Consider the following 48,342-nt stretch of genomic DNA (forward strand, 5'->3'; position numbering starts at 1 on the left):
GCCACCGGCGGCTACGGCGCCCTGGGCTTCGAATACGACCACAACGCCAACCGCACGGCGCGGCTCAGCGACGGCCAGCGGCACAGCTACCAGGTCAACCGCAGCAACAACTGGTTGCTCGAGGCCGAAACCCAGAGCTACCAGCACGACGCCGCCGGCAACCTCGTGCAGCGCGGCCAGGACACCTTCGTCTACGACAGCCACCACCGGCTGATCGAGGCCACGGTGGATGGCACCAAGGCGACCTACGCCTACAACGTCCACCACCAGCGCACCAGCAAGACCGTCAACGGCACCACGACCCGGTTCTTCTACGGCCCCGGGGGCGAGCTGCTCAGCGAAATGGTGGTTGGCGCCGGCCTGGGCCCCAACGAGATCGTATGGCTGGACGGCACCCCGCTGGCCTATCTCACCGACGATGCGATCTACCAGGTCCACGTCGATCACCTGGGCACACCCCAGGTGCTGACCGATGACACCGGCGCCATCGCCTGGGAGGGCCGCTACTGGCCCTTTGGCAGGGCATTCGCCATCACCACCGGTAGCCTGACGTTCAACCTGCGCTTCCCGGGCCAGTACCTCGACGCCGAGACCGGGCTCCACTACAACTGGCGCCGCTATTACGACCCGCAGACCGGGCGCTACCTGACCAGTGATCCGATTGGGCTGGCGGGCGGGCTGAATCCCTATCTGTATGCCGAGGCAAATCCCCTCTACTTGATCGACACTGTGTTGTTGTTCGCTGTCATGTGGCCACTGCTAACATATATATATGGCTGGGAGTATTGGACTAGCACCGAATGGATTGTCAGAAGAGCGGAGCTATTCATAAATTGGGTGTTGCCAGCCATATTAGCTATTGGGTTTTGGAGAATCAAACAGGCGACGCCAGGTAAGATGGCTGTTTCAGCTCGAATCGTCGATGCACGGACAGGGTGTCCAGTAAGTACGCAAAGACTGATTGTTAGATATGTCGCCTATTACGTGTCCTTTATACCTTTGGGTCTTGGCATTATTTGGGTTGCCTTTGATTCGAGGAAACAAGGGTGGCACGATAAAATTGCCGGGACGGTCGTTGTTAGAAGAAAGAGCCATGGACCAGCCCCGGTGGCTTTTGAGGAACACTAACCCCAGTCTATAAATGGCCAGTGCGCCATCTCATTGCTAGGAGAGTGTAGACCACTTCAGCGAAGTGGTCTCTTGCAGAACCTTTATCTAACGCCTGGGTTTGCCTGGGGAGATCTATATTCCGTATTTATAATGGAGATGTTCTATGCGGTACTTAAAATACGCGGCGTTCCTATCTGTATACATTATCCCCTTGATGGCTGGCTTGGGAGCAGCAATAGTTGTCGCTCCCTACTTTATTGACGCTGTTCTGGGGGAGGCGTCAGCACCTTTCCCAGCACGATCTTTTTTCCAGGCCGCCTCGCTCGGAGTGGCAGGGGGTGTCATGACATGTGCTTGGCTGGTCGGGGTTGAAATGATAGCCGGTATACACAGCAAGCGCTTTGATAGTGATTATCCCAGCGAGGGCCGCGTTATTCAAGACATGGATAACACGATGTTGTTTCTGAGCGAGGATGGTGAAATTATTACACCGTTCCATGCTTATCATCTAAAAGTGCCAAGAGGGAAGAGAAAAACCCTGCCAGCTACGATGGAAAATGCAATGATAGTCCCGCTAGAAGGCCCTATAAGAACCCTTCATAATACAAAAGTCATTGGTCCCTGGGGCGTTACTAAGCGGCAGCGATTCTTTTCACGATTATGTTCGGCGTGGATTATTGATGTTGAGATGCGTGATACACGGATCACATTTGATAGTGTTAAGGAGGAAGTGGTAAGGCGGCTGGAGAAAAATGAAAATTATATCTACCATTTTGGCATCTCTAAGAAAGACCTAGAGCACAAGGTTAATTTGATTTGGCGAGCTGGATCAATGAAACAACTTTTTTCAGTATTTGGCCTTGTTGAGAATGATACATTCAATAAGCGCTGATTCTGCATTGATGGTATTCACCTCACCGCCGCCCGGATTTACCCATCGGCGCGGCCAGCCCAAGCCAGCCGCGCCGTTGTCTCCTCTACCCCACGCTGAATAACCGGCTCGCCCGCTGTGTCCTGCTGCGCACCACCTGCTGGGTGATATCCGCCCGCGTCTCCACCAGGGTGAAGAGCTGCTTGGCCCGCGTCACTGCGGTATAGAAGAGCTCTCGCGTCGCGATCGGGTTCGGCGCGTCCGGCATCACCAGCGCGGCGTGAGCGAACTCCGAGCCCTGTGACTTGTGAACCGTCATGGCGAACACCGTCTCAATCCGCTGCAGACGGCTCGGCAGCACCCAGCGAATCCCTCCTGACCCATCACCCGCCGGAAAGGCCACGCGCAGACCCATGTCGCCCGTGGCTTCGTTGACCGGCACCCGCAGGGTGATCCCGATATCCCCATTCATCAACTTCAGGCTGTAGTCGTTGCCCGTAACCAGTACGGGCCGGCCCTCATACCAGTGGCTCCCGCCGGCATCCTGGGGCAGGTGGCCAGAGGCGACCAGCTGGGCCTCGATGCGAGGCGTCAGCCCCTCGACCCCAGCCGGCCCACGACGCAGCGAGCAGAGCAGCTGGAACTGGCTGTGCGCGGCAATCACCTGCGCGGCCCAGGCATCGAAGGCCTCCTTGCCGGCCATGTTGTCCGGCCGGTTCTTCTCCAGCACCTCGAGGTAGTGGGCATAGCCATGCCCGCGCCCGGGCACGCCGTTCACCACCAGGGCCTCGAGGGCAGCATCCCCGATCTCCTCCAGGGAAAGCCGGTGAAGATCCTGTCGTGACGTGTCAGCGAGGATCTTGCTGACCTCCCCTGGCTGATTGGTGTTGATTGCCCGCGCCAACCGCCCAATGCCGCTGTTGGCCCCGAAGCGGTAGCTGTGTCGGAGCATGGCGATCGACTGATCCAGCCGCCTCGCCGGCCGGCACACCAGGGCCGGCTCCGGGCCGTCACCCGCCACCCGGGTCAGCCAGGCCTGGGTCTCAGGGGTGTAGTGTCCCTCCACCGCCTGGGCGCACAGACTACCGAGGATGGCGCCAGCTTCCACGGAGGCCAGCTGGTCCTTGTCCCCCAGCAGGATCAATGCAGCGTGGGCGGGAAGGGCATCCAGCAGGCTGACCATCATCTCGACATCGATCATCGAGCCCTCATCGACCACTACGATCTCCGCCGGCAGCGGGTTGAGCCGGTGATGACGGAACTTGCGGGTGTCAGGCCGGGCCCCCAGCAGTCGATGTAGCGTCGTGACGTCGGTGGGAACCGCGGCGCGAACGGCATCGGCATTGGGAATGCCCTCCAGCGCCAGCGACGATACCTGAGCGGCGATCGACTCATTGAGGCGTGCCGCTGCCTTGCCGGTTGGCGCGGCCAGGCGAATCCGCAGGGGCGAGGTGTCACCTGGCGCCAAGGCCAAGGCCTGGAGCAGCGCCAGCAGCTTCACGACCGTGGTGGTCTTGCCGGTACCGGGCCCGCCGGTGATCACGCTGAAGTGCGTGCGAGCGGCGATCGCGCAGGCGAGCTTCTGCCAGTCCGGTGATGGCCCCTCGGGGTTGCCCGGGAACAACGCCTCGAGGAGCTCCGCCATTCTGGCCTCATCGATGTCCCGGGCCTGTGCGAGCTTGTCCTCGATGGCGCGGGTGATATCGCGCTCATAGCGCCAGTAGCGGTGCAGGTAGAGCTGGTTGTCCCGCAGCACCAGGGGCCGGCGTTCGGCGCCCTCGATGCTGACCAGCTCGCTGTGCGCCAGTGCCTCCCGCCAGGCCGCCAGATCGATCCAGCCCATCAGGTCTTCCGGCGTCGTTGCCGGCTGGGTGTCGTTCGGTGCGAGATCCACCTGGACCACAGCACCGCCTGGGTTGCGCAGTACCTCTTCCAGGTCGAGCAGCAGGTGGCCACGGCCACTCTGATGGCTGGCCAAGGTCCCGGCCAGCAGCACCATGGGGTCGACGTCCGGACGCTGGCGGGCCAGGAACTCGGCGAAAGCGGTATCCAGGGCGCGTACCCAGCCGGCGTCACGCCACTGACGGAGCAGCGTGACCATGGCCTGGGTGCCTTGCAGTGGGGCGTCAGCCCCGGTGGGCATCAGCGGCAGGGTATCCGTCGCCATCAGGCAATCTCCTCAGCAGTGGCGGTGGCATCAGCGAACAGGGCGTCCAGGGCCTCGATCAGCTCGCGTGACGGTTTCTCGTGGTAGACCCCGCGCCCGGGCTCCCCGGTACCCCGCAGGTAGACGTACAGGGCGCCGCCTACGTGGGTGTCGTAGTCGTAGTCCGGCAGGCGCTGCCGCAGGTGGCGATGGAGCGCCAGCAGGTACAGGGCCAGCTGGACGTCATGGCGTTTCTCCGCCATGGACTGGCGCATCGCGGCGGGGTGATAGTGCCCGGCGTCAGGCCCCAGCCAGTTCGATTTCCAGTCGAGGACGTAGTAGCGCCCCTCGTGCTCCACGGTCAGGTCGATGAACCCCTTGAGCATCCCATTGAGCCGGTTATACGCAAGGGCCGGCCGGCGGATACCGCCGAGGGTGTGAGCCTGCAGGAGCTGGTCCAGCGCCGGGGTCGCCACCTGGTGCACGCCGAACCAGAAGTCCTGCTCGACCAGGTAGCGCGACAGCCCCACCGGGGCCATACCCGGGGCCTCTGCCAGCAGCGGGGTCTGCAGAAGCGTCGTGAGCCACTCATCCAGCCCCTTTGCCTCCTGCTCCCAGCCGCGCACCCGGCACCGACGCTCGATCATCTGGCGGCGTTCGGTGGTCTCCGCGAGGGCCTGAGCGAAGCCCTTCTGACCGGCCCACTCCAGGACGCCATGGAGGAAGTTGCCGGCCTCGGGGCCGCGGGCAAAGGCGTGGATCGTGCCCGGGGCAGGCGTGCCCGAGGCTTGGCCCAGGTAAACACTGGCCTCATCCGCCTGGGTGGCCTGCGCCGGCGTGTCGGGGGCCAGGTCACTGGAGGTAGCGCCACCGCGCTCCACGATCGCGGTGTAGCTGCTGATCCACCACGGGGCAAAGGCCACGTGGGTCGGTCGACGGGCCGGCTGGAAGGTGGCGGCATCGACGCTCGGCGGCACGACGGTACAGGACACGTCCTCGTCGACCACTGACCAGGCCACCTCCCCGCACCCGGCCAGGGCTTCCTGTGCCTTGTCTTCGAGCTCAGCGGCTGACTTCATCGGCTGCCCCCCGGCCAGCAGGTAGCCCAGGCTGCCCTTGTGCAGTTGGGGGAGCTTGGCGTTGCCCGGGGCCAGCGGGGCGATACCCAGGAAGGCGGCGTGCCGGGCCCGGGTCAGAGCAACGTAGAGCAGGCGCATGTCCTCGGAGAGACGCTCGTCGTCGGCCTCGCTGAACGCGTAGGGCGCGTCCTTCTTCTTGCCCAGCTCGATCACCAGGCCGTCCTTGTCGTAGGTGGGTCGGCCGCGGCGCCCATCGACCTCGTTCCAGTGGCTGATGAAGGGCAGCAACACCAGGGGGTACTCGAGTCCCTTGGACTTGTGGATGGTCACCACCTTGATCAGCTCCGCGTCGCTCTCCAGGCGCAGCACCTGCTCTTCACCGGTGGGGTTGTTGATGTGCTCGGCGAGCTCGCGGATCAGCGCCTGCTCGCCGTCGAGCAGCTCGCTGGCCTGCTGAGCCCATTCGGCGAGGTGCAGGACATTGGTCAGGCGCCGTTCGCCCCCGGTCTCGGCCAGCAGCCGGCGGGCCAGGTCGAACTCGTGGATCATGAGTCGCAGCATCGGCAACACACCGACGGCCTGCCAGCGCTGACGGTAGCGGTGGAAGCGGTACTGATAGGCCTCCCACTCCAGTTCGTCCGAGGTCAATCGATCCAGCCAGGCGAGATCGAGCCCCAGGGTCGGGGTCGCCAGGGCGGTACGGACATGACCGTCGTGATCGGGGCTGGCGCAGGCCTGCAGCCAGTAGAGGAGATCTCGGGCCTCTTCGCTGGCGAAGACGCTGTCTCGATCGGACAGGAAGGCGCTGGCCAGCTGGCGCCGGCTCAGTGCCTCGCGCATGACCGCGGCCTCGTTCTTGTCGCGCACCAGGATCGCCACATCGGACGGCTTGAGCGGCGTGAGGGTATCACCCGCCTGGAACCCTGCCTGCCCCTCACGGGCCTGCTGGAGCCACTGGGCGAGCTGCTCGGCGGCGTGCTCGGCCATAGTCTTCTGGTAGACCTTGGGACGCACCTTGTCATCCGGTGCCAGCCACCAGGCATTCAGGGCCGGGGCCGGCTGGCCCTGCAGCACCAGTACCTCCTCACGCCCCTTGGCCTTGACCGGGTGGAAGGGGAGTGGGTCATGGCCCTCGGCCCGGAAGCGGAAGGCGCCGGCCGGGTGCTGTTCGGCGTGGGCGAACAGCGCGTTCACGGCCTGGACCATGGCGTCGCTCGAGCGGAAGTTGCGGTCCAGGGTGTACAGCCGCTCCGCCGTATCCTGCTTGGCCTTGAGGTAGGTGCGAATATCGGCACCCCGGAACGAGTAGATGGCCTGCTTGGGGTCACCGATCAGGATGATCCCGGTCTGCTCGTCGTTGGCGCTGACGCGATAGACCTGCTCGAAGATGCGGTACTGCAGAGGGTCGGTGTCCTGGAACTCGTCGATCATGGCGACCGGGAACTGCTCTCTGATCCGTTGTGCCAGCGCCGGCCCATTCTCGCCGGCGAGCGCCGCGTCCAGGCGATTGAGCAGGTCATCGAAGCCCATCTCGGCCCGACTCTGCAGCTGGCGCTGGATCGCCTCGAGGACCCAGTCGCGAGCGTCGGCCAGCAGGTGCGGACGCAGATTCGGTATCAACGCGGCAACGCTCTGCCACGCATCCACGAGCGCGTAGAAGGGGTGGTCCGGTACCGCATGCCCCTTCTTGAGCTTCATGGTCTGGGCGCCCAGCTTGGGCAGGAAGTCGTTGGCGGGCCCGCCATGGGCCCACGCCTCGACACCCTCGACCCATTCGGCAAAGGTGTCGTCATCGTCCTTGCCCCGGAAGGAGTTGCCGTTCATGCCGGCACGCAGCTCCCACAGCTGGGCTCGCAGGGCCTCCTGGTCGCCCAGCCAGGCGTCACGGGCCTGCTGCTCGGCGTCGCGTGCGCCCTGGGTGCGACTGCCCATCTCGGCGAGTTTCACGTCCAGGGGGCGCGGGTCCACCGGGGCCTCGTTGAACTCAAGGCGTGCCTCTTCGCGCTTGAGCAGGTCCTTGACCGCCTTGCGCAGCTCATCCGGCGACTTGAACTCCTCATAGACCATGGCGGCAAGCGCGGGAGAGAGGGGGTAGAAGCGCGTGCGCCAGTAGTCCTGCACCGCTTCGGCGATCACCTCGGTCTGATCGGACAGCAGGGTCTGGGCGAACAGGTTGCCGCTGTCGAAGGCATGCTCCACCAGCATCTTGTAGCACCAGCTGTGGATCGTGGAGACCGCGGCGTCATCCATCCACTCCGCCGCCATCTGCAGCCGGCGAGCACAGGTCTTCCAGGCGGCCGGGGGATACTCGTTGCGCAGCGCCAGCAACGGGTCGCCGCTGGCAAGGTCTGCCGTCTCCGGGTCTTCGCGGAAGGCGTCGGCCGCCTCCACTAGGCGCTGCCGGATGCGTCCCTTGAGCTCCTGGGTCGCGGCCTCGGTGAAGGTCACCACCAGGATCTCCGGCGGGGTCAGCAGCCGGCCGAAGCCGTTGTCACGAGGCTGCTCGTCGTCCTCCGGCATGCCATGGCCTAGCACGAGGCGAACGTAGAGCAGGGCGATGGTGAAGGTCTTGCCGGTACCGGCACTGGCTTCGATCAGCTGGCTGCCACGCAGGGGCAGATCAAGAACAAGCGACATCAGTTCGTCTCCTGGTAGACCTGCTGGCGCAGGGGGGCGTAGAGCGTGGTGGCGAGCTCACGGAACCGCCCGTCGGGGTCCAGCGAAGCGAAGTCCGGGTAGTGGCGGGCGATGGTCAGGCTCTGCTCGAGCTCCTCCTCGAACGCGGTCTCGACCTTCAGCCGGTCGGCGCTGTCGTCCTCCCACAGGTTGAGGTCCAGCGCCAGGAAGGCGGCCTTGCAGGTCAGCGGCAGCGGGGCGTGCATGCCGGTCAACCAGGTGTCGAGCAGCTGCCCGAGGGTGCCACGGGCTGCCTCGGCGCTCATGCCATCGAGCATGACATCACCGGTCTGGCCGACGATGATGCTCGGGGTGTTCTCGGTGACCAGCTGCAGCGCCAGGTGGTAGGGCCAGTGCTTGATCAGCGAGGTCCACTTCACGCGATCGCCCTCGTGGAGCTTCGACGTCTCGAGGACCACCCGGGACGTCATGCCGGCGGCGTTTTCCACCACCTGATCCAGGCTGTCCTCCAGCAGCAGCTCGCCATGCGCGAAGTGCACTTCCGGGGCGGGGTCGCGCCGGACGGGGGAGTCCTGCAGGTAGGCCCGGTACCGAGCCAGCTGAGAGAGCAGCGGGGCGGTGAGCCCCTCGGCGACCGTGCCGGCGAACGGCTCATGGGGCATTTCGCCTTCGCGCATGCGCCGATCCACTGCCGCCTCCAGCAGCGTCTCGGGGTCGAGGGAGGGATCGAGCGCCAGCTGCAAGCCGACGGGCTGGAGGAGCGCGTCCTGCTGCTTCCACACCTCCAGGTTGTCGTAACCGAACGGCTCGGCATCCTGGCTGACCAGTTGCTGATCGGGGAAGAAGATCCCGAGGCGCTGGCGGTAAAGCTGGTCGATGGGGCGACGGAGGAAGCTGGCCAGCTCGCGCAAGGTCACCGGGGTTTCCGGCCGCCACTCGCTCAGCACGTTTCCGCCCGGGGCATGGCTTGCCGCATCCTGAGGCGCGTGGTGCAGGTGCTCCCATTCGTCGGCGTAGGTGATCAGGCCCGCTGCCGCTTCGCCGTCGCGGTAGTACGTCGCGCTGAACGGCTGCAGCGGGTGCTCGGTGGTGAGCGCCTCCACCAGCCGGGCGCCGCTGTGCTCGGTGTCGTCGCCCGCCAGCCGCCAGGCCGCGGCGAGATGGTCACGCAGCTGCCCGACCAGCACCGAGGCAGCCCGTTCCGAGTTGTCGCGGATGCTGCGTCCCACCCAGCTGATCGAAAGGTGCTTGCGAGCCGACAGCAGGGCCTCGAGCATCAGGTACCGGTCGTCCTCGCGGCGTGAGCGATCCCCCGGGCGGTACTGGCCCGGGCGCGACATGATGTCGAAGTCCATCTGCTGCTGGGCCCGCGGGTAGTCTCCGTCATTCATACCCAGCAGGTAGACGTGCTGGAAGGGGATGGCCCGCATCGGCATCAGGGTCGCGAAGGTCACGGCGCCGCCGAGGAAGCGTTGTGACAGCGGGTTCTCGTCGACTCGTGCAAGCCAGGTTTCCCTGACGATGTTCAGCGGCAGCGGTTCACCGAACTCGGCGCCATCGGCCTCATCCAACCAGTTCTCCAGCCCGGCCTCGAGCGCCAGCAGCAAACGCTCCTCCTGGCGACTGTCGGCCTGGAAGACGTCCTCGAGCAGCCGGGACAGCAGCGGCACCCAGTCACGCACGCTGCGGTTCGTAGAGAGCTCGCGCCAGTAGTGGTCCAGGGTGTCCGCCAGCTGGTAGAGCGGTCCGACCAGGGCGGCATCGAGGCCGCTGACCTCACCATAAGGGGCGATGTCTTCCCAGTCGGCCTCATCGACGTCGTCGGCATCGCCGAATGCGAAGCCTGCCAGCATCCGGTCGAGTCCGAAGCGCCAGCTATTGCGCTCATCGTCGCCCGGCAGCGAGAGGGCATCCCGGTGTTCGCCATGCAGGCCCCAGCGGATATTCGCCCCGCCGATCCAGCGGCGCAGCATCGCCAGGTCCGCCTCGGAGATGCCGAAGCGCCGGCGCAGCGCCGGAACATCGAGCAGATCCAGCACATCGCTGGCGGTGACCCGCAGCTGCGGCAGGTTGAGCAGGGTCTCCAGGGCCACCAGCAGCGGCGCATGGTGACGCTGGCGCTGATCCGCCAGCTCGTAGGGGATGTAGCGGGGGTGGCTGTAGCCGTACTGGCCGAAAACGGCATGGACATTGGGCGCGAAGGTGTCCGCATCCGGCACCATCACGATGATGTCGCGGGGTTGCAACGCCGGGTCGGCGGCGAAGGCTGCCAGCAGCTGGTCGTGGAGGATCTCGACCTCACGCTGTGGGCTGTGGGCGATGGTGAACTGGATCGAGGTGTCGTTGGCGGGGTCGACCGCCGGCCACTCGTTCAGCGACTCGTGCGCCGGCCGCAGCTGCAGGATGTCGTCCTGGAGCTGGCCCAGCAGGGTATGGGTTGCTCCGGGCTCGAACAGGTCGATGCGCAGGCCATGCCGATCGAACAGCCCGGCGTAGGCGTCCTTCTCGTCACGCTCATCCAGCAGGTGGAGGTAGTCGCGTCCCTGCTTGCCCCAGGCGGCCAGGAGGGGGTGGGCATGCAGGTGCAGGTCGGCCATGTCGATATCGGCGGGGGTGCCCTCGCGGTGGCGCTGGCGCCGGTACTCGGCCCGCAGGAGGGCCTTGCCTTCGACGATGTCGCCCCAGTAGTGCTGGCAAGGGTTCATGGTACACAACAGGATCTGGCAGGCCCCCGAGAGGGCCTCCAGGGCCTCGAGTGACTGGTAGGGCATGGCGGAGATACCGAACACCACCACGCGGCGGGGGAGCCCCTCGGGAAGGGTCTCGGGCGTCAGGTGGCGGGCGGCCTCGATGAATCGACGATGCACTGCTGCGCGGTGGGTCTCGCGGGCCGCCGTCGGCACATCCTCATGGATGTCGCGCCACAGGAGGGCCTGCCAGCGATCCTCGTCGGCAAGGGGCTGAGCCACTCCTTGCGGGCTGATCGTGTGGTCGCGGCCGGCGAGCCATTCGTCGAGCCAGTCGGCCCGATAGACCTGATACTGGTCGTAGAGGTCAGCGAGCCGCTCGGCCAGCTGGAAGTGCTTGCGCTGCTCCTGGTCATCGCCGAGGAACTTGGCCAGCGGCTCATACCCGGGCTCGCCCAGCTTGGCCGGCAGAAGACGCAGCAAACGCCAGCGCAGCTGGGGCTTGTCGAACGGAGAGGCGGTGGGCACCGCGCCCGCGCCCTCGACGGCCTCGATGACGCGGCGGTACGAGTGCCACTGGAAGCGAGCGGGGAGCATGATGTCGGTGGCCATGGCGATCCCCATGCCGCCGCCGGCGCCCCCCGGGCCCGGGTCGGCGCCCAGGGCCATCTGCATCCACTGGGCGATGCCATTGGACTGCACGAGGACCACCTCGGGCTCCAGAGGGCGAAGCGGGTTGCTGCGGGACCACTGGATCACCAGCTCCTGCAGGTCTTCCATGCGGTTGCCGTGGATCACCATGAACCCTGGCGTAAGCTGCTCTGACACGATGCATCCTCCTGTTGCCGTCAGGGCATCGTGTCATGGGTCGTCGATTACACAAGGGGGCGGGCCTGGGGAATTGGTTAGAAAGTCCCTCAAGGGAACTTCAGCACACCCTCCAGGGTGCAAGTGCCGGGTAGGGTAGGGGTGTGTCTGAGGCATGTGGTACTGATTACATGAATTCCAAGATCACGTACCACAGCTTATTCGTATTGTGAAAGGAGAAGTGAAATGAAAGAGCACCCTTGTTTACGTCGCGACCCCGGCGCAAGATACAATACCTGCTTTGATATGGATGGCATGCCCCATACACTAGAAAGAGGGTTTTATAACATCACTTACGGCATGTCTGATGAGAAAACAAGAGTGCCGTTCATAGAAGCCGTCAAGAATTCGGACACCCCTTATCCGGACCTTATCAATCACCAAGGTGAAATGGTTGAGGTTTGGGAAATGGACGTCCTTGTGGGTGCTGTTGTGATGGATGCCCAATATAGTTATTGCATGGAGAAAGGCGAAGCTAGTGTGTGGGTGGATCACAAGATGTTCTTCTTGCCTGAGCGACTCGCCAATATTGGCGTTACCGCGGACGTAGGGATATACGTTGGCGCCAGGATCGAAAAAGGTCTGAGCGGTTTTATAGAATCTGGAAGATATAAAAAGATTAGCTTTTCTTTCTGTGGCGATATCGATACGTTTGAAGAGAAAGAGTATATCGACCAGGTATATTCGAGAGTGGTAGAAACTGGCAGTCCCATGCTGTTAGAGAAGGCGCGCAATGCAGGCGTGGAATTTAACTTAGATTTTGAGGCAGAGTTCTGAATTATGGTTGGTTGTTAGAGGGCTAGGCCAAAGGTGAGGTGCAATGAAGACAAACACCAAGATCCCCTACGCATTGGGTCCAGATGGCGACCTTGTCTCTGCGGAAAAAGCAGAGCGTGGAGTAGTTTATTGTTGCCCAAGCTGCGAGCGCTCGGTTTCCCTTCGGAGAGGGGAGGTTAGAATTGCGCACTTCTACCATACGAATAACTCGGATTGTTCGGGCGAGAGCGTTATTCACAAAACCGCGAAAAGGTTGATTGTAGAGGCAGTTGAAGAGATAACGAGAGGCGGGAGTGTTACCCTGGAGCTGCTCTGTGAAAACTGCGATGCGATCACTGCTAGAAGCATAGGCATGAAAAGCATAACAAGGGCTGAGGAGGAGGTTGTTATTGGCGACTACAGGGTAGATGTGGTCGCCTTCCTTGATGAGAATCCCGCCCTATGCATAGAGGTGAGAAATACTTCTGAAGTTACTTGCGAGAAAGCCCAAGGCCTTGATTGCTACTGGATTGAGCTGGATGCATACGACGTTGTGAATGATAGTATGGTATGGAGGCCGGTTGCATCAGCACTGAAACCAGTTCTTTGCGAATCTTGCAAGGAAGAAGCGAGAGAAACTATTGATATACTTGATAAATATGGCTATCCACGCGGGATATGCAGCACTGTTTTTAGGCCAGGGCAGTCGCCATACATTGTTGCTTTGGAGGAATGCTGGAAATGCAAAGAACGCATCCCTGTATTCTGGTGGGACGGGGTCCCATTCGCTCAGGACACGCCCCCTGAGCCCCGGCCCAGAACGATTCAGTATCGCTATTCGAAGCAATATGGAGGAAGCTATTGGATGAATACCTGCCCTCGCTGCCGTGGATCACAAGGGGATAATTTCTTATTCTTATTTGGGGGCGGGGTGCTTAATAGCGAAAAGCTCTTCTTGAGGAAAGAGGAGCAAGGAGATGGCTCTGTTACCATTAGCTCGGGAAGAAGTGTCTTCAATAACTTTATCAGAACCATGAATGGTGGCTTGTAAAGAGGGACGTGCCCTTGCATAAGCGTCGAATGGTGGGAAAGTAGGGCTGCTGAAGGCGGTGGACGGGAATCCGGGGCCTCCTCCCGCCCACCTTACACGCGTTGCGACCTGATGGCCCCACGCTGGCGGGATGCTCGCTGTGAGTAGTATAGGCACCAACAGGCCGGAAGAAGCCGGAATTGATCGAGGACGACACAGTGGTCATGACTGCCAAGAAGTTTCGCCGACTCCGCGTTCAGGCACGTATCCAGCAGCTGCACGGGATCGCCGCCTTCGATGACGAGGTGGACCCGATCGCTCTCGAATGGTTTAAGCGCGATGGGCAGACCGCCGATACGCTGGCATTGCGGCTTTCTCCCTTCACACCGGATGCCAGGAGCCGTCTGGCGCTCTACCCGTTACGGCGATCTGATGGGAGGCCACACCTCGTTTCCCGGCGTCGCTTCCCCACCAATTAGGCCAGTATCCGCAGGATCTCTCGTACGCGTTCGTCGCTCAGCGAGTAGTAGATGGACTGTCTGTCCCGTCGTGTCGTCACGATGCCAGCCTTCCGCAAGATCCGCAGGTGCTGGGACACGGCGGACTGGGAGAGCCCCAGGATCTGTTCGATTTCTCCCACCGAGTGCTCGATGCCGTTCTCAAATGCGAGGAGCCTCAGCAGCGAAGCCCTGGGGCGGCTGCCCAGCGCCTTGAGGACCAACACGGCGTTGTCGAAAGCTTCCGGTGACATCGTGACCGGAGCGCCTGGGGGAAACTCTGTGGCCTTGCGCATGGTGCGACCTGGTTGGGAATGCTGTTGCATTAGATAAGCATCACACCCGCGTCGCAAGCGCTCTGCTTGGCCGGTGACACAACGCGTCAATGCATCCAGTCACCGTCAGGGGGTGACCTTTCTAGCGAAAGTGCTCCTCAAGGGCACGTAGAGCCCCGTGTGCCTCCGGCAAGGCATGGCAATCTCGTGGCATACCAACCACGCCCACGAGGACCACCATGCAGCTGAAACCCGTAGCCAATGTAGGCGCCCTGTTCAGCGCTGAGCCACCCCGATCCACCCTCTCCGCTGAGAGCAACGCCTATTTCGAAGCAACGTGGCAGCTGTCAGGCGACGGCGGGCACACCAAGGCCGAGCTACGCCTGCGAATGTTCCATTTCAGCGATCTGGGAGGCCTTGTGGCGTCATGCCAGCTGATCGGGATCAATCCACGCCGGCTGCATGGCAAGAAGAACGACCATGATCCCGGGCACTATGCCTGGTACCTCAAGGAGGCCGCGGCCCTGGTCCTGCGCCATCTGAAGGACAGTGGCGTGTCGCCGAGCCAATGGCATGGGATGACGGTGGATTTCGTGGACGCGGACTATTCACGGTGGGCGCATCGAGAGGTTCGCCAACCCGACGAGGGGCATGCCAGCGATGCGCTGCAGAAGGCTGTCGACCATTACCTGGAAGGGATTGCCAGCCCCCGGGTGATCGTGTGCCCCGACGATGACGATGCAGCCCTGTCCCGGCTGGTGGCTCACGCCACGATGGCCATCGATGGCCTCTACAAGGAGCGCATCGACACCATGCGCCAGCTCTACGAAGTAGGTGGCGTCGCGCCGGTTCATGCCCCCGGTCTCCCGAAGGGACGAACGTTCAGCCGCAATCTCTCTTTGGCGGGTGATGAGCTTCACAAGGCAGGTGATCGTGAACTTGGGAAGGTCGCCGGCAAGGTTGGCGGGTTCAACCGGCGAGGCAGCACAGCAATCGTCCTGGCGCATCTGGACCGTCGGCAGGCCGAACATGGTGATGTCGATGGGCATAGTGCAGAGGTGATCACCAAGGCCGTGACGGGGAAGGGGCTTGGGCGTGCCAACGGCCACCGCTACCACGCCGATACAGAGATCCCCCCCTATGTCCGCCGCCAGCTTCTGGACAGTATTCGGTCAGCCATCCAGTTCTTTTCCGATGCCTCGAAGCTGGCGTCACGCACCAGCCGGTTACGCTGGCAACGTCACTGGCGGCGCGTGGCCTATGAGATGGCCGATGAGATGGGATATGCCCCCGTCACGGCGGCTCGGGTCGAAACCCAGCCGGCGGTCGAGGTATGACATGATGGATCAAAGGATGCTTGAGGAGCGCCCCGTGGACGACGATCCGTTTTTCGATGATTCCCTCGACGACGAGGAAGAGGGCTGGGGGGAGGAACCCTTCGGCCAGGACTACCGCCTCCGCGAGGTGATTGAGCATGAGCTGGCGCACTGCCGGCTCGACCCTGTATTGGAGGAGGCCGTTCGCCACGGCGCTACCCAGACGGCGGCCGGAACCGAGCGAACGGGTGTTGCCGCCGGGCGGCTCTATGCGCAGTGGTTTCTCTCTTCCAATCTGGTGCCGATCCCGGTGCGGGAACGCGCCGAACACTGCGGCCGGCAGGCGGCGGGGCAGGGGTTCCACTATTCGTGGTTCGCCCCGCTCCTGCAGGAACATGCCCAGCGCCACGATGCTATCGCGGGCTTCGCCCTGGGGTATGCGATCGAGCGGCTATCAACCCAAGGCGCTGCCAGCCAACGCACCGTATAGGTACCGGACGGACTCATGAAATCGACCCGCGCCAGCGCATTCTTCCAGTTCACCACGATTGGCCTGGCGATCGCCTTCCTGTTCACCGGGGCCCTGGGCCATGGCCTGAATCCAGGCTGGCTCTTCGCTGCGGCGGCCATGCTGACGGCGCTGCTGAGCCTCTATGCCCGGTACCCGGGCATGAAGGTCTGGCATGTGGCAGTCGCTTTCGCCGTGGCCAGCGCCGGGGGGCTGCTGCTGCTCACGGCAGACCCCGTATTGGTCAGAGTCCTGTCCGGCGTGGCGATCGCGCTGGTGCTCCCCGTCACCGCTGGTATCGCCTGGCGTCGCTGGGCATAGCGGTTGACCAGTCCCGCTCGCACCAAATTAACGTCGAGGATTGAAAAAGCCCTATCGGCGTGAAGAGAGGCCAAGATGCTCCACTACAAAACCCTCAAGAACCATGCCGGCCTGCTGTTGTGCGGAGACTACCTCACCTTGCGGCAGTTTCACGAGGTGGTTCATGAGATCGAGGACCGCTCCCCGTTGATGTCCACCAGCGAGAATGTGCTCCTCACGCTGGCCTACGACATTCGAAAGGCCTATGAAAAGCGGCGCGTCACCCTGAAGCCTCCGGAAAATTACCCCGAGATTGGGCCACGGTTTGGGGTGGAAGTGCTCTGGCCGGTGCTGCTTCTTCAATGCCGCCTTCTAAGGGCCTCCCTTGCCTTCTTCGACAACACCAAGCGTCAGCAATCGATGGTCTATTTGCTAGAGGATGTTGTGCAGCAAGGCCTTGCCTCGGACTTTGGAGACAAGGCCTCCAAGATCACCGAGAGTGTGGAGCGACTGGGCCAAGGGTATGACCATGTCCAGCAGTGCCTCGATAGTCGTGGAGCAATGTTCTGTGCCTGGACCAAGAAGCAACGGCGAGATGGCCTGGCCTGCCTCATGCAAAGCTTCGACCCTATGTATCTGAGCCTCTATCCCCTCTGGCTCAGAGCAGGAGCCACCCACCTGATTCCTCCAGAAGAGTTCGCTCTCTATGAGGATGCCGAGTGGCAAGATCCACGGTGGTGAAGGAAGACCCGCAGCCAGCGATTCACCGATACGTAGCGCAGACCTCGCCCTTTGGCCAGTAATTCACCCCTTCACTGAAGCCCCTCGCTGACGCGTCGGTACGCCGCGTGCCGGCGGTCTCTTTGCGCCCTTCCTCCTCCGTTTTATGGTGCTTGCATAATCATAAATTGGTTATAGCTTGGCCCCATCACTCACCACGGGGAACGCACCATGAGCGAAGACCGCAACGAAGATAGCGTCGAGGAGGCGTTGAGCCTGCTGACCGGCTCGCACGCCGAAGAGCTGGCGCCGCTGCGTCGGGCCGAGCTGTACGGGCGCTTGACCGCGTCTGGGTGGACCGAGGCACAGATAGCCAAGCGGGTCGGTCGTTCCCAGCCCCACGTGCACAAGACGCTGTCCTTTCTCCAGCTGGGCGACCGGCTGCGGGCGGTGGTCGAGGCCGGTGGGATGTCGCCCACCCTCGCCGTGGCCCTACAGCGCGATCACGGCGACAACGCGGCGGGCATCGTCCGTCAGGCCCAGGCCATTGCCCAGGGCAAGCGCCGCGTCACGGCCCGCGACATCGCCGCGGCGCTGTCGGCCTCACCGAAATCGCTGAGCGATGAGGAGCAGCTGAGGATCAATGCCCGGCTGCTGCCGCTGCTGTGGCACCTGGACCACGCCACGCCGACCACGGGAAGGCCCGGCTTCCTGACCGTCACCCTCCCCAGAGAGGAGGTCGAGGCGCTGCAGGCGCTGCGCGGCATGCTGGCGCTCAAGCCCGCCGGCGGCGAACAAGGACGGGAGGAATGATCATGCACGGCATTACCGTAGTACCGTATACGGTAGAAGATAGCGATTCCGACTCCCGCGAGCTCTCCCCGCCCACCGGCGCGATGGATGACCTGCTGGAACGTCGGGAGAGGGCGCTGGCCCTGGTGGGCTCCGCGATGGCGCAGCTGGCCGAGGCCACGGCGCTGATGCCGCTCAACGGCTTCGGCTTCACCTCCGGCCTGCGTAAACAGTCCTGGGCATCGCTGGCCTGCCGTCCCGACGAGGTGCGCACCCGTGCCGTGGCTGAGGCAGCCAGTGCCTTCGATGCCGAGGGCTGGCGCTGGTTGATGGACCACTCCGGGATGTCGGCGGTGATGACCGCAGACGACAAGCGCGAGATTCAGCAGGATCTGGCGACCAACCCCCTGCCGCTGACCCGCGAGAACGTCCACGCCACGTTCATCCAGCTGTTCGGCCAGCGCCACGAGGTGTTCCGTCGGGGCGTCGTCGAGCTCTTCCGCTCTCTGGCACGGGCGTACCGCAGCCATAGCGCGTTCAAGGTCGGCAAGCGGCTGGTGCTGCCCCAGGCCTTCCGGGAAGCCGGCTGGAACGGGTTCAGCTCGGCACGGGAGCGCGTCGATGACCTGGAGCGGGTGCTGTATCTGCTCGAGGGGCATGACCCGACCCACCTGACCCATGCCGAGCGGCTATCGACCGAGCTCGAGGCCTGTCGCCGCCGCGGCGAACGCGAACACGAGACCGACTGGCTGACCTGTCGCTGGTTTGCCAACGGCAACCTTCACCTGTGGCTCAAGCAGCCCCAGCACGTGGAGCGCATCAATGCCCTGATCGCCGAGGAGTGCGGCGCCAGCATCCCCCACGAACACCCCAGGAGGACCGCCTGATGAACCAGCAGACTAACGATCACGCCCCGACCGTTGAGGTGCTCGGCGAAGAGCTCGGCGAGTTCTTCGCGCCGGTCTCGTCAGACATGATCGACCGGCTCATTGGCCAGTATCAGGCGATGCGTCGCAAGATTCAGGAGACGGTGGACCTGGTGATGGGGGAGGGCCGTCAGGATGCCATCGGCTACTGCCTCGAGGGCAACATGCCGGACCTGTCCCGCTATGGGGGCAAGAGCCTCGAGCGACTGCTCAACCCCGAGGGGGCCTACAAGGCGCTGGACGCCGATTTCTGGCAGCGGGCCTTGAACCTGACCGACATCCTCGAGGTCATGCCGGCCAAGCGCCGCAATGACTGGGCCGAGCAGATCCGCCGTTTCGATACGCCGGCCTTCGAGGAGAGCACCGTCAGAGCCACCCTGGAAAGCCTGCTGGCGCAGCGCCCGGCCTTCTTCGCGGAGCGGGTAGACGGCGTGTTCCGCGTGCTGTCCGGTGTGCACAAGACCAACAAGACGGTCGGTTTCTCGAAGCGCATGATCGTCGGCTGCATGCTCGATGACATGCAGCATCCCAGCAGCCGCATGGCGAACTACCTGAACGACCTGCGGGCGGTGGTGGCTCGCTTCATGCACCGTGACGAGCCGTCGCACAACACCACCTACTGCGATCTCTACCGGCTGCGTGAGCGGCTGGGAGTGTGGCATAGCCTCGATGGCAATGCCCTGCGGGTCAGGCTCTACAAGAAAGGCACCTGCCATATCGAGGTGGCGCCCGACATCGCCTGGCGGCTCAACCGGGTGCTCGCCAGCCTGTACCCGGAGGCGATCCCCAGCGAGTTCCGGACTCAGCCGGCACCGGGTCCCAAGCCGAAGCACTTCGACCTGATGACCCGCCCGCTGCCGTTTGCGGTGCTCAGCGCCCTGCGCGACTGCCGGCCCCACGATGACTGGACCGAGTTGACCGTGTGCGCCACCGACAAGCACACCTGCCAGGAGGTGGAGCGAGTCCTCGAGTCACTGGGCGGGGTGCGCACGCAGACGCGACGCTACGCCTTCGACTACAACGTCCAGGAGGCCATCAATCACGTGATCCTGTCGGGAGTGATCCCGGATCAGCGCAGCCACCAGTATTATCCGACGCCTGAGCACATTGCCGAGGCGGCCGTCGCCGCGGCCGAGATTGCACCGGGTGAGGACGTGCTGGAGCCCAGCGCCGGGCAGGGGCACCTGGCCTGCCTGCTGCCCCAGGAGCGCACCACCTGCGTGGAAGTGGCTGCTCTGCACTGCCAGGTGCTCAGGGCCCAGGGGTTCGAGGTGGTCGAGGGGGACTTCCTGGAGTGGGCGAAGTCGGCCCCGCGCTTCGACAAAGTGGTGATGAACCCTCCCTACCAGGGCGGTCGACATCAGGCTCACCTGGATGCCGCGGCCAAGCTGGTCGCCCCGGGCGGAAGACTGGTGGCGATCTTGCCGGCCACTGTTTCGTCGCACCCCTCAAGGGCACTGAGCGACTGGGAGGTGGAGATCTCGACTCCCTACACTGGCGACTTCAAGGGGACCAGCATTTCGGTGGTCATCCTGACGGCCACCAAGCCCGCTGAAACCTCAAGGAAAGCCGCATGAACAAGGTTCACTACCATTTCCTGCTGATCCTGATGCTCACCGGGCTCTGCGCCGGGCTGCTCTATCACCTCCGCTCGGAAGCGCTGATCGCTCCGGGGGTCTTCGCCGGGGCGCTTGGGATCGTCGCACTCGTCATGCTGCTGGCGCTGCTGGGATCGCGTGGCACCTGGCGCCAGTCCCGTGATACCGGGGTGCCCGACCACGTCCAGGAAGAGCGCGATGCGCAGTCACGTCGCTACCTCGAGAATCACCATGCCCAGGAGGCCTCTCCCCAGGTGATCAAGGCGGCCAAGGAGCTGGCGCTACGCGAGGGACACCTTGACTCCTATGAGCGACGACTCGCGGGCATTGATCACCAGCCACTGAGGCTGGGGGATGTGTGGCTGGCGCTGGAAGGCAGCCGCGTGGAGGCAGGGGTGAAGTCCGCCATGGATGACAACGCGCTGACGCGACTGGCGCAAGGACGCCTCGACGCATGACCACCCGTCTCTATCACACCACCACGCCGGCGGCAGCCTATGAGATCCTGGCTTCGCGGTGCTACTCGCCGGCCACCACCGACCCGGGCCACCCCTCGGCCGCCATGCCGATGGTCTGTTGCGACTTCGCCGGAGAGCCTGTCACCGCTGTTCCAGGTCAGCCACGCGAGGTGATGGGCGCCTGCCTGGTGCTAGCTGCTCGGATGCCGCTAGTAACTCTCGAAGTTGTTGGTAAGCCTTTGGGCAGTAGAGTCGTCTTCAGGATTCCGGGAAACACGGTTGGGTCAGCTGTAGAAGGTGCTGTTGTCGGGGCAGGGGAAAAGCTGGGGAGTGATTTGTAAAATGGATTCCTTGAAGGTTTTCTTTGTTTACGTTGCGGTAGCGATAGTGGTCGTCCCTATGTTTGATATATATGGCAGGTGCATGGTCCGTATCCAGCAGCTTCCATACTGGATCAAAGAGGCGGTTTACGTGATGTTAAAAATCATGATGGTGTTTTTTTTTGGTGCCGTGATATATGTGCCGAACGTCGTGATACTGGGAGGGTTTAATGAAGACGATGGGGCTAGAATATTCTCAGTTATTGTCTCAGTGATTTCGACATTTCCCGGGGTGATATATTATGTAAAAAGATACGGGCATAGGGTTAAATAGAGTGGTTGCCGCCATTGCATAATGGTGACGTCGTGGATGTAGAGAACCAGTCGGCCCGGAATCAGGCCTTCGGCAACGACGCCGCCGATCGGCTCACCTCGGCCACCGGCGATTACGGCGCCCTGGGCTTCGAATACGACCACAACGCCAATCGCACGGCACGGCTTAACGACGGCCAGCGGCACCGCTACCAGGTCAACCGCAGCAACAACTGGCTGCTCAAGGCCGAAACCCAGAGCCACCAGCACGACCCTGGCGGCAACCTCGTGCTGCGCGTCCAGGACCCACCACCGGCTGAGTGGAATCACGCCCCGCTTCTTCTATTGCCCGGGTGCGAGCTGGTCAGCGTTATGGTTGAAGTACCTCGCCTAGCGGGCCTCCGGCAGCTCATCCCAGCGGGTGGTGTAGGCAGGGGACAGGAACAGCCGGCGCATCTCCCACCCTGACGCGACCTCCTCCTGAGCGATCCGTACGGTCCCGCGCCCCATCTTGGCATTGATCCTGTCCATGACAGACATCAGCTGCTCACTGCCAGGTCGGCGCCCTGGGGCAAATAGATCGTCGGTGCGGTGCCGGGCCGGCACGAACTGCGAGAGCATGACACCGCCCTTGGCATAGGCCGGGCCCTCCCGGTACATCTGCTGGAGAGCGCCCATCGCCGCGCCGATCAACTCGCGGCTGTCATCGGTGGGGGCGGGGAAGGGCACGATCTGGCGTGCGCTGTAGGGTTCCCCCCAGCGATCGAACGGTGAGGTGTGGATGAAGACCTGCAGGCAGTGGGTCAGCGACCCCTGGCCACGGAGCTTCGTCGCGGCGCGGGCTGTCAGGCTGGCGAGCGCGGCGGCGAGCCCCTCGCGGTCGTGCACCCGTCTGCCGAAAGACTGGCTGGCGATGATCTGCTGTTTGGGAACCGGGTCCTCGTCAAAGGGGAAGCAGCGCTCCCCGGCGAGCTCCCGGGCAGTGCGCTCCACGGTGACGCCGTAGTGGCGTCGCAGCAGTCGCGGATTGGCCCGCGCCAGCTGCCAGGCGGTAGAGATACCCAGATCGGCCTCCAGCCGGCGGGTCAGCCTGCTACCGATGCCCCAGACCTCATGGACCGACGCCAGCTTCAAGAGCTTCTCGCGGCGCACCGGGTCACGCAGGTCGACCACGTTGCCGGTCTGCTTGGCCCACTTCTTGGCTCCCCAGTTGGCGAGCTTGGCCAGGGTCTTGTTCTCGCTGATGCCGATCCCCACCGGCATGCCGATCTGTTGCAGCAGGGTGGCACGGGTCTCGTGGCCCCAGGTTTCCAGGTCGTCTCCGAGTCCGCTGAGATCCACCCACGCCTCATCAATTGAGTAAACGCTAATGGAGGCTGCCTGCCGGGCCAGCAGCGCCATCACGCGATCGGAGATGTCCTGGTAAAGCGCGAAGTTGGAGCTGAAAACCGCGACTTCCCCTCGTCGATAGAGCGGGGCGATCTCATGCCAGGGGGCGCCCATCGGAATGCCGAGGGCCTTGGCCGCCATGTTTCGGGCAATAGCATTGCCGTCGTTACTGGATAAAACAACAGTGGGTACGTCGCGCAGCCAGGGACGAAAGATGGTCTCCGCAGAAACGTAACAACTGTTGCAGTCGACCAGCCCGATGGCGTGGGAAGGCGCGGGCAGGTGGCTCACGGCGAGCTCCCCAGATGATGTAGGTTCCAGGTGGCCACGCCCCAGACCTCGAGCTCCTCGCCATCGCCCAGCACGATCGGGCGGTGGTTCCGGTTCGCCGGTACCAGCGAAACCCGTTCGCCCTCGATCACGAGCGTCTTGACCAGGAACTCGCTTCCCACCCGAGCGACCACGACATCCCCGCTTCGTGCCTGGCGGGCCCTATCCACGACCAGGACATCTCCGTCGCTCACCCCTGCCTCGATCATCGAGTCCCCGCGAGCCCGCACCAAGAAGGTGGATGGCTCCCGCACCCGCACCAGGTCGTCCAGGGACAGGGGAGGCTCGCTCCAGGCTTCCGCCGGAGACGGAAAACCGCAGCTCGCCTCAGGGTAGAGGGGAAGCCTGGCGGGCTCCCCGGACAAGGCAAGGGGGCCCAGAACGTCGGTCGACATGAGGGGTGGCTCCAGAAAGCTGTATCAATGTACAGGATAAGGAGGGGTGTCGGTTCCAGCAAGGGAGAAGCGGGGCCATGCCGAGGTTTTCACCCGAACGGACACCACGTATCGAACGAGCAATATGCATGATATGGGTATCGCAACGCCAAAATATGGTGCTATGCTGGGGCCAGCATGAGCCAATCTTTCAGGCAGGAGCCAGTGATGAGTAGAATCCTCTCCGTGGCGTCCCACAAGGGCGGGGTCGGGAAGTCCAGTACCACGATCTTCCTGGCGCAGCACCTGGCGAACAAGGGGCGACGGGTGCTGGTCATCGACAACGATGCCCAGGGCAACACCACGACCCGCTTGATCCTCGGGGACGATGGAGAACCCGTGCCCCTGGCGTCGACCACGGCGGCCGATCTCTATACCCCGGACCTTGAGCAGCTCGAGGTGACCCACTGTCCTCGCGGCATTGACCTCATCCCGACACCCAAGAACTGCGCTCGCCTGTATGCAATCCAGAGCTCGGAGCTGGATGACTGCCTGGTATTTCGCAACAACTGCTGGGCACTGCTCGATGACTACGATGTGGTGATCATCGACTGCCCCCCGAACTTCGGCGTCACGCTGGTGGCGGCCTTGGCCATGAGCACCCACGTGATCAGCCCCGTCAAGCTGTCCGGCTTTGCGATCGATGGTATCGAAGGCATCCTCGGTACCATTGCCAGCGTCAAGGCCCAGTACAACGAGGGGCTCAAGTTCGCCGGCACCTTCATCAACATGCTCGAACCGGGTGCCAAGCGCCAGAACCGCAATGCCCTGGAGTTTCGTAGGGTGCTGGGGGAGCTGGTGCTCAACAATCACCTGGCTCGCCGGCCGCCGATTGATACCGCGATCGACGAGGGGGTGCCGATCACCTCACTGACCTATGCCCATGTCGCGGCCAAGGAAGTCGCCGCCCTGATGGATGAAATTGAGGAGCGCCTGCAATGAGCTCAAGCATGCGAGGCCTGGACAGCATCGTCCAGGCCGCCAGCCTGGTGGAAGAAACGGGCCAGAATGTCCTGTCGCTGCATACCGATGACGTGGTGTCTCGCGCCCAATCACGCAAGAAGTTCAAGCGGATCGAGGAACTGGCGGCGTCCATCAAGGAATCTGGTCAACAGCAGCCGATCGTCGTCTCCCCCAAGAACAGCAAGGGGAAGTACACGATCCAGAAGGGGGAGCGGCGCTGGCGTGCCTGCAAGCAGCTGGGCTGCAAGGTGGCCGCCATCGTCAACAACCGTCACGAGAAGCCCCTCGAGGCGCTCAGCGGTGAGCTGGCCGAGAATATCCAGCGTGAAGACCTCGAGCCCATGGAGTTGGCTGAGGCGCTAGCCCGTTTCGTCGACGAGGGGAACATGTCCCAGCGCCAGATTGGCGAGATGCTGGGTAAACCCACGACCTACGTGTCGGTATATCTCTCGCTGCTCAAGCTGCAGGACAGCATCAGGGAGCGCCTCTATGACACCGGTCTGGTGACCGACCCGGAGACCCTGAATAACCTGCGCCAGCTGCACAAGCTCGACCCTGAGTGGGTCGAGGATATCTGCGCTCAGGCAGAGGCCGAGGAAGGCCTCTCGCGCCGAGACAGCCGGGAATGGCTGCGTGTGGCGAAGAAGGTCAAGGATCAAGGCGTTCGTCCCAAGGACGCCTTCCTGGCGGGAGATGCTCCCCAGAAGTCGCCCGAGGCATCGAAGGAGCGCCCGGGGAAAGGGGTCGGCAAAGGCACACTACTGGAAGAGCCGGTAGGCCACGAGGACGAACAGGGGGCGGGCGAGGGCGCTTCAGCGTCGCAGCGATCTTCCGAAGGCCAGTCGAGCCAACCAAGCCCGGCGGCCAAGCAAGGGGCACCCGGTGAACCCGGTGCCGGACCCCAAGGTGGTGCGTCGGAACCGGCAAGCGAGCCTGAGGCTGGCGGGCAAGGTGCCGAGCCCGAGCCGTCGGCCCCGCCCGCCGCCAAGAAGTCCGAGGCCAAGGCCCAAGGCTGGAAGGACATTCCTCCTGAGGCGATCCGGGTCTACTGCGCCTGTGAGATCGATGACGAGGCAGGCGAGGTGCAGATGGGCTGGATCATGACCTCCCGTGTCGATGAAGAAGATGGTTTCGTGTGGGTCATGCTGAACAACGACGGCAACGAGGAGCCTGTCCGGCTGCCCGCAGAGGCGATCACGATCACCTCGGTGAGGGCGGTGGACTGAATGACCATGAGCGAAGGACTCAGCAACCCGTGCCGGCGCCGCTACGCCCTGGTCAATGCTCTTGCGGAACTCAAGGAGCCGACGATGTCCGATCTGCATCGGCAGACGGGCATCCCTGAAACCACGATTCGCCGCCTGATGACGACCCTGCGCCAGGAGCTCGCGATCGATCTCCGGTACATCCACCCGGTCAGCACGACGCCATCAGGATCGGGCTATTACGAGCTGCGCAGTTGGGGCATCCTGGATGCCAAGGCGTTCCGGCGCACCTTTGGCCACATCCGGCGAGGAGACGACGTGGTGGAAGAGCTCTCGCCGCGCAAAGGGGCATCAACTCAGGCACGCTGAAACGATGGTACACTGAGGAGGCGCACAGCTCTCCTCAGTGTTGTGCTGCCCCGAGGCTGCTGGTCGCTCTCACATCGCCAGCAGCCTCTCCTTGTCTTCCCTCCCGTCCAGCCCCTCACTGTTCTCTCGCAACCGCGTGTCCATAACGCCCACTATATGGGGCTTGTATGTCCATAAAATGGTGTTAGCTTTGAACCTGAAGATTGACCTCTGGTGATGCCCTCCTGGGACGGATCGGGTCCACCGAGTCTTTCGAAGAGTGTCGAGCAAGACCATCACGGGGTGTAAGAGATGGCTTACACGTTTAAGGCTGAAGTCGTACGAAAATCGGCCGATAGCGTGATGCAAGGCCTAATCACATTCCCTTACAATGGCTGAGCCTAGGACCGATGACGAATCTCAGCCCGCGTGGCAAGTCACTGCGACCCTAGGGTCTCAGAGGTGGCCTACCCGACACAACACAATCCAGACAAACGAGAAGCTGAGGAGGGACGGTGAGCAACTGCCATCCGGGCCCCAGGACAGAACAAACCCTGCTGGAGCTATCGACAGCAAGCCAGCGCATCGAGGCACTCGCCGAGTGGCGCTACACTGGCTTTTGTCAGGACTACGAGGGTCCGATTGCCTACTGTGAGCTGTGCAAGGCCAGTCACCAGCGTTTTCGGTTTCGCCTCGACAATGCCCATAACCGTCGTCGCATCTGGGTGGGCTCCGGATGCGTCCTGGGCCATGCTTTCCGTGTCGAGAAGGACGGCGTGGCTCTCAACCAGCGGGCAGCAGAGCGACACATCCACGATACGATTCAGGGCTTCCTGCGTGACGAGATTGTCGCACGCTTGCTCGTCGTGGCCATGCGCGACACCAATGAACTGCTCGCCGAGGCCTTGGTGCACTACCAGCAGACCGGTCACCTGACCCCTCGCTATGCGGCCATCTTCTTCGATGCCATCGAGCGGGATCGCATCGACACCACACAGGCCAAGTTCCATATCTACCTGCGCCGCCGGACAGATCAGGCTGAGATGCGTAGCCTGCCCACCTGGCGTGTCTGGCGGTTCTGGCATGCCCTGACGCCGGCCCAGCAGCAGCAGGCTCGCGAACTCGGCCACCGTCCCCCGCCGAATAGCCACGTGGCAGTTCGCCAGCACCACGCAAAGGGGACGTGTTCTCGGCCATAGCGGTGCCCGACGTGATCTCCAGGCGACCCAAAAGCAAAAGGGCGAGACTCTGCGGAGCCTCGCCCTTTTGTTGATACCGGGTAGGGTCGGTTACGGCATCTCGTAGCGAACCGCGGCGTTCCGGTGAGATTCCAGGCCGAGCAGGCTCTGTACCATGGGACCAAGCCCCCTGGTGAGTCGCTCCAAGGTCGACAGGCGAGGTGTGTAGTTGCGCAGTTCGACACCGCCGATGAGCTTGCGGGACAGCTGCTCAAGCGTCAGGACCTCATCGATCAGCCCCAAGCTCTTGGCCTGCTCACCCGTCCACACCAGGCCGGAGAAGACATCATCGCCCGCCTTGAGTCGATCGCCGCGGCCGGCCTTCACGTCGGTAATGAACTGCTCATGGGTCGACGTGAGGACCGATTCCCAGAAGGCTCGTTGATCCTCGGTCACCGGGGAGAACGGGTCCATGAACGCCTTGTTTTCGCCGGCGGTGAAGACCCGACGCTCGACACCGAGCTTGTCGATGGCATCACGGAAGCCGAAGCCAGACGAAATGACCCCGATCGAGCCTACCAGGCTGGAGGGCGCCGCGTAGATCTCGCGGGCGGCGGAAGCGACGTAGTAGGCGCCGCTCGCGCCCATGTCCTCGATCCAGGCAAGAATCGGGGTGTCAGGGTGCTGCTCTTCCAGGAAACGGATCTCTTCATAGACGCGCTGGGACTGCACCGGACTGCCGCCGGGGCTATTGATGCGAAGCACCACGGCCGCGATCTTGTCTGCCTCCAGGGCCCGGCGAAGCCCCTCGTTGATGCGTGAGGCGGTGGCCTCTTCATCAGCATCGATCACTCCCTTCACGTCGACGATCCCCAGGTGGCGTTCCACGAGCTCGTCCTTGCCCGCGGCAGCGAAGTGAAGGAAGTAGACCGTATTGGCCAGTGAGGCGAACAGGAAGGTGATGAACAGCAGGCGGAAGAAGATCTTCCAGCGCCTGGAACGCCGGCGCTCGGTGATAGTGCTCTCCATCCACTTGTCGAAGGTCTGCCACTGCTGCTGGCGTAATGCCTCATCGGGACCCACCATCTGGCTGTCGCCACTACCATGGTTCATTTGATTCATCTCTCGTTCCTTGTGCAGGGGATCTATCCGGTGCTGACGAGGTGTCATGCAGTCGTGGTTCGCTTGCGCTTGTAGGGCAGCCGGCCCTTGCACTCCGGGTAGCCGGAGCATCCCCAGAACTTCGTGGCACGCGTCTTGCCGGGGGCCTTGCCGCTACGCAGGCGCATGGTCTTCCCGCAGTCCGGGCAATCAGGCCCATCCTCGGGCTCGGTGCGTTGCTGAGGCTTGCCGCGGCTGTCAGGGAAGGTCTTCTTGCAGCTCGGGCTCTGGCAGCCCCAGAAGAAGCCGTTCTTGCCTTTGATCCGCTTGAGCGGACTGCCGCAGGTGAAGCAGGGGTGGGTAGTGCCCTTGGCGTCGGCGAAGGCCGCCTTGAGCCCGCTGTCGTGTTGCGTGAGCTGCTCGGCGTTGGTCTTGACCGTGGTCACCATGTTCGAGACCCAGCCAGTGATCTGTTCCATGAAGGTGGTCATGCGTGCATCGCCGGCAGCGATCTTCTCGAGCTGCTGCTCCCAGGCGGCCGTCATGCCCGGGGACTTCACGGCCTCGGGCAGGATGGTTACCAGGGCGTGGGCCTTGTCGGTGGCGTGCAGGGTCTTCTTCTTGCGCTGCAGGTAGCCCCGGTCCACGGCGCCCTGGATCGTGCCGGCACGTGTGGCCGGCGTCCCGAGACCGGCGGTGTCCTTGAGGATCTGCTTGAAGCGCGGTTCAGTGACGAAGCGTGCGATGTTCTCCATGGCCGCCAGCAGCGTGGCCTCGGTGAAGTGGGGCGGGGGGCGGGTGAGCTTGTCGGCGAGCTCGGCCCCGTTGATCACCGCCGGCTCGCCCTGGCGCATCGGTGGCAGCTGGTCCTGCTCGGGGTTCTCATCCTTCGTCTCGCCCTCATCCTCGGGGGCGGACTCCAGATCCGAGTTGAAGATCACCTTCCAGCCCTGCTTGAGCGGCGTCTTGCCGCGGGCATTGAAGAGGTGCTGGCCGGCCGTTACCTGGATCTTGGTGCGGTTGAACTCGAAGGGGGCATAGAACTGGGCCACGTAGAAGCGGCGGATGCAGTCGTAGAGGTTGAACTCGAGCTCCGACATCTTGGAAATGTCGGTGCGGGCCGGCGTCGGGATGATCGCGTGGTGGGCGGTGACCTTGCTGTCGTTGTAGGCCCTGGAGCTGCGCTGGGGATCGGCGCCGGCCACCAGGCCCGAGAAGGACTGGTCGGTCAGCATCAGGCCCTGCAGGGTGTCGGCAATGTCCTCGCGCTGAGACTCGGGCAGGTAGCGTGAGTCGGTACGCGGGTAGGTGGTGGCCTTGTGGGTCTCGTAGAGCGCCTGGGCGCCATCGAGGACCTGCTGCGCCGTGTAGCCCCAGCGCTTGGCGGCATACTGCTGCAGCGAGGTCAGGTCGAAGGGCAGGGGGGCGGACTCCTTTCCGGCCTTGGTCTCGGCCGTACTGATGACGGCACTGACCCCGCGCACCTGCTGCGCCACCTGCTCGGCGAAAGCCTTGTTGATACAGCGGCCCTGGTCGTCGGCCAGCTCTTCCGGCACTTCCCAGACGGCGCGGAACGCCCCGCTCTGTACCGACACGTCAACGCTCAGCACGTAGTAGGGCGCCGGGGTGAAGTTGGCGATCTCCTTGTCACGTTGACACACCAGCGCCACGGTCGGGGTGATGACCCGGCCGACGTGCAGTGTCTCGTCGTAACCGATCTTCCGCGCCAGCACGGTGTACAGACGTGACATGTTCATGCCGATCAACCAGTCTGCCCGGGAGCGGGCCATGGCCGCGTGATACAGGGGCACGGTCTCGTCGCCGGGGCGGATGTCGGCCAGGGCCTTACGGATGCTGGTCTCGTCGAGGGCTCGGAGGCACACGCGCTTGACGGCACCGCGGTAACGGCACCGGTCCATCAGCGACCGGGCAATGGCTTCTCCCTCCCGGTCATGGTCGGTGGCGATGAAGACCTGATTGGCCTTGCCGAGCAGCTCCTTGATCACCTTGAACTGCTTGGCCCCGGACTTCTTCACGTGGTAGCGCCACTGGTCGGGGGCGATCGGCAGCGTCTCCATGTTCCAAGACTTCAGCGCGGGGTCGTAGGCGTCGGGCATGTCGAGCTCGAGCAGATGGCCGAAGGCCCAGGTCACCATCCGGTCGCCGCCATCATGGAGGTACCCCTCGGCTCGCTTGGAGATGCGCAGTACCTGTGCCAGGTCTTTGGCCTGACTGGGCTTCTCGCAGATGTAAAGGTCCATTGGTTCCTCCTGTGGCGGTCGGCCACGTCATGATGATGACGGTCGGCCGAAGGTCAGCTGGAATCGCTGAAGCAGGCCGCGTGAGTGTTCCGAGACCTCCTGGATCTCGGTGAAGGGCTGCGCACGCTCGACGGCACGACGTACCGAGGCGTCGAACTCGCGATTACCCGATGAGGCGGTGATGTCGATACCGCGAACCTCGCCCCGGGCATCGAGCTCGACGCGGACCTTGGCACCTCGCGACACCTGCACCGGTGATGCCCACCGCCAGTGCTCCCCGGTTCTGGCGCCGATCCGGCGCATGGCGGACTGGAAATCGGCCCGGCTACGCACCTCTACCTCGCTGACACAGCCAGACGTCGTGCAGATCGATGCCGTGACGTGACAGGAGGTATCGTCTTCGTCCTGTGCCGGGAGGCGCCCCAGCGGGTCAACCAGACCGCCATCGCACTCTTTGATGTCCTGCCGGTACACCGAGCAGTCTGCCGACAGGCAGGTCTTGGGGCCCTCACTGGCGCCTCGAGTCACGAGCCTCTGGGGGGTGGGCGTTTCGCCATCCAGCGACTCGTCATCACCAAGGCGTGTCCCCTGGAAGACGATGAACAACCCCACGAGGGTGCCAATAGCAATGAAGGTGGTGACGGGCACGTTGTTGCTCTGGTCGCTGGCCATCAGGGTTCTCCCTCTGTAGCCGAGGCGGCGGCCACACCGCCGAACGACAGGTTGATGCGAGTCAGCAGAACCCGCATCTCTGGGGCCATCTGCCGAATCTCGTGATAGGGGGCGCTCCGCTCAATGGCGGCCAGAGCCTGGCTGTCGAAGGTGCTGCTTCCCGACGACCGCAGGATTTCGGTCCCGCGTAGCTCGCCCTCTTCGGTGAGCGTGACGCGAACACGAGCCCCACGATGGCTCGACATCCGGCCTTCCCAGTTCCGCCAGGTGCGATCACCGATCTGGTCCACGGTGGCGGTGAACTCATCAGAATTGCGAATCTCGCGCTCCGTCGCACAGTCCTTCACGACGCAGATGTAAGCCTCCTGGCGACACCTCGCGTTCTCGAGGTCCCCCTGAGCATGGCGTCTCGCATCGGCGGCACTGGCACAGTGCAGCTGATGGGTCCGGTAGACCCAGCAATCGTCGCTCAAGCACTCCTCGTCCTCCTGAGTAGGGAGAGGGGAGATCGATCGGGGCTGGGCCGGCTCGTCCCGATCCGCTTCCGCCGAGTTCAGGATGTAGTAGCCGGCGGCACCTAGGCCGCCGAGCACGACACAGGATGTGATGAAGGTCCGAATCAGTGACATCTGTCCCCCGTCTTCGTCCGGTGGACGTCATGCCACGCGGCATGTCCTGGTGGTCATCTGGGCCCACTGCGCAGCCAGCTGCTTCAGCTCCTCTCGCTGATCGGCGATATCTGCGAGTGTCCCGGCGATCACCACGGCAGCATCTTCCGGATTGCCACGTGAGGCGGCTTCCTCCAGCACGATCAGGAGGTCCTGGCCCAGCCGGTCCTTGCCTTCGGTGTCTGCCGCCATCATCGAATCCCCTCTGCTCGGAAATGCAGGTTGAACTGCTGCAGCTCCTGCTGCTCCTTCAGTGACAGCTGGCGAATCCCGTCAAACGGTGAGGCTGAACGGATCGCATCGCTGATGCTGTCGTTGATCGCCTCATCGTCGCTGGGGCGCAGATAGTTGATAGCCAGCACGTTGCCGAACGGGACGGCCAGGCGGATCTGGACGGAGACTTCGCTGTCCGCGTCGAAACTGTCGGGGCGGTCCCATTCGGCCTCGATCATCCGTCTCACCTGCGCCGCATAGCTGGGGTCCTCTTCGACGACCTCTTCCTGTACCTCAGCAGGCTCATGCACGGTCCACTGGGCTTCCCACGCCTCGATGGCTTCTCGCGACCCGAAGGTCAGGGAGAAGTCCGTCAACAGCGCCTGGGCTGTCTCGTCGAGCTCAAGCACTTCCTGGAAGGGGGCTGAGGCCTGTGCCGCGGCAAGCACCGATGCATCGTAGGCGTCGTTGCCTGAAGAGCGTGAGATGGTGATGTCACCGGCTTCGCCCGCGTCATCGAGGTGGACTTTGACGATGGCGCCATGCTCGGCGTAGTCATCCCCCTCATAGCGCCATGACTGGCCGACGCGACGCCCGATGGCCACGATGGTGTCGGTGAACTCGGGGGACTCGATGATCTGCTGGCGCTCTTCCGCGCTCAGCGTTTCAGCATCGCCTGAGGCTGCCGGAATGGAATCGCCAGCCTCACTGCCCTCGATGGCTGTCGGCGTGTCGCGTTCCGACATGATGCGGGCAAGCTCTTCCTCCATCTCCTCAGGCTCGGGGATCGATGCGGAGGGCTCATCGGCTTCTTGGTGCTCCGAGGGGGATGTCGCCACGGTTGTCGAAACCTCGGCGGTGTCACCACTTGCGGCAGAACTTGCCGTGCTACGGCCACCCCCGAAGTCGAGCTGGTAGTCGTCAGTGGCGCCGCCGGCATCTGCGGCCTCGTCACCGGCGCCCCCGTAGTAGGGCTCTTGAGAGGAGCCGCGACTCAGATCGTCGAGGTAGCGGGAGTTGCCCGTGACGGTCCCCGGAGCCTCTTCAACGGCGTTGCCGGGCGCCTCGTCCAGCGCCAGCGGGGATGCTGATGTGTCAGCGCGGTGATCTGGCGATGACACGTCATACCCCGTTGCCTCGGTGTCGGAGTAAGTCGGCTCATAGTCATCGGGGAATAGGTTGGGCGTCCCGCCGTTGTGACGTTCTGTCGGCTCCAGCTTGCTCGATGATGAAGCAAAGAGCTCGGTGGGATTGCCCACCTTATCGATCCCTTGGCCCACCCAGTCGGTCACACTGCCGGTATAGATGCCATAGGCCCCCACGCCGGCCAGGCCGAGAATGAGGGCTGTGGGCACCAGGCTCTTTTTCTTGGTAGCCGTGGGCTCCTGGGGCGTGGGGGTGTCTTTCTCACTCATGAGTCGTTATTCCTGAGCTCGTGTCACTGGAGGGCGCGGCAAGGGTTGACCACCGACCGAGGACGGACGGAGTCACTCACGATGTCCCGATCTGCCCGAGAGGGATTGTCGGACTCGCAGAAACGGGTCCAGGCACGCAGGTAGTCCTGATAGTCGTAGCTGGGAGGACGGCAGTGACTGGCAAGCGCGTCAGGGATGTTGCGGCGTCCACCGGCGCGGGTCACGAAAGTCCAGTCGGGCTCGTCCATTCCCTTGCCGGCATCGCAGAAACGCTCCCAGCGCTCCATCTCGTAGAGGGAATAGCCCTGGCTCCAGGGGGAGTCATCCTTGCGCAGCTCGCCGAGCCGGGCCAGCGCTTCGCGGACGGTGTCCTCGTCTGTGCCGGTCTGGTCGGCGATGTCCGCCGTGCTGGCATAGCGGTCGTTGAACGGTTCGCCCAGCACGTGGATGTAGGCCGGCTGTCGAATCGCTGCCCCGCCACGCCCCATGTTGTCCCATGCGAGGGTGAGCTGACGGTCAACTTGAAGCATCTTGGCCTGGGCCCGCCCCTGGCGGTCAGCCCAGGCCTCGAGGCGTTCCACGGCTTCGCGGTTCTCCTTCGAGGGATGCCGCTCCGCTTCGGCCCGAAACTCGGGCAAATGCTCGTTGACCCACTCCGCGGTGGGGTACTCAGGAATTTCAGGCAGTGTGCTCCCCACTGCGCACCCGGCCAGCGCGATGGCGGCAGCCAGAGGTAGAAGTTGTTTCATCATTGCGCCTTCTCCGTTTCCGAGAGGGGAGTGCTGTCGACCAGGGCGATGTGCGGCCGTGGGTCACTGACGCGGCCTGGCATGGGTTCAAAGTGGATGGCACCGCTAACGTGCTGCTGATGGTGCAGAAGCAGCTCGGTGGTCTCCCGGGGGACGTTCATCTCGCCGTTCTCCAGGGCTTTGACGAAGACCGGAGAAACATGGGGTGCGAGCAGCTCGTAGAGCCCCGCACGTTCATCAGCCGGGCAGGAGAAGATGTTGCGCATGGTCGCGGGACCACCGCTGACATGCCCGGCCAGCACCCAGAGGCCATCGATCTCGCGCTGCGTCTCGAGCTCGATGCTGACGTGGCCGTTGCTCGTGAGATGAACCTTCATGCCTTGTTCTCTTCTGGTGATGGATGAATTGCGAGCGAGTGTATCGGGTCAAGCGCGTGTCGCTGGGGTGCCAAAGTGACCATGAAGGGCGCGACGAGAGGGGAGAGCTCGGCGGAATCTCTGTCACCATGTCGGCAAATGGAAGAACCAGGACATGACCCGAGATGCTGAGTGCACTGACGCGATGGCTGCCCTTTGCTGGGGGAAAAGTACCGGAGGGGAAGCTACGCCTGACGCCGGCGGGTGACCTGGAGGATGACGAGATTCCGCGCTATCCCCCCTTCGCCAAGGGCCTGCCGGCGGCCCCTATTGAGAAGGTGCTGCTGACGCAGCGCGAATTGATCGCTCGTATTCAGCAGACCCTCGGGCTGTCGAATGAAGAGTTCGAGCGGCTGATGCGCCCGGTGCTGCATAACTACGCGGAGTTCGTCCACCTTCTCCCTGCCTCTGAAGCTCACCACCATCGTGGTGCCGGGGGATTGTTCCGCCATGGCCTGGAGGTCGCCTTCTGGGCGACCCAGGCCTCGGAGGCGGTGATCTTTGTTCGTGATGGCACCCCGCGAGAACGCCGCAACCTGGAGCCGTGCTGGCGCTTGGCCGTGTGCCTGGCCGCCTTGCTCCATGACCTGGGCAAGCCGTTGTCCGATGTCACCGTGACGGACAAGCTCGGCAAGACCGAGTGGAACCCCTACGCCGAATCGCTGATGGATTGGGCCCGTGAGAACGGTATCGAGCGGTATTTCCTGCGCTGGAACAAGGGGCGGCATGAGCGACATGAACGCTTGGCCACGCTGGCGCTGAACATGGTGCTGACCCCGGACGTGCGTCGTTACCTGCGTGCACCGGGACCCGATCTCATGAAGGCGGTGGTAGAGGCGATCTCTGGGACGAGCGCCCTCCATCCGGTGACGCAGCTTGTGCTGAAAGCCGATCAGGAGAGCGTCAAGCGTGACCTGAAGGAGAGCCGGCTCAACATCGATGAGCACTCGATTGGCTTGTCTATCGAGCCTTACATCATCGATGCCATTCGCTCGCTGGTCGTCTCCAAGCGCTGGAAGGTCAATGTGGCTGGCGCACAGGTCTGGCACCTGACCCAGGGCGCCTTCATTGCCTGGAAGGCAGCAGCACCCAGTCTGGTCAAGCACCTGCAGGACAACAATGTACCGGCCGTGCCGCATGATCCGGACACCCTGGCGGACTACCTGATTGACCGGGGCTTCGCGGTTCCCCGCCCTGTGCCGAATAGCGATGCCGACAGCGAAGCCTACTATCGGTACTGGGAAGTGGCACCTTCCGCGCTCGAGGAAGGTGAGATTGCCATGAACGCCAAGATCCTCATGCTCCGCATGGAGGACATCTCGCTGGTGTTTGGAAACAGCGAGAATCCGCCTGCCCCCATCGAGGCGACGATCACGGGCGAGGATGGGAAAGAGGGTCAGGCCAGCACGATGGTCGGGGCCTCTCCGCAAGAGTCGGTCGCTGAGGCGGGTAACGGCGCGGCGAGTGTTCCGCATGCGGAACACTCGACAGAAGAGTTCAACGGCGACGATGCCGCCGAGGAGCCCCTGGCCAATGCCCTAGCAACACTTGGTGGCACGGTGGTGCCAGAGCCAACGGCTCAGGCTGATGATGCTGACGTTGACGATCCGACTGCCAACGACCCGGGTTCTGAAGCCGAGGTCCCGAGCAGCGTGCCAACCGTGGCCCCGGTGAAACAGAGCCCCTCGCCAGGTCTACTCGATCGTAAGGGCCCGCAGAGTGGCGGAGCATCGGCGCCCGTCATCGATCTGGGGCCCTCAAGGTCACCCTCTGCACGGCGTGATGCTGCTGCCGTTTCCACCTCAGAGTCCCGTCCCAAGGCCGAAACCACCGCGCCGGAAGTGCAGGCACCTGCAAAGCCCTCCCCTGATGCATCTGCTCCCGGGGACTCTGCTGCGAATGTGACAGCGCCAGCCGCTGAGCCGGTTGGTGCCGTCGAGGATTTTGCCGCCAAACTGAGCCAGGGCCTCGGCATGGATCTGCCTTTTGATATGCCGGAGCCGCAAGCTGAGACGCCACAGGACCACGGCGCTGCACAGGAGGGGAGGGAGCAGGACGAGACCCAGCACGTCGAGGAGCAACCCCTCTCATCGCCGGCTGACGCTGAGAGCGATGTGCCACGGCAGACATCGACATCAACGCCGCCGTCGCCACCCCTCGGCTTCCTGGATATGCCGTTCCCTGGGATGAGTGCTGGCGCAAGCGACGATGCGGTGCCGGAGCCAGCACCGGATGTGCAACCTACTGTGTCACCCGCACCTAAGGCGAAGGTCGAAGAGGTCCAGTTGTCTCCTGAGGTCCGTCCCTCTGCCTCCCAGCCTACGAAGCCCGCCCCCGTCACGGCAGACATCGACCTGACGCCGGGTGGAAGTCGGCACCAGAGCGACACCTCAAAGAAAAAGCGTAAGCCGAAGACGAAGCGCACATCCCGACCGGAAGCCCAGCATGAGCGGGTAGCGCCGGTGCCGACATCCGAGGTGGAGACGGTGTCGGAGCCTGCCATCATCAACGAGCCCCCGGCGATGCCTGTGAATCCTGAGTCAGGGACAGCCCCCCCTGAACCATCGCCGGCCGACTCAAGCTACGTGAAGGATATTCCGTGGCGTCTCTATGGGGAGGCTGGTGCTGCCCTTCGCCGTTTGGTGAAGCCGGTACTGAAAGGGACGGCCACCCTGGGGGAGGCCGTTATCCGGAGCGGGGACGACCTGTGCCTGCTCTGGCCGGCGGCGGCAGAGTCGGCAGGGGTAGGGGCCGAAGCGCTGAAGGATCTCTTGGGTGATCAGCGCATGCTGGCAGTCGCCGAGGGGGGATCGATCGTACATGAACGTGATGGGCTCGATGTACTGGTGTTGCAAGGCGACCTGGTCGACTTGATCTGTCAGCGTTTCACCGCTCGCGAGGCGGATCTCGAGGCGGCGCTTGTTGAGGCAGCGCCCGACGCATCTCCTGCTGCTGAGGAAGAAAAAACCGCGGTGCCGGGGGTAGCAGAACCGGAGGCCAGCAATCCGGAAAACATCGAGGCTACTCCCCCGTCAGTGCCCGCTCGGACAGCTGAGAAGCCGTCCACGCCTATCGTGAGGCGTCGTAGCGCTATGGAAAAGACCTCTGGCGCGGACTATGACGAGCCCGCGGCGCCCTCTCACGGGTTCGCCGGCGCTATCCCGGACTTCGATGTGATGTCCCCGATCGAGGTGGATGACGAACACGACGCCATGGATGCCTTCTCCGTGGACGACTCGGCAATAGACATCGGCCTCACCCCCGACACGATGACCGCCAAGGAGGCCCTCTTGCGGCTCAAGGCCATGATTGTCCAGGGAGAGGGGGAGTGGCTGGTGGGCAGCGTTCGTCGGGATGGCGACATGCTGGTGGTCAATGACCACGCCTTGGACAGGATCGGTGTCGACTACCCCGACCTGACCCGCAACCGGTTGAGAACCGTTGTGAAAACCCATGCGCTGGGCATTTCGCTCGTGGGCAAAGAGAACAAGCTGCTGGTGAGGAAGCCAACATGAGTGGTGATCTTGAATATGAAATGCCGTGGCGGCCCAACTATGAGGCCATGGCGATCGGCGGCTGGGCCGGCGCCTCTGTGCTGGCGCTGGGTATCAACCAGCTCAGCCAGATGCCGCCGGAGCCCTTCTACTGGATGACGGGTGTGTGCGGGGTCATGGCCATGGCGCGAATCCCTAAGGCCATCAAGCTGCACACCTTGAAGAAGCACCTGGGCGGGCGAGAGCTGGAGTTCTTGAAGATCGACAAGCTCCAGAAGGTCATCGCCAAACATCCCGATGAGATGTGGCTGGGATATGGCTTCCACTGGGAGGCCAGACATGCTCAGCGTGCCTTCGAGATTCTCAAGCGGGACTGGTCCTCCATCGTGGGGCCACACGGTGGGCGTCATAACGGTAAGGAGATGCCCATCGGTCAGTCCTGGATTCATGGCCTGGAGCCTAAGGAACAGAAGATCTACCAGCCCCTCAAGCACAGCGAGGGTCATACGCTGATCGTCGGCACCACGGGCTCGGGCAAGACCCGAATGTTCGACATCCTGATCTCCCAGGCGATCATGCGCGGCGAGGCGGTGATCATCATTGATCCCAAGGGCGACCAGGAGATGCGGGATAACGCACGGCGAGCCTGCGAGGCGCTAGGCACCCCCGAGAGGTTCGTGGCGTTTCACCCCGCGTTCCCCGAGGAGTCGGCGAGGATCAACCCTCTGCGCAACTATTCGCGGGTGACCGAGATCGCCTCTCGGATCGCGGCGCTGATCCCCTCGGAGGCTGGCGCAGACCCCTTCAAGAGCTTCGGTTGGCAGGCGCTGAACAACATTGCCCAAGGCCTGGAGCTCGTCTACGAACGACCCAGCCTGGTGAATCTGAGGCGCTTCCTTGAAGGCGGGGCGGATGGTTTGGTGATCCAGGCCATCAGTTCCTACGCCGCCCGTCACGTCGATGGCTGGGAGGCAGACGCCAAGCCGTATCTCGAGAAGGCCAGCGGTGGCCCCCGCGAGAAGCGGGCCAGGATGCTCAGCCGCTACTACTTCGAGCGTATTCAGCCGACCAAGCCCTCGACCGAGCTGGAGGGCCTGCTGTCGATGTTCCTCCATGACAACACCCACTTCGGCAAGATGGTCGCCTCGCTGCTGCCGATCATGAACATGCTGACTTCCGGATCGCTGGGGGAGCTGCTTTCACCGGACCCCTCTGATACCAGCGATTCGCGCCCGATCACGGACTCTGCCAAAATCATCAACAACGCCATGGTGGCCTACATCGGTCTGGACTCACTCACCGACAACATGGTGGCGAGTGCGATCGGCTCGATCTTCCTCAGCGACCTCACAGCGGTGGCGGGGGACCGGTACAACTTTGGCGAGAACAACCAGCAGGTCAACATCTTCGTCGATGAAGCGGCGGAGGTGATCAACGACCCCTTCATCCAGCTCCTGAACAAGGGCCGCGGTGCCAAGCTGCGACTCTTTGTGGCGACGCAGACGTTCGCGGACTTCGCCGCCCGCATGGGGAGCCAGGAGAAAGCGCTGCAGGTGCTGGGCAACATCAATAATACGGTGGCGCTCCGTGTCAAAGATGCGGACACGCAAGAGTACGTCACCAAAGGCGTGCCACCCACACGCGTCAAATATGTGATGCGCACGCAGGGCCAAAATACGGATGGGGAACAACCGATCATGCATGGGGGTAACCAGGGCGAGCGCCTCATGGAAGAGGAGAGCGAGCTGTTTCCCTCACAGCTGCTCGGCATGCTGCCGAACCTCGAATACATCGCCAACATCTCTGGCGGGCAACTTATCAAGGGGCGGCTTCCCATCCTCACCGGGTGACGGAATGCCATGAACGAAGATGGTTATACGAAAAGAAACCAGGGCAGTGACCTGGAGGTCGTCAGAGTGATCACAGAAGAACGCCGTATTGGCATGACCGAAGCCATCAGGCAGCGAGGCCGGCGCTACGCCGACATCGTGGACCTGCTCTTTTTTGATTGGCCCAAGGCCAAGGACGTCATCGAGAACCTGCGAGCCTACGTCTCAGAGCATATCCAGCGTCACGATGATCCAGTGATCTACACCATCATTACCGAAGCGCTGGATGAGTACCACGACGCGGTCTATAACCCCGGCGGCCGTAAGCTGGAAGATCCGCTGCGCCTAGCGGTCTTCATCAATGCGCTGGTAACGGCCACGTGCCGGGAGCTCCAGATTGTCATCACGAATGATGCCGGCAACTCCTGGTCTCTGGCCAGTGGCACGCCTTTCGCGTCCTGGCTGATGGCCAACGATGGAGAGCTGACCATCTACAGCCAAGCGCCGGCTGACGAGAGTTCTCTGCGCGAGGTGATCTATTCGCTGCTGACCAGTGAGTCGGTGAAACGGATTTTGAAGAGGGCTGGCCATGAAGACGCCGTTCTGGCTAATCGCGTGGTTACTGATCGCTGAGATGTTCGTGATCCTCGTGTTCGTGCCCGGCCATTGGACCGAGCGCGTCATTGAGAAGGAGTCTGCCATGGTGCAGAGCCAGCTAGGACGCAACACAGTCGAGTGGATCGATCAGAAAGCGCTTGATTGGTACAACATCTCCATGTGGGAGAGCGGCGTCTACCGGACCCTGCACACATTGCTGATCCCCACTCCCGAGGAGAGGGCTTCCAGCCGGGGCATGCAGAACATGGGGAGCCAGATATTCCCGTGGGTCGAGGACCGTCTGGCGTCGCTCATGCATGTCGTCTACCAGGTCTGTGCTCGCATGGCCCTGCTGGCGGTCTGGGCACCCTACATGCTGATCCTGCTGATCCCCGCCGTCTGGGACGGCTACATGGGCTGGAAGATCAAGCGGACCAACTTCGACTACGCCAGTCCGGTTCTGCATCGCTATGGGATACGGGGGGTGTTGCTGGTAGCACAGTGCCTGCTCATCGCCTTCTTCGCCCCTATCGCCCTCAACCCCATCATTATCCCATTGACCATGATGGTGGCGTGCGTGATGTTCGGCTTGGCGCTAGCGAACCTCCAGAAGCGGGTGTAAGCCTCCATCGAAACTCCTGCCTGACCTCAGCGCCCCCGCCCGGGGGCGCTCGTCGTTGCCGGGGTGTTCCGCATGCGGAACACCTGCTCCGCTAAAAATCTTGCGAATCCCTGTCGACGTACCCCTCAAGGGCGTTTCTGCGCAGGGGTAATGCTGCCGCGATCAGTGATGATGGCGCCAACTCAGGCATTACCTCCGGAGACGCTTGTATGGAGCCAGTCAAAATCCCCAGCCGTATCGACGACCCGATCCACGTCCTGATGTGGAGCCTCGATGAGATGGCCCCGATCTTTGCCGGCCTGATCCTCGGCATCGCGGTGGGTCAGGCGATGATCGGATTCGGTATCGGCCTGGTCGTGACCAACCAGTATCGCAAGTACCGGGACAACCATCCTGATGGCTACCTCATCCACATTGCCTACTGGGCTGGGCTCATGTTCACCAAGGCTCGCTCCATGGTGAATCCGTACATCCGGAGGTTCCTGCCGTGAAGCTCGATAACTTCCTCAAGACCTGGAACGGCGCACTCGCTGAAAACCGCTTCTCACGCATCGTGATGCTGGTGATGGCCGTGGCCCTGGTGCTGGCGCTGATCAAGGCCTTCACCCGCGAGACGGTGGTGACGATCCAGCCCTACACCCTCAAGAGCGAGGCATGGGTCACCCAGAACAAGGCGTCCCAGTCCTACAAGGAGTCGTGGGGCATGCTCCTCGCCTCCCTGACGGGGAACGTGACGCCGGGCAGTGTCGGCTTCGTCAAGGAGCGTATCGAGCCACTGCTTTCACCGGAGATCTATCGACCGGTAATGGAGGCTATCGAGATCCAGTCTCAGCGGATTCAGAACGATCGCGTCACCATGCGCTTCGAGCCTCGCTCCGTCGAGTACGAGCCGAGTAGCGACATCGTCTACGTCTATGGGCACTCCTACCTGACTGGTGCCACCGGTGAGACCTCACGTGACGAGCGAACCTACGAATACATCATCGACATCAAGGATTACGCCCCCGTGGTAACCCATATCGATACCTATGCCGGCCGCCCCCGGACAGAGCGGATTCGTGAGCAGATGGAACGTCAGGAGCAGCGTCGTCAGGAGCGAGCCAATGGTTAAGAAAGCACTTGCAGTCGCCTTGGCTGCTGCCCTTGGTGGATTCGGTAGCGCTGGCGCATCAGAGGTCGAGATCCCTGTTGAGCCTGTCAATTTCAGCGTGCCGGCCAACGTGATGAGCAACAACGTGCCACGTCCGACTGGCGCTTCAGGTGGCAGTTCAAGTCAGCGCAACGCAGTGAACGAGAGCCCCCAGTTGACCATGGCGCCAGGTGTGAACGAAATCGTGCCGGTGGCAATCGGCCACCTGAACCGGATCGTGACGCCGTTCGGTGAGCCACAGGTCACCACCACCTCGGATGCTACGACTGAGATTCGAGACAACGTTGTGTACGTCGCAACGGATCAGCAGGCCCCGGTCACGATGTTCATTACTCAGAAGGGGAGTGAGGCCCAAGCCCTCTCGCTGACGCTGGTGCCACGACGCATTCCGCCGCGTGAGCTGTTCATCGAGCTGGAAGGTGCAGCCTTTACGCCGGGCCTGGTCAGTAGCCCGAAGGCGGAGCGCTGGGAGACATCCCAACCCTATATCGACACCCTGCGGTCGCTCATGCGGAGCATCGCGCTCGGCGAGATCCCCCAGGGCTACACGTTGCATGAGACGGACCCCCGGACGACGCTGCCGTCCTGCTCACAGCCCGGTGTCACCTATGACTTCGTCAATGGGCAGACCATGACCGGACACAAGCTCTCGGTCTCGATCGGTGTGGCACGGAACGTGTCAGGACAGCCGCTCGAGATAAAGGAACAGGCATGTGGCAACTGGAACGTTGCTGCCGTGGCCGCGTGGCCTCGCAACGTCCTGGGCCCCAACCAGAAAACCGAGCTCTATGTGGTGACGAAGATCGGCGAGCGGCCCGAACCCACTAGCCAGCGGCCATCCCTTCTCGGAGGTGTCCAATGATCGGTCAGCACTGGGAGCAGTTGTCACCCCGGAATAAGCGCATCATCGCCGTCGGCGGAGGGCTGGCACTTCTGCTAGGTGTGATCGCGATCTTCTCTAGTGGCGGCGAAGAGCGTGATCGCCGCGGACCCGATCGGGATACGGTGCGCCACGTACTCACCGATCGTGACACCCGAGACGTCTCTATCGATGGCCTGGCGGCCCAAATCCAGATCGCCAAGAGCCAAAACGACGATTTGCGACAGGAGCTGGACTCCGTGCGACGTGTGCTTGAGCGCACCGAGCGCAGTACCGAAGGCTCTCAAGAGATGCGTAAGGAGATTGAGTCGCTCCAGTCACAAATCGAGATGCTCATTGACCAGAACATGGACTTGATGAGCATGGCCAACGAACCTCGTCGCGCCGGCGCCCAGGGCGGTGGGGCCGAGGATCGCTTCCAGAGCAATGGAACAGCCCCCGTTGACTTCACAGTCGCGCAGGAAGAGGAAGAGCAGAACGCCTATGAGGTAGATCCAGAGGCGGTATTCAAAAATGCGCCTCTGCCCCGTCGCAATACCGCTGCGGAGGCCGAAGCGGCAGATCCCCGTCGACGCTCTGGCGACGCTGAGGATGCCGGCGAGGAAGCCGGGAGCCCCCAGAACGGGGTGCAGATCATCAGCTCTTACCAAGCCGAGACCGAAGAGGAGCGGAAAGCCCGCGAGGCCGCTGAGAGTGATGATGAGGGCGCATACCTGCCAGCAGGTTCAATCCTCACGGGGGTGATGCTGAACGGCATGGATGCTCCTACCTCCCAGGGCAGCCGGCGCGACCCGTTCCCGTCAACCCTGCGCATCCAGCATGAGGCGATCCTGCCTAACCGGTTCCGAGCTGATGTGAAGGAGTGCTTCCTGATCGTCTCTGGGTACGGCGACCTGAGCTCGGAGAGGGCCTACCTGCGAGGCGAGACCATTTCATGCATCCGTGATGATGGCGGTGTCATCGAGGCTCGCGTCGATTCCTATGCCGTCGGCGAGGATGGAAAGGCCGGTGTACGGGGACGGCTGGTTTCCAAGCAAGGCGCGATGATCGCCCGCTCCATGATGGCTGGCTTCATGTCTGGTGCTGCCAATGCCTTTGATGTCGATGCCGTGCCGGTCATTCAAACAGGGTCTGTGGGCGATAAGACCCAGTACCAGTCCAACTTCAGCCCAAGCATGTTCCAGGGCGCAGCTGCTCAAGGCGCCTCCAACGCCCTCGACCGCATCGCCCAGTTCTATGTCGATATGGCCGAAGGCATTTTCCCGGTCATCGAGGTTGATGCTGGACGCCAGATCGAATTGATCCTGACGCGTGGCACCAAGCTCCAGATCAAGTAACCAGAAATCAGCGAAACGCCCTTGAAAGGCATTTCGGCGCAAGGAGGTTCCATGACCCGATCCATATCATCACCGCTGAAGCTGGTTGCGAGCCTGGGTATTGCCTCGGTGATCAGCGGGTGTGCCGCTTTCAATATCGGCGAGTCCGAATACAGCTGTTCGGGCATCCCCGAAGGGGTCCAGTGCATGTCCACAAAGGACGTCTACAACCTCACCAATAACGGCAATGTGCCGGTGTCTCTGGACGGTGGTTCCGTCGAGAGCGCCAACCAGGTCGCCCAGGGTCAGCGAGGGGACATGCCCCGGGCCGGTACCAGCCCGAATGATGTCGTGAGCAATTACGTTTCACCCCGGCTCCCGGATCGGCCGGTACCGGTTCGCACCCCGGCGGAGGTGATGCGTATCTGGATCGCGCCCTGGGAGGATGATGCGGGCGACCTGATAGTGACGGGCCACCTGTATACCGAGATTGAACCCCGGCGCTGGGTGATTGGCGAGCCGACCTCGAATACCCAGCCATCGCTGAGACCGCTGCAGAGCATCCAGCGAGACGACGACGCTCAGTAACCTGCCATCGCAACCCAAGACCACTGAAGGAGCACTACCATGCAGCTTGTTTCTCTCATGCAACGCAAGGGCGCCATCATCTCGATGGCTGCTGTGTTCGGCGCTGCCGCGCTTGTCCTCTCCGACGCCTCGTTCGCTGGCACCGGCGGCGGCGAGTTCGAGGATGTCTGGATCACCCTCGAGGAGTGGACCCAGGGCACCCTCGGACGAATCATCACACTCGCCATCATCCTGGTGGGGGCGGTCATCGGTGTTGTCAGGCAGAGCCTGATGACCTTTGCCGTGGGTTTCGCGATGGGCATGGGGCTCTACAACGCTCCGTTGATCATCGACTCGATTGTGGGGGCAACCCTCACCAACGCTGGCGCGATCATGACGACCGGTCAGCAAATCACCAACGGCCTGGGCCTCTAACGCTCACGGCATATCGACTGGGCAGCGCGGTGTTGCCCCACAAAACAGGACTACGATCATGCAAATGATTACTCTCATGCAACGCAAGGGCACCATCATTTCGATGGCCGCAGTTTTCGGTGCCGCCGCGCTTGTCCTCTCGGATGCCTCCTTCGCTGGTACCGGTGGCGGCGAGTTCGAGGACGTCTGGATCACCCTCGAGGAGTGGACTCAGGGCACCCTTGGTCGAATTATCACCCTTGCCATCATCGTGGTGGGGGCGGTCATCGGTGTTGTCAGGCAGAGCCTGATGACCTTCGCCGTGGGCTTCGCCATGGGCATGGGGCTCTATAACGCCCCGTTGATCATTGACTCCATTGTGGGGGCAACCCTCACCAACGCTGGCGCGATCATGTCGACCGGTCAGCAAATCAGCAACGGCCTGGGGCTCTAGCCTTCTTCACCTTCAGATCCCTGCGTATTTGGGCAGCCTCGGGCTGCCCTTTTTTCGAAGACGCTCTTGAAGGGTACGTCAGGGCGGGGGGGGCTAGCGTTTGAGGGGGTAGGGTGCGACCTGAAAACCCCCGTCTCGCGTAGACAGATTGAAGCAACGGTCGTCGTCCAGGAGGAACATCCCATGGCAAGCCGACACGCAATACGGTCGCCGTTTACGGCCCTGCTCATAACCATGGTAGGGGCAATGGCATCAGGCCATGCCGTAGCTGACTTGGTTGAGTTCAGCTTTATGAACCCCTCTGGCGAGCAGCGCACCCTGCCGGCCGATGCCCACTATGCCAATCCAGTGGGATCGATCGATTTCATGGTCAGTGGCGGTGTTGATCGTCGTGTTAGTGTCTCAATCCTTCGACAAGATGGCTCGGTTATACAGACCGAGACCAGCCATCTACTCGGAGCCGATGATCGCATAGCGACCAGCAGTGGTGAATACTATGGAGCCAAGCTGGCGTTGAGAGCTCCGGGAGAGGGTGGGTATCAGATCCGCTCGCGCATCCTCTCCTCCTCTGGAGACGTCGTTTCCGAGCGTGTTGCCCCTCTCCTGGTCGACACCACTCCACCGACGGTCGGAAACTTTTCGATGAATGGCGCGGGTGTGTCGAAGGCTCCCGACGGTCGATACATTTTCTCGCACCACGACCCGCGTTACATCGCACTCGACAATGTTGCGGATACTGGCTCGAACATCGACAAGATCCGCTTTGAAACTTATCGCGCCTCTGGCGACCTCGTTCGCGAGGGCGAGGTGCCATATTACTCGGGAGAGAACAAAGCTCAGCTAGGGACGGGTGGCAACAATAGCGTCACTTCGGCTCATGTGCCGAATGGCCTGAGGGAAAGCAACCGCATCAGGTACATCGTGCGAGATCGGGCAGGTAACTCGGCACACAAGGATTTGATGTTCTACAACTCTTCGTCATGTGGGCCATCCCCGGAACCAGTAGCTTATTATGACCCCGGCTACAACGGCTCATACATGGGGTTATCCAAGTTCCACCGCCTCCGCCCTGTTGAGGCTTCGGGTAACCATGTGGCCACCAACCCCGTAAAGATTCTGTACCGTGTGCCCCGTACCGCGTATCGTGGCCTTCCAGAAGGGGAAATCTATGGTGGCACCCCGGCAGGAATTAGCTCTTCCCTGGATCATACTGACGGTACCTACGCCTATTTTTCTGTCGAAGGTCCTCTGGGCACTGACGGAAACATCCTTTGGACCCAGGTGGGCTGGACGACGCCGGCCACTTGGCGCTGTGCGCCACTCGGCTTGCCTAATCCTACATTCGCTTCCAATGCCAAACCGCCTCAGGCCACGAATCTCGAAGCTTATATCAATGGTGTTGGATGGGTCGGCAGCCGCTACTCAGCCAATCGCGACACCCCCAAGGCACCGAGGGATACCGCGATCACGAAATTCCGGTACACTGTCGAGCCCCGTCCCTATCGGCAAGTCGCCGAGCTTCAGGGTGCAACCTGTACAGTGCCAGCGGGAAGCTCCAGCTGTACGGGCAATCTGAATTTATCGTTCAACGCCACAGGCACCGCCGCGCATTATCACTACCGCCCGGTGGTGAAGCGCGAAGACAAAGGCAGTCTTTATACCCGGTACAACACCTTTGTCTGGGAATGGGATGCCGCAGACCCCTCCGTGACGAAACTGATTTCCCTTGATAAGGAACGAAAGCGGATTGTTTTTGAGGGTCATAAACCTCTTTCTGGTCGCACCTGGAACCGGGTGAGGATGGCACAAGCCGGCATCGTCGCGATCGACAGCCAGGGAAGTCGTCATACCATCGATGCCACGGCCATCGAGACGAACGGTGACTATTCTGTCGTGACGGTAGATTATGGCTCGCTGCCTGAAGGCACTTACGACCTTGCGGGTTGGATTGAGGACTTTAATCGCAACCGAGACGAGAAGACCCTCGGCAGCATTTACAACGATACGACCCCACCTACCATTAGCATCAATTCCAGCCAGGGTAATCAAGTTTCGACACTCGACAGCCTGACCTTTCAGCTATCGGATGACACAACAACAGATCCTAAGGTCCATAGCGTCAGTCTTTCTGGTGGTCCTGCCACTGATTTCGTGCAGATGTCCTCTCGTGGCATTGCGGTTAACCAGTATGCCTTGGAATATCCGATCATTTTCCCCTCGCTGCAGGCCGGCGAGGAATACACACTGACGGTAGTCGCCAAGGACGCCCAGTACAACCAGTCCACTGAGGACTTCGTCTTCACCTACGATCCCCCGCGGGTTTCCCTGCAGGGCGGCGTCGACGGCAAGTTGATGATTCCGGCGGTGCAGCACGAGTTCAAGCACCTCGACGGCCGACGCATCATCGAGACCCAGCCGCTGACCCTGGCCGACGGCAGCACCGTGGCCGGCACCTACGACGTGTTCGCCAGT

The 48,342-nt window shown here is 62.5% G+C and carries 44 protein-coding genes; 29 read left to right on the plus strand and 15 right to left on the minus strand.

Annotation, left to right across the window (positions count from 1 at the left end; all coding sequences use genetic code 11):
- Both ACOMD9_RS19295 and ACOMD9_RS19300 read left to right on the plus strand, forming a co-directional pair.
- Window positions 1–1,128, plus strand: a 1,128-nt coding sequence (locus ACOMD9_RS19295; protein ID WP_421417614.1) for an RHS repeat-associated core domain-containing protein, incomplete at its 5' end; no start/stop codon positions are given.
- Between the two features lie 145 nt (window positions 1,129–1,273).
- Window positions 1,274–2,002, plus strand: a complete 729-nt coding sequence (locus ACOMD9_RS19300; protein ID WP_421417615.1) for a hypothetical protein — start codon at window positions 1,274–1,276, stop codon at window positions 2,000–2,002.
- Window positions 2,003–2,087: 85 nt separating this feature from the next.
- Here the strand turns inward: ACOMD9_RS19300 and recD are convergent, their stop codons facing one another.
- From recD to recC, 3 genes are read right to left on the minus strand one after another with little or no spacing between them, the layout of a single operon-like run.
- Window positions 2,088–4,148, minus strand: coding sequence for an exodeoxyribonuclease V subunit alpha (recD, locus tag ACOMD9_RS19305; protein ID WP_421417616.1), 2,061 nt, complete (start codon window positions 4,146–4,148; stop codon window positions 2,088–2,090).
- Entirely contained in the window at window positions 4,148–7,843 is a 3,696-nt protein-coding gene (gene recB, locus ACOMD9_RS19310) for an exodeoxyribonuclease V subunit beta (RefSeq protein WP_421417617.1), read from the minus strand. Before recB ends, recD begins: the two co-directional genes overlap by 1 nt.
- Entirely contained in the window at window positions 7,843–11,358 is a 3,516-nt protein-coding gene (recC, locus tag ACOMD9_RS19315; protein WP_421417618.1) for an exodeoxyribonuclease V subunit gamma, read from the minus strand. Before recC ends, recB begins: the two co-directional genes overlap by 1 nt.
- A gap of 225 nt (window positions 11,359–11,583) precedes the next feature.
- Between recC and ACOMD9_RS19320 the strand changes: the two genes are divergently transcribed.
- From ACOMD9_RS19320 to ACOMD9_RS19330, 3 genes are all read left to right on the plus strand, one after another.
- Window positions 11,584–12,174, plus strand: coding sequence for a hypothetical protein (locus ACOMD9_RS19320; protein WP_421417619.1), 591 nt, complete (start codon window positions 11,584–11,586; stop codon window positions 12,172–12,174).
- A gap of 43 nt (window positions 12,175–12,217) precedes the next feature.
- A complete protein-coding gene (locus tag ACOMD9_RS19325) occupies window positions 12,218–13,204 on the plus strand; it encodes a competence protein CoiA family protein (RefSeq protein WP_421417620.1) in 987 nt (328 codons plus the stop codon).
- Window positions 13,205–13,407: 203 nt separating this feature from the next.
- Window positions 13,408–13,662, plus strand: a complete 255-nt coding sequence (locus tag ACOMD9_RS19330) for a hypothetical protein (protein ID WP_421417621.1) — start codon at window positions 13,408–13,410, stop codon at window positions 13,660–13,662.
- Here ACOMD9_RS19330 and ACOMD9_RS19335 read toward each other — a convergent pair.
- On the minus strand, window positions 13,659–13,976 hold the full coding sequence (locus tag ACOMD9_RS19335; RefSeq protein WP_421417622.1) for an ArsR/SmtB family transcription factor: 318 nt from the start codon (window positions 13,974–13,976) through the stop codon (window positions 13,659–13,661). The genes ACOMD9_RS19330 and ACOMD9_RS19335 overlap by 4 nt on opposite strands.
- A 218-nt stretch (window positions 13,977–14,194) precedes the next feature.
- Between ACOMD9_RS19335 and ACOMD9_RS19340 the strand changes: the two genes are divergently transcribed.
- The 8 genes from ACOMD9_RS19340 (at window position 14,195) to ACOMD9_RS19375 (ending at window position 20,573) form a co-directional block, all read left to right on the plus strand.
- The gene (locus ACOMD9_RS19340; protein WP_421417623.1) at window positions 14,195–15,292 is read left to right on the plus strand and encodes a hypothetical protein; all 1,098 of its coding nucleotides are present in this window, start codon (window positions 14,195–14,197) and stop codon (window positions 15,290–15,292) included.
- Window positions 15,293–15,326: 34 nt separating this feature from the next.
- On the plus strand, window positions 15,327–15,761 hold the full coding sequence (locus ACOMD9_RS19345; RefSeq protein WP_421417624.1) for a hypothetical protein: 435 nt from the start codon (window positions 15,327–15,329) through the stop codon (window positions 15,759–15,761).
- 15 nt (window positions 15,762–15,776) lie between these two features.
- Window positions 15,777–16,100: a hypothetical protein gene (locus ACOMD9_RS19350; RefSeq protein WP_421417625.1), complete on the plus strand. Its 324-nt coding sequence runs from the start codon at window positions 15,777–15,779 to the stop codon at window positions 16,098–16,100.
- Window positions 16,101–16,175: 75 nt separating this feature from the next.
- A complete protein-coding gene (locus ACOMD9_RS19355; RefSeq protein ID WP_421417626.1) occupies window positions 16,176–16,820 on the plus strand; it encodes a DUF6904 family protein in 645 nt (214 codons plus the stop codon).
- A 210-nt stretch (window positions 16,821–17,030) separates the two neighbouring features.
- Window positions 17,031–17,612 (plus strand): ParB/RepB/Spo0J family partition protein, encoded by a 582-nt coding sequence (locus ACOMD9_RS19360; protein ID WP_421417627.1) that lies wholly within the window; start codon window positions 17,031–17,033, stop codon window positions 17,610–17,612.
- Window positions 17,613–17,614: 2 nt separating this feature from the next.
- Window positions 17,615–18,478, plus strand: a complete 864-nt coding sequence (locus tag ACOMD9_RS19365; RefSeq protein WP_421417628.1) for a DUF4942 domain-containing protein — start codon at window positions 17,615–17,617, stop codon at window positions 18,476–18,478.
- Window positions 18,478–20,094, plus strand: a complete 1,617-nt coding sequence (locus tag ACOMD9_RS19370; protein WP_421417629.1) for a class I SAM-dependent methyltransferase — start codon at window positions 18,478–18,480, stop codon at window positions 20,092–20,094. Before ACOMD9_RS19365 ends, ACOMD9_RS19370 begins: the two co-directional genes overlap by 1 nt.
- Window positions 20,091–20,573 (plus strand): hypothetical protein, encoded by a 483-nt coding sequence (locus tag ACOMD9_RS19375; RefSeq protein WP_421417630.1) that lies wholly within the window; start codon window positions 20,091–20,093, stop codon window positions 20,571–20,573. The genes ACOMD9_RS19370 and ACOMD9_RS19375 overlap by 4 nt, the downstream gene beginning before the upstream one ends.
- A 620-nt stretch (window positions 20,574–21,193) precedes the next feature.
- Here ACOMD9_RS19375 and ACOMD9_RS19380 read toward each other — a convergent pair.
- The 3 genes from ACOMD9_RS19380 to ACOMD9_RS19390 are packed head-to-tail and all read right to left on the minus strand — an operon-like array spanning window position 21,194 to window position 23,319.
- Complete coding sequence (locus tag ACOMD9_RS19380; RefSeq protein WP_421417631.1) at window positions 21,194–21,535, minus strand: hypothetical protein; 342 nt, start codon at window positions 21,533–21,535, stop codon at window positions 21,194–21,196.
- 60 nt (window positions 21,536–21,595) lie between these two features.
- A complete protein-coding gene (gene umuC / locus ACOMD9_RS19385) occupies window positions 21,596–22,885 on the minus strand; it encodes a translesion error-prone DNA polymerase V subunit UmuC (protein ID WP_421417632.1) in 1,290 nt (429 codons plus the stop codon).
- On the minus strand, window positions 22,882–23,319 hold the full coding sequence (locus ACOMD9_RS19390; protein WP_421417633.1) for a LexA family protein: 438 nt from the start codon (window positions 23,317–23,319) through the stop codon (window positions 22,882–22,884). The genes umuC and ACOMD9_RS19390 overlap by 4 nt, the downstream gene beginning before the upstream one ends.
- 207 nt (window positions 23,320–23,526) lie before the next feature.
- On the opposite strand from ACOMD9_RS19390, the gene ACOMD9_RS19395 reads away from it, so the two are divergent.
- The 4 genes from ACOMD9_RS19395 (at window position 23,527) to ACOMD9_RS19410 (ending at window position 27,073) form a co-directional block, all read left to right on the plus strand.
- Window positions 23,527–24,300 carry a ParA family protein gene (locus ACOMD9_RS19395; protein WP_421417634.1) on the plus strand — a complete coding sequence of 258 codons (774 nt, stop codon included), beginning with the start codon at window positions 23,527–23,529 and terminating at the stop codon, window positions 24,298–24,300.
- Window positions 24,297–25,547, plus strand: a complete 1,251-nt coding sequence (locus ACOMD9_RS19400) for a ParB/RepB/Spo0J family partition protein (protein WP_421417635.1) — start codon at window positions 24,297–24,299, stop codon at window positions 25,545–25,547. The genes ACOMD9_RS19395 and ACOMD9_RS19400 overlap by 4 nt, the downstream gene beginning before the upstream one ends.
- A gap of 6 nt (window positions 25,548–25,553) precedes the next feature.
- A complete protein-coding gene (locus ACOMD9_RS19405; protein WP_421417636.1) occupies window positions 25,554–25,895 on the plus strand; it encodes a helix-turn-helix domain-containing protein in 342 nt (113 codons plus the stop codon).
- Window positions 25,896–26,389: 494 nt separating this feature from the next.
- Complete coding sequence (locus ACOMD9_RS19410) at window positions 26,390–27,073, plus strand: hypothetical protein (RefSeq protein ID WP_421417637.1); 684 nt, start codon at window positions 26,390–26,392, stop codon at window positions 27,071–27,073.
- Between the two features lie 90 nt (window positions 27,074–27,163).
- Here the strand turns inward: ACOMD9_RS19410 and sppA are convergent, their stop codons facing one another.
- Genes sppA through ACOMD9_RS19450 form a run of 8 tightly spaced genes read right to left on the minus strand, consistent with a single transcriptional unit; the run spans window position 27,164 to window position 34,508 of the window.
- Window positions 27,164–28,222 (minus strand): signal peptide peptidase SppA, encoded by a 1,059-nt coding sequence (gene sppA / locus ACOMD9_RS19415; RefSeq protein WP_421417638.1) that lies wholly within the window; start codon window positions 28,220–28,222, stop codon window positions 27,164–27,166.
- A complete protein-coding gene (locus tag ACOMD9_RS19420; protein WP_421417639.1) occupies window positions 28,219–30,414 on the minus strand; it encodes a DNA topoisomerase III in 2,196 nt (731 codons plus the stop codon). Before ACOMD9_RS19420 ends, sppA begins: the two co-directional genes overlap by 4 nt.
- 27 nt (window positions 30,415–30,441) lie before the next feature.
- A complete protein-coding gene (locus ACOMD9_RS19425) occupies window positions 30,442–31,086 on the minus strand; it encodes a TonB family protein (protein ID WP_421417640.1) in 645 nt (214 codons plus the stop codon).
- Window positions 31,086–31,715 (minus strand): TonB family protein, encoded by a 630-nt coding sequence (locus ACOMD9_RS19430; protein WP_421417641.1) that lies wholly within the window; start codon window positions 31,713–31,715, stop codon window positions 31,086–31,088. The genes ACOMD9_RS19425 and ACOMD9_RS19430 overlap by 1 nt, the downstream gene beginning before the upstream one ends.
- Before the next feature lie 27 nt (window positions 31,716–31,742).
- Window positions 31,743–31,949, minus strand: coding sequence for a hypothetical protein (locus ACOMD9_RS19435; RefSeq protein WP_421417643.1), 207 nt, complete (start codon window positions 31,947–31,949; stop codon window positions 31,743–31,745).
- The gene (locus ACOMD9_RS19440) at window positions 31,946–33,382 is read right to left on the minus strand and encodes a TonB C-terminal domain-containing protein (RefSeq protein ID WP_421417644.1); all 1,437 of its coding nucleotides are present in this window, start codon (window positions 33,380–33,382) and stop codon (window positions 31,946–31,948) included. Before ACOMD9_RS19440 ends, ACOMD9_RS19435 begins: the two co-directional genes overlap by 4 nt.
- A 23-nt stretch (window positions 33,383–33,405) precedes the next feature.
- Window positions 33,406–34,134: a hypothetical protein gene (locus ACOMD9_RS19445; RefSeq protein WP_421417645.1), complete on the minus strand. Its 729-nt coding sequence runs from the start codon at window positions 34,132–34,134 to the stop codon at window positions 33,406–33,408.
- Window positions 34,131–34,508, minus strand: a complete 378-nt coding sequence (locus tag ACOMD9_RS19450; RefSeq protein WP_421417647.1) for a hypothetical protein — start codon at window positions 34,506–34,508, stop codon at window positions 34,131–34,133. The genes ACOMD9_RS19445 and ACOMD9_RS19450 overlap by 4 nt, the downstream gene beginning before the upstream one ends.
- A gap of 164 nt (window positions 34,509–34,672) precedes the next feature.
- Between ACOMD9_RS19450 and mobH the strand changes: the two genes are divergently transcribed.
- The 12 genes from mobH to ACOMD9_RS19510 form a co-directional block, all read left to right on the plus strand.
- Window positions 34,673–38,062 (plus strand): MobH family relaxase, encoded by a 3,390-nt coding sequence (gene mobH, locus ACOMD9_RS19455; RefSeq protein ID WP_421417648.1) that lies wholly within the window; start codon window positions 34,673–34,675, stop codon window positions 38,060–38,062.
- A complete protein-coding gene (gene traD, locus ACOMD9_RS19460) occupies window positions 38,059–39,891 on the plus strand; it encodes a conjugative transfer system coupling protein TraD (RefSeq protein WP_421417649.1) in 1,833 nt (610 codons plus the stop codon). Before mobH ends, traD begins: the two co-directional genes overlap by 4 nt.
- Window positions 39,892–39,900: 9 nt before the next feature.
- A complete protein-coding gene (locus tag ACOMD9_RS19465) occupies window positions 39,901–40,503 on the plus strand; it encodes a hypothetical protein (protein ID WP_421417650.1) in 603 nt (200 codons plus the stop codon).
- Window positions 40,460–41,089 (plus strand): IncC plasmid conjugative DNA transfer DtrJ family protein, encoded by a 630-nt coding sequence (locus ACOMD9_RS19470; RefSeq protein WP_421417651.1) that lies wholly within the window; start codon window positions 40,460–40,462, stop codon window positions 41,087–41,089. The genes ACOMD9_RS19465 and ACOMD9_RS19470 overlap by 44 nt, the downstream gene beginning before the upstream one ends.
- Before the next feature lie 209 nt (window positions 41,090–41,298).
- Window positions 41,299–41,580 (plus strand): type IV conjugative transfer system protein TraL, encoded by a 282-nt coding sequence (traL, locus tag ACOMD9_RS19475; RefSeq protein WP_421417653.1) that lies wholly within the window; start codon window positions 41,299–41,301, stop codon window positions 41,578–41,580.
- A complete protein-coding gene (locus ACOMD9_RS19480; protein WP_421417654.1) occupies window positions 41,577–42,200 on the plus strand; it encodes a TraE/TraK family type IV conjugative transfer system protein in 624 nt (207 codons plus the stop codon). The genes traL and ACOMD9_RS19480 overlap by 4 nt, the downstream gene beginning before the upstream one ends.
- A complete protein-coding gene (locus tag ACOMD9_RS19485; protein WP_421417655.1) occupies window positions 42,193–43,101 on the plus strand; it encodes a conjugal transfer protein TraK in 909 nt (302 codons plus the stop codon). The genes ACOMD9_RS19480 and ACOMD9_RS19485 overlap by 8 nt, the downstream gene beginning before the upstream one ends.
- On the plus strand, window positions 43,098–44,456 hold the full coding sequence (locus tag ACOMD9_RS19490) for a TraB/VirB10 family protein (RefSeq protein ID WP_421417656.1): 1,359 nt from the start codon (window positions 43,098–43,100) through the stop codon (window positions 44,454–44,456). The genes ACOMD9_RS19485 and ACOMD9_RS19490 overlap by 4 nt, the downstream gene beginning before the upstream one ends.
- 51 nt (window positions 44,457–44,507) lie before the next feature.
- Window positions 44,508–45,023, plus strand: coding sequence for a type IV conjugative transfer system lipoprotein TraV (gene traV, locus ACOMD9_RS19495; RefSeq protein ID WP_421417658.1), 516 nt, complete (start codon window positions 44,508–44,510; stop codon window positions 45,021–45,023).
- A gap of 39 nt (window positions 45,024–45,062) precedes the next feature.
- Window positions 45,063–45,437 carry a TraA family conjugative transfer protein gene (gene traA, locus ACOMD9_RS19500; RefSeq protein WP_465249818.1) on the plus strand — a complete coding sequence of 125 codons (375 nt, stop codon included), beginning with the start codon at window positions 45,063–45,065 and terminating at the stop codon, window positions 45,435–45,437.
- Window positions 45,438–45,495: 58 nt separating this feature from the next.
- Window positions 45,496–45,870, plus strand: coding sequence for a TraA family conjugative transfer protein (traA, locus tag ACOMD9_RS19505; protein ID WP_421417659.1), 375 nt, complete (start codon window positions 45,496–45,498; stop codon window positions 45,868–45,870).
- Between the two features lie 183 nt (window positions 45,871–46,053).
- On the plus strand, window positions 46,054–48,342 hold a 2,289-nt coding region (locus tag ACOMD9_RS19510), incomplete at its 3' end, for an Ig-like domain-containing protein (protein WP_421417660.1).

Source organism: Halomonas terrestris, assembly GCF_049166755.1.
In the GTDB taxonomy this organism is placed as follows: domain Bacteria; phylum Pseudomonadota; class Gammaproteobacteria; order Pseudomonadales; family Halomonadaceae; genus Halomonas.

Bases quoted from the DNA above. Each gene is read 5' to 3' on its own strand.
- ACOMD9_RS19425 (WP_421417640.1), bottom strand. From the start codon at position 31,086: ATGGCCAGCGACCAGAGCAACAACGTGCCCGTCACCACCTTCATTGCT.
- ACOMD9_RS19420 (WP_421417639.1), bottom strand. From the start codon at position 30,414: ATGGACCTTTACATCTGCGAGAAGCCCAGTCAGGCCAAAGACCTGGCA.
- ACOMD9_RS19445 (WP_421417645.1), bottom strand. From the start codon at position 34,134: ATGATGAAACAACTTCTACCTCTGGCTGCCGCCATCGCGCTGGCCGGG.
- traV (WP_421417658.1), top strand. From the start codon at position 44,508: ATGACCCGATCCATATCATCACCGCTGAAGCTGGTTGCGAGCCTGGGT.
- ACOMD9_RS19400 (WP_421417635.1), top strand. From the start codon at position 24,297: ATGAGCTCAAGCATGCGAGGCCTGGACAGCATCGTCCAGGCCGCCAGC.
- recD (WP_421417616.1), bottom strand. From the start codon at position 4,148: ATGGCGACGGATACCCTGCCGCTGATGCCCACCGGGGCTGACGCCCCA.
- ACOMD9_RS19340 (WP_421417623.1), top strand. From the start codon at position 14,195: ATGCAGCTGAAACCCGTAGCCAATGTAGGCGCCCTGTTCAGCGCTGAG.
- ACOMD9_RS19350 (WP_421417625.1), top strand. From the start codon at position 15,777: ATGAAATCGACCCGCGCCAGCGCATTCTTCCAGTTCACCACGATTGGC.
- ACOMD9_RS19430 (WP_421417641.1), bottom strand. From the start codon at position 31,715: ATGTCACTGATTCGGACCTTCATCACATCCTGTGTCGTGCTCGGCGGC.
- ACOMD9_RS19485 (WP_421417655.1), top strand. From the start codon at position 42,193: ATGGTTAAGAAAGCACTTGCAGTCGCCTTGGCTGCTGCCCTTGGTGGA.
- ACOMD9_RS19405 (WP_421417636.1), top strand. From the start codon at position 25,554: ATGAGCGAAGGACTCAGCAACCCGTGCCGGCGCCGCTACGCCCTGGTC.
- ACOMD9_RS19440 (WP_421417644.1), bottom strand. From the start codon at position 33,382: ATGAGTGAGAAAGACACCCCCACGCCCCAGGAGCCCACGGCTACCAAG.
- traD (WP_421417649.1), top strand. From the start codon at position 38,059: ATGAGTGGTGATCTTGAATATGAAATGCCGTGGCGGCCCAACTATGAG.
- recB (WP_421417617.1), bottom strand. From the start codon at position 7,843: ATGTCGCTTGTTCTTGATCTGCCCCTGCGTGGCAGCCAGCTGATCGAA.
- ACOMD9_RS19300 (WP_421417615.1), top strand. From the start codon at position 1,274: ATGCGGTACTTAAAATACGCGGCGTTCCTATCTGTATACATTATCCCC.
- ACOMD9_RS19395 (WP_421417634.1), top strand. From the start codon at position 23,527: ATGAGTAGAATCCTCTCCGTGGCGTCCCACAAGGGCGGGGTCGGGAAG.
- ACOMD9_RS19325 (WP_421417620.1), top strand. From the start codon at position 12,218: ATGAAGACAAACACCAAGATCCCCTACGCATTGGGTCCAGATGGCGAC.
- traA (WP_465249818.1), top strand. From the start codon at position 45,063: ATGCAGCTTGTTTCTCTCATGCAACGCAAGGGCGCCATCATCTCGATG.
- ACOMD9_RS19490 (WP_421417656.1), top strand. From the start codon at position 43,098: ATGATCGGTCAGCACTGGGAGCAGTTGTCACCCCGGAATAAGCGCATC.
- ACOMD9_RS19370 (WP_421417629.1), top strand. From the start codon at position 18,478: ATGAACCAGCAGACTAACGATCACGCCCCGACCGTTGAGGTGCTCGGC.
- ACOMD9_RS19360 (WP_421417627.1), top strand. From the start codon at position 17,031: ATGAGCGAAGACCGCAACGAAGATAGCGTCGAGGAGGCGTTGAGCCTG.
- ACOMD9_RS19465 (WP_421417650.1), top strand. From the start codon at position 39,901: ATGAACGAAGATGGTTATACGAAAAGAAACCAGGGCAGTGACCTGGAG.
- ACOMD9_RS19375 (WP_421417630.1), top strand. From the start codon at position 20,091: ATGAACAAGGTTCACTACCATTTCCTGCTGATCCTGATGCTCACCGGG.
- ACOMD9_RS19330 (WP_421417621.1), top strand. From the start codon at position 13,408: ATGACTGCCAAGAAGTTTCGCCGACTCCGCGTTCAGGCACGTATCCAG.
- ACOMD9_RS19390 (WP_421417633.1), bottom strand. From the start codon at position 23,319: ATGTCGACCGACGTTCTGGGCCCCCTTGCCTTGTCCGGGGAGCCCGCC.
- ACOMD9_RS19450 (WP_421417647.1), bottom strand. From the start codon at position 34,508: ATGAAGGTTCATCTCACGAGCAACGGCCACGTCAGCATCGAGCTCGAG.
- ACOMD9_RS19435 (WP_421417643.1), bottom strand. From the start codon at position 31,949: ATGATGGCGGCAGACACCGAAGGCAAGGACCGGCTGGGCCAGGACCTC.
- sppA (WP_421417638.1), bottom strand. From the start codon at position 28,222: ATGACACCTCGTCAGCACCGGATAGATCCCCTGCACAAGGAACGAGAG.
- mobH (WP_421417648.1), top strand. From the start codon at position 34,673: ATGCTGAGTGCACTGACGCGATGGCTGCCCTTTGCTGGGGGAAAAGTA.
- traL (WP_421417653.1), top strand. From the start codon at position 41,299: ATGGAGCCAGTCAAAATCCCCAGCCGTATCGACGACCCGATCCACGTC.
- ACOMD9_RS19335 (WP_421417622.1), bottom strand. From the start codon at position 13,976: ATGCGCAAGGCCACAGAGTTTCCCCCAGGCGCTCCGGTCACGATGTCA.
- ACOMD9_RS19365 (WP_421417628.1), top strand. From the start codon at position 17,615: ATGCACGGCATTACCGTAGTACCGTATACGGTAGAAGATAGCGATTCC.
- ACOMD9_RS19320 (WP_421417619.1), top strand. From the start codon at position 11,584: ATGAAAGAGCACCCTTGTTTACGTCGCGACCCCGGCGCAAGATACAAT.
- ACOMD9_RS19355 (WP_421417626.1), top strand. From the start codon at position 16,176: ATGCTCCACTACAAAACCCTCAAGAACCATGCCGGCCTGCTGTTGTGC.
- traA (WP_421417659.1), top strand. From the start codon at position 45,496: ATGCAAATGATTACTCTCATGCAACGCAAGGGCACCATCATTTCGATG.
- ACOMD9_RS19470 (WP_421417651.1), top strand. From the start codon at position 40,460: ATGAAGACGCCGTTCTGGCTAATCGCGTGGTTACTGATCGCTGAGATG.